At 43.7% G+C, this 41,159-nt stretch carries 37 protein-coding genes and 1 pseudogene (1 of these 38 only partly in view); 18 read left to right on the top strand and 20 right to left on the bottom strand.

The window, feature by feature from the left end; translation table 11 throughout:
- The first annotated feature begins 452 nt into the window (after positions 1-452).
- The 5 genes from F6K46_RS13895 (at position 453) to F6K46_RS13875 (ending at position 6,778) form a co-directional block, all read left to right on the top strand.
- On the top strand, positions 453-1,511 hold the full coding sequence (locus tag F6K46_RS13895; RefSeq protein WP_293068181.1) for a sirohydrochlorin chelatase: 1,059 nt from the start codon (positions 453-455) through the stop codon (positions 1,509-1,511).
- Positions 1,512-2,037: 526 nt separating this feature from the next.
- Positions 2,038-2,274: a regulatory protein SipA gene (gene sipA / locus F6K46_RS13890; RefSeq protein WP_070390761.1), complete on the top strand. Its 237-nt coding sequence runs from the start codon at positions 2,038-2,040 to the stop codon at positions 2,272-2,274.
- Between the two features lie 231 nt (positions 2,275-2,505).
- Positions 2,506-3,474: an MraY family glycosyltransferase gene (locus F6K46_RS13885; protein WP_229415149.1), complete on the top strand. Its 969-nt coding sequence runs from the start codon at positions 2,506-2,508 to the stop codon at positions 3,472-3,474.
- A gap of 540 nt (positions 3,475-4,014) precedes the next feature.
- Positions 4,015-4,896 carry a TetR family transcriptional regulator gene (locus F6K46_RS13880; protein ID WP_293117095.1) on the top strand — a complete coding sequence of 294 codons (882 nt, stop codon included), beginning with the start codon at positions 4,015-4,017 and terminating at the stop codon, positions 4,894-4,896.
- A 37-nt stretch (positions 4,897-4,933) separates the two neighbouring features.
- On the top strand, positions 4,934-6,778 hold the full coding sequence (locus F6K46_RS13875) for a pentapeptide repeat-containing protein (RefSeq protein WP_293063747.1): 1,845 nt from the start codon (positions 4,934-4,936) through the stop codon (positions 6,776-6,778).
- 71 nt (positions 6,779-6,849) lie between these two features.
- Here F6K46_RS13875 and F6K46_RS13870 read toward each other — a convergent pair whose 3' ends face one another.
- The 4 genes from F6K46_RS13870 to F6K46_RS13855 all read right to left on the bottom strand — a co-directional run bounded on the left by F6K46_RS13870 (position 6,850) and on the right by F6K46_RS13855 (position 9,416).
- Positions 6,850-7,563, bottom strand: coding sequence for a DUF2259 domain-containing protein (locus F6K46_RS13870; RefSeq protein ID WP_293063752.1), 714 nt, complete (start codon positions 7,561-7,563; stop codon positions 6,850-6,852).
- A 115-nt stretch (positions 7,564-7,678) separates the two neighbouring features.
- Positions 7,679-8,095, bottom strand: a complete 417-nt coding sequence (locus F6K46_RS13865) for a helix-turn-helix domain-containing protein (protein WP_075895848.1) — start codon at positions 8,093-8,095, stop codon at positions 7,679-7,681.
- A 404-nt stretch (positions 8,096-8,499) separates the two neighbouring features.
- Positions 8,500-8,730 (bottom strand): hypothetical protein, encoded by a 231-nt coding sequence (locus tag F6K46_RS13860; RefSeq protein ID WP_143727413.1) that lies wholly within the window; start codon positions 8,728-8,730, stop codon positions 8,500-8,502.
- A 266-nt stretch (positions 8,731-8,996) separates the two neighbouring features.
- Complete coding sequence (locus F6K46_RS13855; RefSeq protein WP_293063753.1) at positions 8,997-9,416, bottom strand: hypothetical protein; 420 nt, start codon at positions 9,414-9,416, stop codon at positions 8,997-8,999.
- 223 nt (positions 9,417-9,639) lie between these two features.
- Here F6K46_RS13855 and F6K46_RS13850 point away from each other — a divergent pair, with 223 nt between their 5' ends.
- Both F6K46_RS13850 and F6K46_RS13845 read left to right on the top strand, forming a co-directional pair.
- The gene (locus F6K46_RS13850; protein ID WP_293063754.1) at positions 9,640-10,878 is read left to right on the top strand and encodes a sensor histidine kinase; all 1,239 of its coding nucleotides are present in this window, start codon (positions 9,640-9,642) and stop codon (positions 10,876-10,878) included.
- Positions 10,879-11,166: 288 nt separating this feature from the next.
- Positions 11,167-11,814: a response regulator transcription factor gene (locus F6K46_RS13845; RefSeq protein WP_293063824.1), complete on the top strand. Its 648-nt coding sequence runs from the start codon at positions 11,167-11,169 to the stop codon at positions 11,812-11,814.
- Positions 11,815-12,016: 202 nt separating this feature from the next.
- Here the strand turns inward: F6K46_RS13845 and F6K46_RS13840 are convergent, their stop codons facing one another.
- A complete protein-coding gene (locus tag F6K46_RS13840) occupies positions 12,017-12,145 on the bottom strand; it encodes a hypothetical protein (protein WP_269086929.1) in 129 nt (42 codons plus the stop codon).
- Between the two features lie 20 nt (positions 12,146-12,165).
- Between F6K46_RS13840 and F6K46_RS13835 the strand changes: the two genes are divergently transcribed.
- The 3 genes from F6K46_RS13835 (at position 12,166) to F6K46_RS13825 (ending at position 16,168) form a co-directional block, all read left to right on the top strand.
- Positions 12,166-12,363: a hypothetical protein gene (locus F6K46_RS13835; RefSeq protein ID WP_070390768.1), complete on the top strand. Its 198-nt coding sequence runs from the start codon at positions 12,166-12,168 to the stop codon at positions 12,361-12,363.
- Between the two features lie 717 nt (positions 12,364-13,080).
- On the top strand, positions 13,081-13,962 hold the full coding sequence (locus F6K46_RS13830) for a hypothetical protein (protein WP_293063758.1): 882 nt from the start codon (positions 13,081-13,083) through the stop codon (positions 13,960-13,962).
- An 88-nt stretch (positions 13,963-14,050) separates the two neighbouring features.
- Complete coding sequence (locus F6K46_RS13825; RefSeq protein ID WP_293063759.1) at positions 14,051-16,168, top strand: AAA family ATPase; 2,118 nt, start codon at positions 14,051-14,053, stop codon at positions 16,166-16,168.
- A gap of 236 nt (positions 16,169-16,404) precedes the next feature.
- Here F6K46_RS13825 and F6K46_RS13820 read toward each other — a convergent pair whose 3' ends face one another.
- Positions 16,405-16,533: a hypothetical protein gene (locus F6K46_RS13820; RefSeq protein ID WP_293063761.1), complete on the bottom strand. Its 129-nt coding sequence runs from the start codon at positions 16,531-16,533 to the stop codon at positions 16,405-16,407.
- A gap of 37 nt (positions 16,534-16,570) precedes the next feature.
- Between F6K46_RS13820 and F6K46_RS13815 the strand changes: the two genes are divergently transcribed.
- Positions 16,571-19,546, top strand: a complete 2,976-nt coding sequence (locus tag F6K46_RS13815) for a DNA translocase FtsK (protein WP_293063763.1) — start codon at positions 16,571-16,573, stop codon at positions 19,544-19,546.
- A gap of 126 nt (positions 19,547-19,672) precedes the next feature.
- On the opposite strand, the gene F6K46_RS13810 is transcribed toward F6K46_RS13815, so the two are convergent.
- From F6K46_RS13810 to priA, 6 genes are all read right to left on the bottom strand, one after another.
- Positions 19,673-21,961: an SUMF1/EgtB/PvdO family nonheme iron enzyme gene (locus F6K46_RS13810; RefSeq protein WP_293063789.1), complete on the bottom strand. Its 2,289-nt coding sequence runs from the start codon at positions 21,959-21,961 to the stop codon at positions 19,673-19,675.
- Positions 21,962-22,094: 133 nt separating this feature from the next.
- Positions 22,095-22,478: a trypco2 family protein gene (locus tag F6K46_RS13805; protein ID WP_293063795.1), complete on the bottom strand. Its 384-nt coding sequence runs from the start codon at positions 22,476-22,478 to the stop codon at positions 22,095-22,097.
- A 42-nt stretch (positions 22,479-22,520) separates the two neighbouring features.
- Positions 22,521-22,964: a hypothetical protein gene (locus F6K46_RS13800; RefSeq protein WP_293117092.1), complete on the bottom strand. Its 444-nt coding sequence runs from the start codon at positions 22,962-22,964 to the stop codon at positions 22,521-22,523.
- Positions 22,965-23,106: 142 nt separating this feature from the next.
- A complete protein-coding gene (locus F6K46_RS13795; RefSeq protein ID WP_293117089.1) occupies positions 23,107-23,601 on the bottom strand; it encodes a hypothetical protein in 495 nt (164 codons plus the stop codon).
- A gap of 10 nt (positions 23,602-23,611) precedes the next feature.
- Positions 23,612-23,770, bottom strand: coding sequence for a hypothetical protein (locus F6K46_RS13790; protein WP_293063814.1), 159 nt, complete (start codon positions 23,768-23,770; stop codon positions 23,612-23,614).
- A gap of 301 nt (positions 23,771-24,071) precedes the next feature.
- The gene (gene priA / locus F6K46_RS13785) at positions 24,072-26,657 is read right to left on the bottom strand and encodes a primosomal protein N' (RefSeq protein WP_293063817.1); all 2,586 of its coding nucleotides are present in this window, start codon (positions 26,655-26,657) and stop codon (positions 24,072-24,074) included.
- A gap of 469 nt (positions 26,658-27,126) precedes the next feature.
- Between priA and F6K46_RS13780 the strand changes: the two genes are divergently transcribed.
- On the top strand, positions 27,127-28,248 hold the full coding sequence (locus F6K46_RS13780) for an RNA polymerase sigma factor, RpoD/SigA family (protein WP_075895871.1): 1,122 nt from the start codon (positions 27,127-27,129) through the stop codon (positions 28,246-28,248).
- A 77-nt stretch (positions 28,249-28,325) separates the two neighbouring features.
- Here F6K46_RS13780 and F6K46_RS13775 read toward each other — a convergent pair whose 3' ends face one another.
- On the bottom strand, positions 28,326-28,490 hold the full coding sequence (locus F6K46_RS13775) for a hypothetical protein (RefSeq protein ID WP_158069346.1): 165 nt from the start codon (positions 28,488-28,490) through the stop codon (positions 28,326-28,328).
- Between the two features lie 119 nt (positions 28,491-28,609).
- Between F6K46_RS13775 and F6K46_RS13770 the strand changes: the two genes are divergently transcribed.
- Positions 28,610-29,113: a GNAT family N-acetyltransferase gene (locus tag F6K46_RS13770; protein ID WP_293063821.1), complete on the top strand. Its 504-nt coding sequence runs from the start codon at positions 28,610-28,612 to the stop codon at positions 29,111-29,113.
- Between the two features lie 121 nt (positions 29,114-29,234).
- On the top strand, positions 29,235-29,441 hold the full coding sequence (locus tag F6K46_RS13765) for a glycogen debranching protein (protein ID WP_070390789.1): 207 nt from the start codon (positions 29,235-29,237) through the stop codon (positions 29,439-29,441).
- 221 nt (positions 29,442-29,662) lie between these two features.
- Here the strand turns inward: F6K46_RS13765 and F6K46_RS13760 are convergent, their stop codons facing one another.
- Both F6K46_RS13760 and ruvC read right to left on the bottom strand, forming a co-directional pair.
- Complete coding sequence (locus tag F6K46_RS13760; protein ID WP_070390790.1) at positions 29,663-30,727, bottom strand: TrkA family potassium uptake protein; 1,065 nt, start codon at positions 30,725-30,727, stop codon at positions 29,663-29,665.
- A 447-nt stretch (positions 30,728-31,174) separates the two neighbouring features.
- A complete protein-coding gene (gene ruvC / locus F6K46_RS13755; RefSeq protein WP_070390791.1) occupies positions 31,175-31,732 on the bottom strand; it encodes a crossover junction endodeoxyribonuclease RuvC in 558 nt (185 codons plus the stop codon).
- Positions 31,733-32,376: 644 nt separating this feature from the next.
- Between ruvC and F6K46_RS13750 the strand changes: the two genes are divergently transcribed.
- Together F6K46_RS13750 and tsaE are read left to right on the top strand one after the other, a co-directional pair.
- Complete coding sequence (locus tag F6K46_RS13750; RefSeq protein WP_293047745.1) at positions 32,377-33,744, top strand: gluconeogenesis factor YvcK family protein; 1,368 nt, start codon at positions 32,377-32,379, stop codon at positions 33,742-33,744.
- A gap of 96 nt (positions 33,745-33,840) precedes the next feature.
- Positions 33,841-34,335, top strand: coding sequence for a tRNA (adenosine(37)-N6)-threonylcarbamoyltransferase complex ATPase subunit type 1 TsaE (gene tsaE / locus F6K46_RS13745; protein ID WP_293045609.1), 495 nt, complete (start codon positions 33,841-33,843; stop codon positions 34,333-34,335).
- 83 nt (positions 34,336-34,418) lie between these two features.
- On the opposite strand, the gene F6K46_RS13740 is transcribed toward tsaE, so the two are convergent.
- Positions 34,419-35,774 (bottom strand): dihydroorotase, encoded by a 1,356-nt coding sequence (locus tag F6K46_RS13740; protein ID WP_293054165.1) that lies wholly within the window; start codon positions 35,772-35,774, stop codon positions 34,419-34,421.
- Positions 35,775-36,108: 334 nt separating this feature from the next.
- On the opposite strand from F6K46_RS13740, the gene lepB reads away from it, so the two are divergent.
- The gene (gene lepB / locus F6K46_RS13735; RefSeq protein WP_293045605.1) at positions 36,109-36,717 is read left to right on the top strand and encodes a signal peptidase I; all 609 of its coding nucleotides are present in this window, start codon (positions 36,109-36,111) and stop codon (positions 36,715-36,717) included.
- Positions 36,718-36,744: 27 nt separating this feature from the next.
- On the opposite strand, the gene F6K46_RS13730 is transcribed toward lepB, so the two are convergent.
- The 3 genes from F6K46_RS13730 to F6K46_RS13720 form a co-directional block, all read right to left on the bottom strand.
- Positions 36,745-38,040, bottom strand: a complete 1,296-nt coding sequence (locus tag F6K46_RS13730) for a dihydroorotase (protein ID WP_293054162.1) — start codon at positions 38,038-38,040, stop codon at positions 36,745-36,747.
- A gap of 321 nt (positions 38,041-38,361) precedes the next feature.
- Positions 38,362-38,808, bottom strand: a complete 447-nt coding sequence (locus F6K46_RS13725) for a hypothetical protein (protein ID WP_293054159.1) — start codon at positions 38,806-38,808, stop codon at positions 38,362-38,364.
- A 344-nt stretch (positions 38,809-39,152) separates the two neighbouring features.
- Positions 39,153-39,554, bottom strand: a complete 402-nt coding sequence (locus tag F6K46_RS13720; RefSeq protein ID WP_293054156.1) for an EamA family transporter — start codon at positions 39,552-39,554, stop codon at positions 39,153-39,155.
- A 107-nt stretch (positions 39,555-39,661) separates the two neighbouring features.
- Here F6K46_RS13720 and F6K46_RS13715 point away from each other — a divergent pair.
- A pseudogene (locus F6K46_RS13715) lies at positions 39,662-41,033 on the top strand (IS701 family transposase).
- Here F6K46_RS13715 and F6K46_RS13710 read toward each other — a convergent pair.
- Positions 40,926-41,159: the 3' portion of a DMT family transporter gene (locus tag F6K46_RS13710; RefSeq protein ID WP_293054153.1), read on the bottom strand. It continues 393 nt past the right edge of the window; 234 of the gene's 627 nt are visible here — the last part of the coding sequence; its start codon lies off the right edge, out of view; the stop codon is at positions 40,926-40,928. The pseudogene F6K46_RS13715 and the gene F6K46_RS13710 sit on opposite strands and share 108 nt — an antisense overlap.

Here is a 41,159-nt window from a genome sequence, read left to right as displayed (position 1 = left end):
TGGATCTTAGATCCGTTCGCGCAGCGGAGGCCGTAGGCCACGCGGGGCGCGTTCGGGTCTCCCAAAACGCTTATGGAGAATCGGCCTCTACTCTTCCTGATTCCGGTCTGGTTGAGCAAGTCGGCTCATTGAAGTAAGAATCCCCGTTCTTCTAGGACGGGGAGTGTCAAAGCACAGAAAACCAATTACCAAAGAATGCAGAAGACTCTGCCCAACCCAACCATATCTCCTTCCCTTCTGGGGAAAGGGTCGGTAATCAAGAGATTAAGCCATTACAGAAATGAGGTATTAATAATAGAAGTATTCAGGAGCAAGATCGATGCTACCCCTGAGTTATTGTCCTTACCTTCCCTACCAGTAAAATGCCCTTGAGGAAATTAAGTATTTAATAAGTTAGTTAACTATGTAAGTATGACGTAGAAGTATGACCTATGAATGATCAAGGATGAAGTATGAAGATCGATGTCACCGCTGAGTCATTGTCCCTATCTCCCCTACCGCTAAAACGCCCTTTATTAATGGTTGGTCACGGCACTAGAGACCCCGATGGGCGTCAGACTTTCCTTGATTTTGCCCAGACCTATCAAACCTTGAACCATTCTCGACCAGTAGTGCCTTGTTTTTTAGAACTAACAGGTCCAACTATTCAAGAGGGAGTAGAGAGTTGTGTCCAGCAGGGTTATACAGAACTGACTGTATTACCGATTTTACTGTTTGCAGCTCGTCACAATAAATTTGATGTTACTAACGAGTTAGACCGGGCAAGGGCAAAATATCCCCAAGTCAAGTTTCACTACGGGCGTCATTTTGGAATTACCACTGGAATTCTGGATTTATGGCGGCAACGGCTTGCCAAACTTGACCAACCCCAACCAGAGTTAGCCGTTAGCCAGTTGAAGGGTGAAGCTTCTAATCTAGAACCTTCCACAAAACAACCTTTACCCTTAAGAAAAGACACAGTACTTCTATTTGTTGGTCGTGGGTCTAGTGACCCTGATGCTAATGGTGATGTTTACAAAATGGCTCGCATGCTCTGGGAAGGCAGTGGCTATAAAACTGTGGAAACCTGCTTTATTGGCATTACCCATCCTCGCTTAGAAGAAGGCTTCCGTCGCGCCCGACTATACCAACCTAAGCATATTATAGTACTTCCTTACTTCCTATTTACCGGGGCTTTAGTAAAAAAGATTGTTGATATCACAGCTCAGCAGCAGAAACGTTATCCAGAGATTCCCTTGACCTGTTTACCAGAAATGGGAATTCAGCCTCAGCTGCTATCTGTGCTCAGGGACCGAGAAATCGAGGCTCAGTTGGGGCAAGTGCAGATGAATTGTGAGATGTGTAAGTTCCGGTTAGCAGCGATTGATAATGGTGCTGACAACGGACACTCCCACCACCATCACCACGGGCATGACCATCACCACCACCACTCTCACCAGCATAATCACAATACTCCAGACCCCTATCAAGATTTGGAAAAATACCACCAGCGTATTTGGCAAGCACCCTAGGCTTAACAGGTTGAAGGTTGGTAGGTTGAAAGTTGGTAGGTTGAAGGTTGGTAGGTTGAAGGTTGAAGGTTGAAGGTTGAAGGTTGAAGGTTGAAGGTTGTTCGCGTAGCGTGGCCGAAAGGCCAAGGTTAATCCAGACAACTTCCAACCTATACTACAAGGGACCCCTGGGCAAGAACAACATTCAACCCAAGAACCTACCCTACACCGAACGCCAAAGGCGAACAACCCCATAACCTTCAACCTTCAACCCCATAACCTTCAACCTCCAAGCCCATAACCTTCAACCTCCAAGCCCATAACCTTCAACCTTCAACCCCATAACCTTCAACCTTCAACCCCATAACCTTCAACCTTCAACCCCATAACCTTCAACCTCCAACCCCATAACCTTCAACCTTCAACCCCATAACCTTCAACCTTCAACCCCATAACCTTGGCCAAAGGCCACGCTACGCGAACAACCTGTTAACCTTCAACCTTCAACCAAACAACCTTCAACCCCATAACCTTTTTTGACTGACCAATGTCTCAAGACTTTAACGTTGGCGATCGCGTAAGAGTAATTACATTACCACGCTACGTCAAAACTGCTGAACCAATGCCCATGTTACGACCTCCTGATGTGATTAAAGTTGGGGAAGAGGGAGTAATCCTCGACCGACGTCCAGGAGGATACTGGGGTGTTCGCTTTTCTAGAGGAGCATTTCTGATCGATAGTCAGTACATTGAGTTAGTTCAGGGGGAAAATCCAAACCCCTAATCCCTAAGTGGTAATCGCTTTTTCCTGCTGATGTGCTTCTACCCATGTACCTTATTTACAAGATGAGCTTAATATTATCCATAGCGATTACAATTTTGCAGTCTGGACGTGACTTGGGAGATAGATGTGTACGGCTTCCTACAGTCCCTCGGAATTGCCAACCCTAGGGGAAGTGGCTGGCTGGCAGTCATATTAACTTTCGGATTGGCATGGGCAGTGACTAGATGCTTGATGCCAACTTTACGCTCGTTTGCTCTAGAGGTTGGTTGGGCTGACCAACCCAATGCCCGGCGGCTTAACCAAGAACCCTTACCCAATGCAGGAGGCTTAGCTATCTATACCGGAGTGGTAGCTGCCCTGGTACTAGCTACCCTCCTTAGACCGATTGTCATCGAAGGGGTGTTAGCTCAAGTGCTGACTATTCTCCTAGGGGGCTCGGTTCTGGTACTGGTAGGCTTTATTGATGATCAATTTGGTTTGCCTGCCTATGTACGCTTGTCGGTTCAAATTATTGCTGCCCTGCTGTTAGTGGCTAGTGGTGCCGGGATTAAAGCTACCTTCGGTACTCCGATTGATGTCCAACTCTCCATGTTACTTACGGTTCTATGGGTTGTGGGTATTACTAATGCCATTAACCTTATGGATGGGATGGATGGTTTAGCGGCAGGGGTCAGCTTTATTACTGCTATGAGCCTGTTAGCGGTTTCAGCTCAGTTTCCCAGTCGTGCCGCAGCAACGTTGCTTCTGGCAGCCCTAGGGGGGTCAGCTCTGGGATTTTTGCGCCATAACTTCCATCCTTCCCACATTATTATGGGAGATGCAGGTGCGTACTTTTTCGGCTATGTACTAGCTGCCAGCAGCATTTTAGGGTCTTTGAAAGTGACTACGGTATTTGCCCTAGTCCCCCCAGTAGTATTTTTGCTATTGCCAGTCCTAGATACTACTCAGGTATTTGTGCGACGGTTGATCAATGGTAAAAACCCTCTAACTACCCCAGGTAAAGACCACTTACATCACCGCTTGCTAGCCTTTGGTTTCTCTCAGCGCTATGTTGCCCTTATCCTTTGGGGCATTACCTTAGTGTCTAACTGGCTAGCAATGAAACTGCAAGGTATGACTCCTAGGGTGATTTATGCCACGACAGGGGGTATCATTTTGCTGTTAGGCATTACTGTTTTGCAAAGAATTAGAGCAAAATAAAGCGTTCCCCGATTGTGGAATGATTAAAGGTAATCGGTAATTGGTAATGGGTCATGGGTAATTTGTAACTGACCCAACTCTACTTGGTATCCCAAACGATAGTTAGCAATGTCCTGGTCAGTGCTGGCAAGGGCAGCATGTGCGTAGGGAGTAAGCTGACGACTCTTGCTCTGGAAGATATATTAAGAAATATTAAATTGTCAATTTAATTGACAATTTATACGAGACCGCTGCTAAAATTAATGGTGGGTCTGACCCCACATAATTTAATTGGTATTAAATGATATAATATACGATTTATTATTATATCCTGATTAAATCACCTGCTTTGAGGCGATTTGCTAGCAACAAAGCCGCCCTCTTCAGTAAGCAGCAAGACTACCGGAATTTAACCGATCGCCATCGTAAAGCTTGAGTCAAGCTCCATTTGTTGGAGATTCAAGCTTCATCTCTTGATGCAGTTGCTCATGGGGGTTTACCCCAATAGCTATACTGCATCGCTTTACCCAATTTCTTGCTTGCAGCGGTTGAAGATGACCGATGACCAATTACCCCTTAATTAATATCTTACTACCAGCTGTAGTTATCTCCAGCACTATATTTTCCAGTTTGACCTTACCGTTTGTTTTCAACAAATCAAAACCAATCGTTGTTGAAGTTAAACCGTTTTTAAACGTCGAACTTAAACCCATCTTCCATGAAGACCATAAGGATTTAGCAATTCCTTATCTTGGCGTTGCCATCCTAGGGAGTGTGTTAGCTGGTCTTGGCACTGTTGAAGTGGGAAGGAAATGGCAAAAATACCAAGCATCAGTCAGAGAAAAAAACAGACAACGCCTCCAGGATATCGAATCCCTGAACCAAGGCGAATCGGAACCAGAATACCAACCGGATGTTTCAACAATAGCTCTTACCCAGAGGGATGATTTGCTTCGGTATCGAGGACTAACTCCTCCTAACACTCAATCGTTTGCTGTTCAACAACCCCATGGTGTTGTTGATAGCAATAATGTTATTGAGTTTAAACGCAATAGAGTAGCTCAAACTAAAGGGATGGCTATAAATGCCAACCAACTTAAGTTTTACCCTGAATCCCAAAACAATAATTCAGTTCAACTGAGGTCTTCCCCTGTTCCTGCTCTTGCTCTCCTTCAGGATTTGGAATTATCCTCCAGTCATATTATTAAATCCCGTCAGGATTACCAAATCTGCTGGATTAAGGTACCTCATTTAAGCAGACGCTTATTAGCCATTAACGTTGATGGTCAATACTACAGTTTTTTACGATTAGAAAAAACTCAAGAACAACTTATCGCTATTTTGTCTAAGGTAGCTGATCAGCTCGATAAAATAGTAATTACTCATATCGATAAAGGGTATGTAATTTGGACTTGGGAACCGGAGGTTTTATCTAATAAATAATTTTGATTATTTTTAAATTAAAACTATCGTACAAAATATGAATACTGATGAAATTCAGTCACAATATTCCCTTGGGGAAAGAGATTTTAGTGGAGCTGACTTAAGTCAAGTCAACCTCAGCCAGGTAAATCTGGAACGGGTAGTTTTATGGCGAGCCGACCTCAGTCAAGCAATTCTTACTGGCACTAACCTCAGTAGTGCTGATCTCTGGGGAGCTAATTTGAGGGAAGCTAACTTAACTCAAGCTGTTCTATGTGGTGCTAATCTGGGTCAGGCAGACTTGAGCGAAGCTATTCTAGACTTAACTAACCTCCATACTACACTATACAATTTTTCCACTCAGTTTCCCCCAAATTTCGACCCTACCAAGGCAGGAGCTTATTTAATTGCCCCCGAGGCTTTACTAACGGAAGCTAAATTGAGTGGGGTAGATCTCAGTGATACCAATTTAAGGGGTGCGAATTTGACCAGAGCTGACCTCTGGAAAACTAACCTCAAAGGTGCTGATCTCAAAGAAGCTAATCTAACCCGTGCTTGCTTAATTGGGGCTGAGTTGCAGGATGTTGACCTAACAGGAGCTAATTTAAGCCGCTCCAATCTGATGGGGGCAAACCTCAAGGGTGCTAAGCTTCTAAATGCAACCCTGAGCGGTATACTCTACGACGAAACCACTCAGTTTCCTGACGATTTTGACCCAGTGAAGGCAGGAGGACATTTAATTGCTCCTGGTGTATCTCTACCAATGGCTAACCTGAGTCAGTCAAATCTCAGTGGTGTGGACTTAAGTGAAGCAGACTTATCCCAAGTTGACCTGAGTCAGGGTCACTTTTTTGGTATATCTTTGCTTAGAGCTAATTTAAGGAAAGCCAATTTAAGAGGAGTTCAATTCTGGGAAGCGGATCTACGAGAAGCCGATCTACAGGAAGCGGATTTGCGGGGAGCGGACTTATGGTTGAGCTTAGTTAGTGGCGCGGATTTCAGAGGAGCAGATTTAAGGAGCATTCACTTGTTTGGAGTAGATCTGTCCGCTACTAATCTTGAAGGGGTTAACCTCAAAGGAGCAATTTATAACGAAAAGACTCAATTTCCTGAAGATTTTGACCCCACAGCCTATGGGGCATATCTCATTGCTGCGGATGTGTCTCTGTGTGGGCTAAATCTTCAGGGGGCTGACCTCAGAGGAGCTGACTTGAGTAGGGCAGATTTGGGGAAAGTTAGCCTTTTTGGGGCAGATCTTTACTCGGTTAACCTGGAGGGAGTCAATTTGCTCGGAGCGCTCTACGACCAAGCTACTCGATTTCCAGAAGGGTTTGACCCCAGCCAACACGGAGCTTACTTAATTGCCCCCGGTGCATCATTTTCAGATCAAGAGTTAAATGGCACTGATCTGGGGGGAGCTAACTTTAGTAAGGTAAATTTGCTTGGTGCAGATCTGCGCTGTGCTAATCTCGAAGATGCTAAATTTGAGATATCGCTCTATAACCAAACTACTCAATTTCCGGAAGGGTTTGACCCTAGTAAGTTGGGAGCATATTGCATTGTGCCTGTTGCTTCCCTATCAGGGAAAGATTTGAGTGGAGCCAACTTAGGAGGAGTTGACCTTAGTCAAGCTGACCTCAGTGGGGCTAATCTCAGTCAAGCTGACCTTTGGGGGGCAAACCTGAGTCAGGCAAACTTGGCAGGGGCTAATTTGACAGGTGCTGACTTGTTAGGGGCAAATTTAACTGGTGCTGACTTAACCAAGGCCACCCTAAGTGGTGCTAATCTCCATGGGGCACAACTTAAGGATGCTAAACTGGCTGGCGTAGACCTGAGTGATGTTGACTTGAGGAATACGTTGATCAGTGGGGCAATTATGCCTGATGGTACGCTTCATCACTGAGCTGTTAGAAGGCAAAAGGCAAAAGGCAAAAGGCAGAAGGCAAAAGGCAAAAGGCAAAAGGCAAAAGTAGTTTAGATCGGAAAACTCTGAACGAAGGTTGTCTGAAAGTCAGCGTTATAGGTGGCTTGGTGGAGATTGATCAGTACAACTATGTTCTGTCTATTGGGGGATAAGCGAACTTCTCTGATGGAATATTTCCTGATAGCTTCACGGTAATTGTTCAGTTTACCTAGGGTCAGTTGGCGATAATTGTAATTAATGACTAGCTGCATTGAAGCCCGGTCTATATTAGACATTCCTCCAGATAAAACTGAGGGAATATAAATTTGTTCTAAACGAATCTCTAGTGGGTCTTTTTCTTTATCCACCAAGACCTTAACCGTTTCTGTGCCATTGGGTTGAATGGAACGCTCAATAATTGGCAGTTTGAGTCCTACTTTTAATTGATTGAGTCTTAAGCTCTGTCTTATTCTTTGGGTTTTCCTGAGTAAACTCTCTTCAGCCTCTTTAGGAGTGAGATTGGAATCCGAGTAGTTATAGTTAGTTTCTAGACAACCTTTCTTGACACAAGCGTTAGTGGCTACATCGATAATTTGGATTTTGGCAGTAGGAACCTTTGTGACATGGTTTCTAGCACTTTCCAGATAAATATAGTTACGGCTATCTACAGAAAAACCTGACAATCGACGATTGGTTTTGACAATAAGTGCTAATCCCTCCTCTCCAAGCAATAGTAGAAAGAAGCTAGCAATCAACAAACTTGAATATAAATAAAAGCGTTTCATCCGACTTCCCTGATCCTTTAATTGGTCTTTTCCATACCAGTGATGATGTTTCTCTGGAGTATAGCGTTTCCTAGTCTAATCAGGTAGATGTCTAGTCAGGTAAGCTGTTACTAAATTAAATTACTTTAAAATCAGAAATAGTCTCAATCCACACCCTTGCTCCACATTTGAGGGGATCATCGGGGCGATACATGACTCTACACGGCCCATTGACTTCCACCGTATGACCATAAGTGTTTTGAGAGCCTCGTTTTACGGTAATGACAGGGTTACGCTCCCCTGTCTTGAGATTGTTGCGAATTACCCTCTGGTTAACATGAATCACAGCCTTAGTGTACTCTCTGCGCTTTGACCAGTTCCGCTTTGGACCGCGAGTGCCGGGAGTGACTACTGGCATGCCATCAAACAGAGGAATCACCCAAGTTCTACCCACTTTATAGGCTCCTTTAACTCTGCCTTTGCTGAGAAGGTAACGGACGCGAGTGGCGGAAACACCTAGTAAATCAGCGGCTTGTGCGGTGGAAATCATCATGGGGAGTTAACCATTGCGTTAACGATACTATTAATGTAACAGAATTTTGGATAAGATGCAAGGGATAAGATTTTAGGTATTAATTACTAGGTGTAGTAATGCGTTCGCGTAGCGGCTCCAAAGGAGCATCGCGTAGCGGCGACCCAGGAGCATCCCGTAGCGTGACCTATGGATCCCATTCCAGCCATTACTCTAGTTCCAAGTTTCCAAAAAAACTATTGCATTAGCGCATCAATAAGTCGAGTGAGTGGCGATATCAAAGTTAATTACTAGGTACAGTAAATGTGTTCGCGTAGCGTGACCTATGGTCAATCCCATGATCAGCCAAAGCGCCTCAGTTCCAGGTTTCCAAAAAAACTATTGCATTCACGCAGCAACAAGTCCAGTGGGTGGCCACATTTTTGTTAATGACTAGGTACAGTAAATGCGTTCGCGTAGCGGCTCCAAAGGAGCATCGCATAGCGGCTGCACAGGAGCATCCCGTAGCGTGACCTATGGTCAATCCCATGATCAGGCAAAGCACCTCGGTTCCAGGCGTTGCTTAATAATAGAATGATTGTAATAGTTTTGTAGAGTGGACATCTTGGTGGAATGGGCATCTTGCGTGGAACTGGCATCTTGTGTAGAACTGGCATCTTGCCAGTTTCCTCCTTATTTTCGGGCGGGCAGGATGCCCACTCTACTCCTATTCATTCAAAGACTGACGCAACACCGATTTTAAAGGTATTGGAAAGGATAGTGTTTATGGTGGTAATAAAAAAAACTTGTTAAGTGTTAATGGTTTGTCAATTAACACTTAACAATTAGGTGCGACCCGTGGCGAATTTAATTATTAATGAGTTAAGCGCACCTTTAACAAGTTATATCAAGAGAGTTAGTACTTTGTATTCCAAGAGATAATCTAGTTCTGGAAAAATCTCCGTCTCAATGGGCCTTTACCTCGAAATGCTCCTATTTCTTGACGAATTTGTTGGCGCTGTTCCTCGGTGAGAATACCCCTCATCTCATATCGTGCTGACCTGTTAATGTCTTGCATTTGCTTTAACTGCTCTTCAGAGAGATTCAGACCCTCCCTTGCGTCTCGCAGTTGACGGCGGAGCACTTTTATAGTTTCAAAGCGCCGTTGTTGATCAGGAGTGAGAATATCCTCAATTTTGGAGTCAGTATTGTTAATGATGTCCTCAAACTGCTCTTTTTGCTGGTCAGTGATGTTCAGATTAGATAAAAATGGAGGAAGTTCTTGGGCATTAACTGCCATGGGAAAACTAGTGAGGGTAATTGCTGCGATACCTGCCAGTAGAGAAAAGCGTTTGATGTTCATGATGTTCACTCTTTAGCTGTTTCTAAGTGTTTTGACGTGAGCTGATTTCTGTTTGATGTCTCTATCCTAAAAACGGGGAGGGTGAAACCACATGAGGCAAAAGACCCCAATTCCTCTAGGACTAAAGTCCTGGGCTAGACATGACCAATGGGTCTTGCATTACCTTTGACACATGGATTAAGGTTATTGGTTGTTTGTTATTGGTTGTTTACAACAATCGTGAATGCGGCATCCTATTCACATTACTAACCACCCCATTCGATTTTTGCTCTACCTGGAGTGGATACTGCTTATCATCACCGCTTTGGTGGAATTACTAAAACTTCCTTTTCCCATGCTACCTAGGTCGCCACTACTGAATCTAGTTTGCCTGGCAGTATTTGGGTTAATGGGATTGAGATTACCAACAAATAAGCCTATTTATAAGGTACTTTACACTGCCGCCGAAATTGGGGTAATTGTTTTAGCATCCATAGTGGGACACATTCGGTTATTGCAACTGATGTTAATTATATTAGTTGTTCGCAACTGTTTTATATTCGAGTTCCAAGGTCGCTTAATGATGACTGGATTTGCGGTTATATTATTTCTAATGAAGCAAATGGTTCGATTTCAGCATCATGGTCTGAGGCATCGTCCTCCCTTTAGACCACCTCCTGTGTTCAGAGCACCACCAACAGGGTTGATTCCGGAGCGATTACTATTTATCTTATTGACTTCTGTCTTTATATTTGTATTGGTCTTAATCGTTTTGCAGCTATTAGTGGATGCTGTACTATCAGAACGAAAAAGTCGGGAAGAGCTGGCTAAGGCTAATGCTCAACTGCGTCAATATGCCCTCCGGATTGAAGATATTGCTACGCTGCAAGAACGAAACCGTATTGCTCGGGAAATTCATGACTCCTTAGGACATTCTTTAACGGTATTTAATTTACACCTGGAAGCGGCTTTAAGACTATTACAATCTGACCCGGCTGAAGCCCAAGAATTTATCTTAGAAGCGAAACAACTTGGGAAAACTGCTCTGAAGGATGTACGTCAATCCGTTGCTTCCTTGCGTTTAAATCCGTTACAAGAGCAATCTCTAGAAAATGCGATCGCATCCCTAATCGAGGACTTCCAAAAGTCCACAGCTATCTCACCTTCATGCCATCTTAACTTAAAGCGTTCAATCCCTGCTGACATCAAAATCGCAGTTTACCGTATTGTCCAAGAAGGATTGACAAATATCTTTAAATATGCTAAACCTACTGAAGTATACATCCAAATTAAGACAGCAACAGATTTACAATTAATTATTAAAGACAATGGTATTGGATTTTCCCTAAACCAGAACACAACCGGTTTTGGTTTACAAGGAATGCGAGAACGCACCCAAGCCTTAGGAGGAACCTTTAAAATTGAAACAGCACCAGGAGCTGGCTGCAAAATTATCGCTCATTTTCCTTTACCAAAGGTTTAAGCTAAGCGCGTTTGTATCATCGGTTGTGAACACAGGTATGGCAGGAAAAGGCAAGAGGCAAGAGGCAAGAGGCAAGAGGTAAAATATATCAGGAGTTTTATTGTCAAAAAAAAAATATCATACAGGTTTAGAGCTCAAATACCAACGCGCTTATCTAGAAATTAGAGACGCATTGTGATTAGTTTTGTTCCCGACTCCCGACTCCCGACTCCCGACTCCCGACTCCCGACTCCCTACTCCCTAAAAATAAGACCGAATTGACAACTATTATATAATTCATCCTTGATGATGATTCGTATTTTACTCGTAGATGACCAAAGTTTAATTCGGCGTGGATTAAAAGCCTTGCTGAAGTTAGAAGAAGACTTACAGGTAGTCGGTGAAGCCGAGAATGGACAAACGGCAATTAGTCTGGTAAAAACGTTACAGCCAGATGTTATACTCATGGATATTCGGATGCCTGTCATGGATGGCGTCGCTGCAACTCGGGAGATTTGTCAGCAATTCCCGGATACAAAGGTATTAGTACTAACTACCTTTGATGATGACCAGTACGTTACCCAAGCCATACAGTGCGGAGCAGCCGGATATTTGCTGAAGGATACCCCTCCCGAAGAATTAGCTCAGTCAATTCGAGCGGTGCAAAAAGGGTATACTCAGTTAGGCCCTGGTATAGGCAAAAAAGTCGCTACTCAAATGCGAGACCCAACTCCGAGTCCACCTCCGGGTTGGGAGGAACTAACTCCTAGAGAGCAGGAGATTTTACGGCTAATTGCTACCGGTGCTAGCAACCGAGAGATTGCTCAGAGGTTGTATATTTCTGAGAAGACCGTCAAAAACCACGTTACTCATATATTGAGTCGGTTGAATGTACGCGATCGCACTCAAGCAGCTATTTTAGCCAACTCTATGTTTAGCAATTTTAACGACCGTTGATTATTGATCTAGCCAGTCTAATTGCCATGAGTAAAAATCTGATACTTTTAAGGCAAAAGGCAAAAGGCAAAAGGCAAAAGGCAAGACTAATGAAGATTTTAAGGGAATCATCTTCAAAGAAGAGTGTACCTCATAACTGCGACAAACGCCCTTAGCATTTATAAATGAATTGGAAAAAGCGATGCAGTCGGCCAAAATCATTCTATACTTGATTGACTCTTGCCTTTTGCCTCTGCCTCTTGCCTTTCCTTAGGGGTCGCACCTGAGGTACACAGTTTTTTTTAACTCTTGCCTCTTGCCTCTTGCCTCTTGCCTTTCGTGATCTGTTCACAACTAAACTAAAAATACTATATGAGTTCCCCTTCTCAATCTGAAACTTTAATAATTGCCTACTTTTTTGGGGCTCTTCTCGCTATCACCGTTATGGTTTACTTGCTCAGAGGTTTTGGTATTCTTACCTTTCTTCCTGGTGGTATCCTGTGGCTATTGATCTTGTTATCGATTGGTACAGGACTAGTTTACGGAGTTCAGAAAACTCGACGTTATTAGGGGAATAGGGAATAGGGAATAGGGAGTAGCGATGCAGCGCGGTCTTGGGGAGGCAGTGCGGTCTTGGGGGTTCCCCCCATGAGCAACTGCCGTGCTTTCCCCCACTCGCTATTGCATCAAGACGGGAGTAGGGGTAAGAAAATTGACTGTAGCTTAGCATTCAGCTTATGTGCTACGCACACGCTACTTGAGGTGCTATCAGTCTTGGCCTTTGGACCACGCTACTTGAGATGCTTTGTGGCACAGGCTTAATGCCTGTGACGTAATGCTGAGGGCTGATAGCTGAATGGTTTCGCTTCGGTCGTCAGCTATCAGCATTTCGGGTATCAGCGTTTTGAGGGTTTTCCCTGAATACCCATCTAGTCGCGACCTTCAGCTAATATTATCTTACGATAATTACCCTTAAGAAAAATTTCCCTATCTCCCCATCTCCCTATCTCCCCAGACCTCTAGCGCCTCCCTACCATCCCCGCGCACCCTTAATTATGGGTATTCAACCAGACTTGAGATAAGTCTAATATCGGTAAGGATTGAGCCTAGTAAGGCACCACGGAAATAAAGATACTATTGAAAAGTACCGAAAGGCTTATATAATAAGAATTCTGCTCAGAGCTAATAGTTGAGGGCTCAGCGCCCGTCCGCTGAGGGCTGACAGTAGAATCTATTGCGAAAATCTTTAACTACTACGTGGTTATAGGGAATAGAGATAGGTTAATCTTGAACAAACGTGAGGTAACAACAATCAACATGGAAGCTATTGAACTGGAAGTCAGCCAACTAAAATTTTTACTGAAGCTACTGAGCAAACCGGATTATCGGGCATTGATTACAGAAGCGAAACCCAATTCTAAAACCTCAGCGGGTGAACGAGATCGAATTTGTCAGGCATTATGCGATCGCAAGTTGATTGAGTCTAATCAAGAAATCACCAAAATTCAGATCACTGATGCAGGCAAGGAACTTCTAAACCAAGATCAGGCTGAAGTACCAATGAGCACGAAAGAACGCAAAATTCTAAAAGCCTGTGAAACAGAACCGACTACTCCCGCCAAGACAAACGTCAAGCCTGCTAAGACCCGCAAGGAAATCATGGACAGTTTGATAGAACGGGGTTATATCACAGTCGCAGAAACTAAATTCAAAGATGTTTGGATTACTGAAACAGGTATTGAGTACCTCTTAAATAATTATAAACCCGTTGGTCGTGGCAATATCAATCTTTCTAAAACCATGCTAGCGGATTACATCGATTTCCTGCGCAAACAGCTGCCAAACTCAACCAGTACAATCTCAGAATCAGATGGAAATTCGACTCCCGCTCTAGTCAATCCCCATAATAATGAAGAAATATTACAAATCATCAAGGATTTAGACCAGGAATTGGGTACAGAAAACTATTTGCCACTGTTTCATTTGCGCCAAAAGTTACAACCGCCTTTGTCTAGGGAAGAATTGGATAAAGCACTGTATAGCTTGCAAGCAGAAGATAAAATTGATCTGAGTGCTTTGCAAGAAGCAAACATGTATACAGAGGAACAAATTGAAGCTGGTATTCCTCAAAATACCGGGGGGAGGCTATTTTTCATTATGGTGCAGTAAAGTATGATACAAAGTATGATACTATGAGCCCAGGCTTCCCAATTGTTAATCCTCTATCCTTGTCCACTCTATAGATGGAATTAAAGAGATGGCAACGATCAAGGAAAAAATTAAACAAGCCCTAAATCCCTTTGACCCCGTGACCTTTGCTACGGGGAATTTTTGGGAAGATCCAGACAATGGTGCTGTTAATGTCAACTCGATTCATCAAGATGAAATCAATCAGATAACCACCACCCTCAGTGCGGTGACTCAAGACCATCGACCCCGCACTATCTTACTGGCTGGTGATCCTGGCTCGGGGAAAAGTTATCTATTAAAACGCCTCAAACAGCAGTTCAATCAAGACGCCTTTTTTGCTTATATCGGTCCTTGGGCAAATAGCGATCGCATCTGGCGCTATATTCTTAGGGAAACCGTTGACAGTATGCTAAAAGTCCCAGAAGGGGAACTAGAGTCTCAGTTGCTGCTGTGGCTAAAGAGTCTCCCAGCCTTTAAAAAAAACGGTTGGCTGCTGAATGAGCGACAACAGTTTATTAGTGACCTCAGAGCTAGCTATCCAGGGGGAATTCATCGCAGTAAAGAGTTTTTTGGAGTCCTCTATGACCTCACTAATCCAGAAAGATATCACCTGGCTTATCAATGGTTAAGGGGAGAAGATTTAGATGAAGAAGACCTGAAAACCCTTGGGGTCAGAGGCTCTATAGATAACGAAGACGATGCTCAGAATATCTTAATCAACTTCGGGAGAATTTCTTCATCCACCAAGCCGATTGTGCTGTGTTTTGACCAATTGGATAATATTCCTCGTTTGCCCGATGGTTCTCTGGATCTACAAGCGCTGTTTAATGTCAACTCTACCCTTAATACTCGCTTTCCCAATAACTTGTTGATTATTATTAGCATAGTCACTAATACCTGGAGAAGGAATTTAAAAAAACTTCAAGGGGCTGATCTCGCTAGACTTAGTCCTAAAATTCTGCTCAAAAACATTACCCTAGAGCAAGCGGAATCCCTCTGGGCAAGCATACTCTATCCGTTACATCAGCAAGCTGAACCAAAATCCACCTCACCGATTTACCCTTTAACTCGGCAAGACTTAGAACAAGAATTTCCTGGTGGCAAAACCACTCCCCGCCAGACCTTAAGCCTGGGAAATAAGCTAATTCAAAGGTATAAAACTCAGGTAGTTAACTCAGAGTTATCAAGGATTGACTTAATTAGTGAGGATACCGAGGGAGTTAAGATTTCCGAGCCATCAACGATTGACTTAACTAGTGAGGATATCGAGGGAGTTAAGATTTCCGAGCCATCAACCACTGACTCAACTACTGAGAAGGATACTAGCAGCAATTCAATACCAATAGAAGAAAAAATCCTAGCCTCATTGAAATTGAAATGGCAGAAGGAATTTCAAAAGACTGAGCAGAAAATTACCCGCATCCAAGATATTGATGAACCTAAATTGATTGGGATGTTACGAGAGGCGTTAGAAGCTCTAGAGGTTAGGGGTATTAAACCAAAATTTTTGTCCAGTAGCAAAACCTTTGCCAGTTATTCCCTAAGTTACCAGCTGCCATCACCTCAAGGACGGATCGCAGTAGTATGGGGAGAAACTACTAATGGTAGCAGGTTCTATCATCTGATCAATGCCTGTGATAAAGCTATTCAAGGCAATCACTGCCAAACCTTATACCTAATTCGCCATACAAAAATTAACATAAAACGTGATAGTACAGGCTACAAACTCTACACCAAACTATTCAATGGTTCTGACCATCATCACCTCAAATTAGAGGATATCTCCTCTATCCATTACTTATATACTTATCATAACTTAGTTAATGGCGCTTGTTCCCAAGAGTTAGTGCTTGCTGATACAATACCAACACTGGCAGAGTTACAAGATCTAATCCGAAAATCAGGAATTTTGCAGGATTGTCCTTTACTAAAGGATTTGAATATTTTTTCGATACAAGAGAATAAAGTACCCCTCAATCCGGTTAAAGAATTTGTGTTAAATGTGCTCAAACAAGACCAAGTTATTGGTCTTAAGGTTTTAATTGAAACTACTCACCGTCAATTTAATCGGCTCAAAGAAATAGAAATTCAACAACGAATTAAGGAACTGTATCAGGAAAATCAAATTAAAGTTGTCCCTGTGGATGGTTCCCCAGAAACACAATCAGTATATTTGGTCCCGTAAGCAATCAGCAATCAGCTATCAGCTATCAGCTATAGCAATTATATTTCCCATGAGCTACAAAGGGATCCCCCTAAATCCCCCTTAAAAAGGGGGACTTTGAGGTTTAAAAGTGTAGCTCATAAATGCAATAACCGCTATATCAGCTATCAGCTCTCAGCTCTCAGACCAATTCAAGTAGGGTGGGCAAAGTAATATAATCCAGAATTATCAAAAGAAGCAAACTGTTTTTGCCCACCCTACAAGCTCTGTTCCCTGTTCCCTGTTCCCTGTTCCCTGTTCCCTAAAAACCAGGCTAGAAGCCTGTGCCACCCTACTTGAGGTGCCAAAGGCTGACGGCTGACGGCTGACGGCTGACAGCTAACCATTATTTTACCATAACAAAAATTCGGATAACAAGCACCAATGTACCTGACTCAACTAGCCCAAATCCGAGAGTTAATCCTTAATTTATCAGCATCAAAAGTTCTCTGGTTAGATACGGAAGTAGCTGACTGGAATACCCCTAATCCTAGATTATCTCTGATTCAGGTATTGGCTGATCCGACGGATATAAATGGTGACAAAGCTTACATCTTAGATGTATTAGACAAACCGGAAGTAGTGCAATACTTTGTTAACCATATTATGGTTAATCCTAACATTGAAAAAGTCTTTCACAACGCTAGCTTTGATTTACGGTATCTAGGGGGTAAAGAGCAAGCTAAGAATGTCACCTGTACCTATCAAATAGCTAGAAAGCTGACGAACAAGAAACTGTCTAATCCATTACAGGTATCGAATAATAAATTAAAAACACTAGCGCGAGAGCTGTGCCATTTCCCTAATGTCGATACAGAAGAGCAAAGCAGTGATTGGGGAAAACGTCCGCTAAGCGAAAAACAGCTAAAGTATGCAAAACTGGATACAGTGTATCTAGCCCATGTCCATCGCCGCTTACTAGAAATTAGTGATAAAAATAGCTGGAGTCCAGAGCAGATGGTCACAAGACGATTGCGGACGCAACAATCAGAATCCCCTGGCTTCAGTGTTACCCAAGTTAGGGTAGCCATTGAATGTCCTCGCTTATTTTATTTGAGTCAGCGCTTTGGTGGAAAAACCCTATTTATACCACCATCCGACTCACCAGGTATTGGGACAGTATTCCATCAGCTATGTCAACAGTGTACTGACACACTAAAGCAAGATTCCCGATTTCAAGCCTTATTTTCTGCCACAGCAAGTCAGCTAGACCAAAGCCAGATTAGCTCTAAGATCCAAGCGCTACTGTATGAGCTAGTGGTTTTCCCCAAAATCAATACCAATCCAGATATAGCCTCGATCTTACTTCAACTGTGGCAAGGATTAAAATCACTAATTCCCCATTGGACTCAACTGCTAGTTACTAATCGACCCTATTGTCAGCCAGAGGAAGTAATTAGTAAAACCTTCGTTGCTCAAGAAATAAAGCTCAGTTATAACTTCACTCTTCCTGATGGTACCCAGCAACGAGTTAATGGAAAATTCGATAGCTTAATCTTCGACTGTGAGCGCGATCGCTATTGTGTCGTAGACTATAAAACCTATCAACCGGTAGATCCATCCGCTAACCTAGCTCAAGTAGCCCTCTATAGTTACATGCTCCACCAAAAAAAAGGAGTAGCAATCGATGCAGCGGTTTATTGTGTTTTACCGGAATTCCAAAAACAGTACTATTCCCGGGAAGAGCTAGAGGATACAGTGCATCAGCTCATTCCCCATAAATTACAACAGATGCGCCAATGGCTGACTTGGAAACCTGCCCAGGTCGAAGAGAGTGGAGATGGGGGCGTTGCTGATTCTGGGTATGATTTTGCCCCCCTAGCCCCCCAATTTTGGGGGGAACAAAACTCTCAAAGTCCCCCAAAGTTGGGGGATTTAGGGGGCTTGACCAAAACTAATGAGCAACGCCGAAAAAACCATTGCACTCCAGCAATCGGTAAGGGCAAACTGGAGCCACCACCACCGACACGACAGCTTCACCTATGCAACATTTGTCCCCAACAGCAGACCTGTCAAACTTTTTTTGAGGAGGTGAAAACTGGGCAAAAGCCAGTGAAGGCACCATCCCGCAAAATTCCTGATACTAAGCAAAAGCCGGTCAAGGCACCATCCCGCAAAATTCCTGATACTAAGCAAAAGCCGGTCAAGGCACCATCCCGGAAAACTCTTGATGCTGATCAGACCGGGGAAAAATTGGTGAGTACTTTAGAAGACTTTAAAATTAGTGTCGATTATGTCAACGCAACAGTTGCTCCAGCATTTGTCCGGATCAAGGTAAAACCCAATCGTGGGGTAAAAGTCATATCGATACAGAATCGCTCCAAGGATTTACAAGTACACTTAGGTCTGGAGAATCCTCCCTTGATTACTCCTGAAGCTGGGTATGTCAGTGTGGATTTACCACGGAAGGATGAGGATAGAGAAGTAGCTAGATTTGATGACTATATCCAGCGTCCGGCAAATTCCGCCCCCCTAACCCCCCAATCTTGGGGGGAAATTGAGTTAAAGTCTCCCGCCCCCCTAACCCCCCAATCTTGGGGGGAAATTGAGTTAAAGTCTCCCGCCCCCCTAACCCCCCAATCTTGGGGGGAAATTGAGTTAAAGTCTCCCAGGATTGGGATTGGAGTAAATTTAGATGGGAAATTGGTAGAAGCGGATTTATCGGATCCCAATACGTGTCACTTTTTAGTAGGGGGCACAACCGGAAGTGGCAAGAGTGAATTTTTGCGATCGCTTCTGCTATCCCTACTCTATCACCACTCTCCTGAACAGCTCAAAATTGCTCTAGTTGATCCCAAGCGCGTCACTTTCCCAGAATTTGAGGACATGCCATGGTTGCTGTCACCAATCGTAAAAGATAGCGATCGCGCTATCGAACTGATGGCAGAATTAGTTGACGAAATGGAGCAGCGTTACCGGAAATTTGAACAAGCCAAGTGTCCTCACCTGGATGCTTATAATCAGCAATTGACTCAGAAACAAACTAATAAACCAAACCTAGCGTTACCTCGGATAGTCTGTATTTTTGATGAATATGCTGACTTCATGGCCGAAAAAGAAATCCGCAAAGACTTAGAATTAAGTATTAAGCGTTTAGGAGCCAAAGCTAGAGCAGCTGGGATTCATTTGATTGTTGCTACTCAACGGCCAGACGCCAACGTTGTTACTCCGATTATTCGCTCTAATTTACCAGGGCGAATTGCTTTACGCACAGCGTCTGAAGCCGACTCAAGGATTATTTTTGGTGGTAGCAACAGTGAAGCAGCTTATTTGTTGGGTAAGGGGGATTTATTATATCAAAAAGGTGGTAAGTTAGAGCGATTGCAGAGTTTGTTTGCTGAGAGGATTATATGGCCTTGATCAAAGTTTATTCAAATCAAGTTGGTATTGCTGAATTAGCTACATCCCTTATTAAAAAAAATCGATCCCCCTGACGGCAGCAACAAAGAGAGAAAAAGGAATAAAAAGGTCAAAAAGGTAAAAGGGCTAAGTCCTCCCAACACCCCTCGCCACACGAAAACCGATATCGTTGTGGAAGTTATCGCGCGCGAAAAAGCTGACGCGGGAGGCAGAACGGCAATTCCTAGGATTGTCGTACCATGAGCCGCCCCGCAGCCACTGAGAATCATCCTTATTATCATTTACACTCCAGATACTCCCATCTGTAGGGGCTCCTTTGTAATTACGATGGTAAGGATCCCCACACCACTCCCAAACATTGCCGTGCATATCGTATAAGCCAAAGCCGTTGGGGGGAAAACCTCCTACTGGGGTGGTTTCTCGTCGATATTCCCCTTCTGCTTCCTCTGCATAAGTATTGGAAGCGTCATAATTAGCTAATTTACTGGTTATGGTCTCTCCATAATGGAATGGTGTGGTAGTTCCGGCTCTACAGGCGTATTCCCATTCCGCTTCACTCGGTAATCTGTATTTAGTTCCTGTATATTCAGAAAGGCGATCGCAAAATTCCACCGCATCGTACCAGCTTACTTGCTCTACTGGTCGCTTCTCTCCTTTAAATCTCGAAGGGTCTGGCTTTAACTCCCGGTTAACTTTTGGGAGTTTGGCCACAGCTCCCCATTGCGCCTGGGTTACCTGATATTTCCCCAGGAAGAAGGGTTTAATGCTTACTTGGTGTTGAGGTCTTTGTCTGTCATCACTCCCCTTCTCAGTTTCCGGGGAACCCATTGAGAAGCTTCCTGCTGGGATATACACCATCTCTATGTCTACTGCATTTCCCAGATGTTCAGTGAAATAACTTTCTTGTTTATTTTCTCGCTTGATTATTGCTCCTCTCCGGTTAACTGTTACTACTTCAAAGGAAAACTGCTTTAAACCTTCTTCCTCATCTTGTCCCTTTGTTTGTGGTATTTCTGTGGTATCTCTTGGGTTTTTTATCGGCGTTTTCGGTGAGGTTTTAGGTCTAACCGGATCAGGTTGCTTATTTTCATCCGAATCAGGTTGCCCATTACCAAACAACTGCCCCCCCTCTTGATCAGACCAACGTAGGTAAAGCACTGGGCGATACCATTGGTTTCCCTCTCTACCCATGGCATCCTGTCCCATACTCACGGAAGTAGTTAGGACTTTTTTGTTACCTAATGCTCGATAAAACCGCTCTGCAAAAGCAGTTGCCCCTTTTACGGTAACATTGTATTGCATAGCTACCACTGCTGGAATCTGTTGCTCTATCAATTTTTGAGCCACACCGTTGAACACAGAATCGCTTCCCAGTGCCATCGCTGTTTTACAAGCACTTATAACCACCAAACGAACGCCTTGGTCTGGTTTTTGTCCTAAATCAAGATTACTTTTTTGAATCAGCTCACTAATTTCTGTAGCACTGATATAATCGGCTTCTTTGGTACTATCTTTTTGGTTAGGTTTAAACAGTAAGTAGCCTTGGGGAGATGGGTCTAAAGGAGAGCCACATTTTAGGCAATAATTTGCTCTGAGTTGGTGATGGATAGCACGGCATTGCTGATGATTGCAACGTTTACCGAAAAAGCCATGACCATCGAAGTGAATGATATGAGGCGTTTTTTCTTCAGAAATTTGGGTCAGATAATCTCCAAATTCTTTGAAAGTCGCTGGTTCGAGCTGTTCTACCTCAATTGTGCCTTTTGCTTCAGCTTGCTGGAGTGCTCTGAGTATAGCTCTTCGCTCGTGAGAGTTTAGGCAAGGTAAATCCATTGCTGTATCCCCAAAAGGGGATGAGACGAGCAAAACCTTGATTTTCTCTACTGGCGGAAGCTTAGGTATATTTTCGACAAAGGCAATCAACCGTGAAAAAGTCACTTGTCGTCCAGCGAGAAATCCGCGATCGTCACAAGCTAATTCCCAAGGATAATCCGGTAAACGTCCTCTATCGTCAATTTTGTCGCTAAATTGGATTTGAATATGTAGTTGTTCCCTTGGCTCAAGGCTGCCTAACATTCTCTGTAAGAAATTACTTCCTTTTCCTGGGGGAAAAAGAGTGTTATAGATATCTTGTCCAATCTTCTTTAAGAGTTGGGGATGGAAATGATTACCCTCTGGGGGAAGCCACCCTTGCGCTACCATCCAGTTCACTTCTTCAGACTTAGGAAACGTATCTGATTGAAACTCTACAGCACCAAGGGCTTTAATCATAGTAGTTCGCCATCGGGTTCCATCTTCAAAAAAAGGTAAACGCGAATGATAAACCGTCTGACCGGCTTTTCCTTGGGCATAAATTTCTATTTCTCCTGGCTCTGCCCTGTGGGGTACAGTTAACAATAATTTCAGTATTTTCATTGTCTAAGCTATTGTGCCTTTAAACTGGATATGAAAGAAATCAACTAAAAAAGATAGATATCAATCAAATTATTAGTTTTACCTTTTTCCTTGCTAAAACTAATAATTTGAAATGCGTTTTAGCTTAACTTTTCTACATAACTCCTTCATCCCCAGAGTCATTCCCTTTCATTATTCCGTTTATAGTATTGTTGATTGAAGGTAGAACAGTTTCTGGATGTAACGCTTTACAGTATCTCTTCATTTCCTCTTTACTATACAACGGCGATAGCTTGACCTTCACTTTTTGAATATTATCCTGACCAACTCCACCACCAGCTTCCGCACCACCAACTGATATAACATTCACTTTGATGCCAGCTTTTCCTTCTTTTTTGAGGGTTACTTGAAGCTCTAGTTCAACTGATTCCACAAACAGAAAAGGAGCCGTTTTATCTTTTGGAGGTGTTAGTAATTCCCCTTTAACTTGCTCAATCAATTCGGCAAGTCCAATGGAACCAGTTTCGTTATCAGTCATGACTCTGTTGAACACTATTGTAGTTTTGTCTTTAAGGTTAACCTAAATTGCTCTAGATTGAGGAGACTTTGGGGGGTGTATCTCATTTTTACTGTTTAACTCAGTAGGTGGAACAGGCATCTTGCCTGTAGGTAGAACAGGCATCTTGCCTGTAGGTAGAACAGGCATCTTGCCTGTAGGTAGAACAGGCATCTTGCCTGTAGGTAGAACAGGCATCTTGCCTGTAGGTAGAACAGGCATCTTGCCTGTGATAGGCATCTTGCCTGTAGGTAGAACAGGCATCTTGCCTGTAGGTAGAACAGGCATCTTGCCTGTAGGTAGAACAGGCATCTTGCCTGTAGGTAGAACAGGCATCTTGCCTGTGACAGGCATCTTGCCTGTAGGTAGAACAGGCATCTTGCCTGTAGGTAGAACAGGCATCTTGCCTGTAGGTAGAACAGGCATCTTGCCTGTGATAGGTATCTTGCCTGTAGGTAGAACAGGCATCTTGCCTGTGACAGAAAATGAGGGCTCGTCCTTGGGTGGTGCGTTACGGGGCGGACTATACCAATGCTGGCTAGGAGGCGAAAAATCATCGCAAGTCCGCCCCTAACGCACCCTACGCAACTGATAGCTGATAGCTTAACTATTAACCCCAAACTAACACAGCATAAACTCCATAACCAAAATAAACAGTAATTACCATAGCAATAATAATCCGAGCGGTCATCGAAGTGTGCCTTCTCCATAAAATTAAGCATCCCACTATAACAGCCAACACTTCTATAGGAGCAAAAATATGACCATAATGACGATAATCCCAATAAGACACAGGGCTTTCAAAGCGCCAGTTTGACAATGGAAAAAAGTGACGGTGGGCATCGTCAGCATGAACAGGAAAATCTCCAATCCCATGAAGAGCCATGCTAGCAAACATAGCAATCAGAAACGTTTCACCAAAATAGTAGGCTAACAATCCACCTAATAGTATCAGTGGAAAAGAATTGAAAATATCGAAAAATATTTGCCAGCTTGGGTTATAATAGGATTCAGACCAGATTACGTTTTCAGGAATTCCTCTGATTAATTTTTCATATATGTAAAAAATTACCATTGGTAAATCCGGTAAGATGGCACCGAACACAATTGGTAAATTATTTTCCGGCTTTCTTTTTTTTCCTAAAATTAGGAGATTGACGATGGCGTGAGCGGGAGTATTCACAAATTTTAAAGGGAACAGGGAACAGGGAACAGGGAACAGGGAATCGGGAATCGGGAATCGGGAATCGGGAATCGAGAATAGAAATTATCACAATTTATTTAGGTTCCCTATAACTTTCAACGTTCAACTTTCAATTTTCAACTTTAAACTCCTAACTTTAAACTTTAAACTTTAAACCTTCAACCTTAAACTTTTTACATTGTAACTTATAGCGTTTATCGCAGTTATGAGGTACAGTATTATCTGACCTTGAGTTCCTGTCTTGATAGAGTGCATGGGTATTCCCGATTCCCGATTCCCTCTTCTCTCTTCCCTGTTCCCTGTTCCCTGTTCCCTGTTCCCTAAAATCCATAAATTTTATACCTCATAGCTATAAAAATTGCTATATACTTTCAACTTATATTCAACGGATTAACATCAATAGTCAAGCTAATATCTGGAGGACACATATCCTGCAATTCCCGCCAATTCAGTAACCTGGCGGGCACAGTAGGAGAAAACTTAAGCAAAATCTGCCATCGATAGCGACGAGCAACCCGAATCACACTGGCTGGTGCTGGTCCTAGGATATCGTATTCGGCTTCAGGAGTATCTAACCTGTCCGCTAAATCCTCTGCTACCTTCTCCACCGCCACAGGATCCAATCCACTTATGCGCAACAGAATCAAATCACCATAAGGGGGATAGTTCAGTGCTGCCCGTTGTTCCAATTCGTCCGAGATAAACGACTGATAATTATGAGTTTTGACAGCCTGAATCACAGGATGGTCTGGGGAATAGGTTTGAATAATCACCTGACCAGGGTCATCCCCACGACCGGCACGACCGGCTACCTGAGTTAAGGTTTGGAATGCCCGCTCGGATGCTCTATAGTCTGACAAATACAGTAGTCCATCTGCTGCTACTACTCCCACCAGTGTCACCTGAGCCAGATCTAATCCTTTGGTGAGCATTTGGGTCCCCACCAACAAGTCAGCTTCCCGATTAGCGAATTGAGTTAACAAAGTGCGATGAGAATTCTTGGTACGAGTGGTATCACTATCAAAGCGGATAATTCGCAACTCTGGAAACAGCTTGGCCAAATCTTGAACAACCCGCTGAGTACCACTGCCGAAAAATTTCAGGTAGGGAGAACTACATTCTGGACAATTACGGGGATGGAGTTGTCCGAAATTGCAATAGTGGCACCGCAATACTTGAGTAGCCCCTTCATGAGTATAGTGATAGGACAAGGAAACATCACAATTAGGGCACTCCACCACATGACCACAACTACGACAAGAGACAAAGGTACTGTGTCCCCTGCGGGGGATAAATAAAATCCCCTGTTTCTCTTGTTCCTTTAGTCGTCTCAAGCTGTCTTGGAGAGAACGGCTAAAAATCGACCGATTCCCAGCTTGTAACTCCTGCCTCATATCCACTATTTCCACCGGTGGCAGGGGTCTGGATTGAATCCGTTCCGGCAGGGATAAGTAATGCGTGCTAAGTTCTGGATGCTGAGGAGGTGAACAGGTAAAAGGCTGAACCTCAGGAGCTGAAGAAATAAGCGGATTAATTTTACTATCAATCTGACTATCTCTCGCTCCCCCCATCACCTTAATACTGACCCAGCTTTCTACCGAAGGAGTAGCTGAACCTAAAATCAGGGGACAATTTTCTAATTCTGCTCGCCATTGGGCAACGGTGCGAGCGTGGTAGGTAGGAATAGGTTGGTCTTGCTTGAAGCTGGAATCGTGTTCTTCATCTAAAACAATTAATCCCAACTGGGGCAAAGGGGCAAAAACAGCAGAACGAGTGCCAATCACCACTTGTGGCTCACCTGGGATCATCTGTCGCCAGGTATCATAGCGCTCCCCTTTATTCAAAGCACTGTGGTAAACCCGAACTTTATCACCAAAGCGAGCCCGGAAACGGTCAGTTATTTGAGGAGTTAAGCCAATTTCCGGCACCAACACCAAAGCGGATTTCCCTTGCGCTAGGATTGGTGCGATCGCTTGTAGATAGACCTCGGTTTTTCCAGACCCAGTCACCCCATGCAACAGCACTTGGGCAAAGCCATCAATATTATTAATCAGGTCTAATGCATGGGATTGGGCATTTGTCAAGTTTTTTGGGGCATCTGTAGCCATGGTTGGTGAAGTCGCACTGCGCAATACTTCCCTAGGCTCAATCACCACATATCCCTTATCTTCCCATGAATTTATAGTTGAAGAACTAACATTACAAATTTGTGATAGTTCACTCAACCACAAATCCCCCCCACGACGGCGTAGCACCTCCAATACTTCCCGTTGCCGTCGAGTCAGATCAGACCGATTGATATCAGCCACCAGAGTCACAGCTTTCTTGAGCTTAGGACGAGTTGGCTTAGGAGCTTCCAGATAACTTTCCACCCAACCTCGCTTGAGCAGGTGACGTAACCCTGCTTTAGCCCCCTTTACCTGACGTTGGAGGTATTGCCAGCTGTAATCCCCATTGGGTTTAGCCTGGAGAATCTCCAAAATCTGACTTGCGGCTGAATTATTGACAAAGACATGAGCCTCTTTAGGCAAGACCGAGGAATTGAGGCGAATTCGACGCTGGGATCGCCCTAACAGTCCTGGAGGTAAGGCAGACCGAATCACTTGGATTAGAGGGGTGCAGTAGTACTGAGCAACCCGCTCTAACAGTTGGCAGTAGGAACTGGGAAAGAAACCGGGACTGATCACCTCCTCTACGTCCTTAATTTTTTCTCGTGGTAAGTTTGGGGGTGGAGAGTCTACAATCCGAATAGCGATCGCTCCTAGCTGTTGAGTCCCGAATGACACACTCAAAACATCTCCAGGATTGATTGATGCATCCAATGAATTACGATAAGTATATATACCTTGAACTCCTGGACAATCTACTAGGACTTCAACCCACTTTTCTTGGCCACCACCAGAAAAGTAAAGTGCTCTAGGCTCAGCTAACAGTAGACCTAAAGGAGGATTAGACATAGGGCAGCTTTAGTTTGGGAAGGCTCCTATTCTATCACTATTGATAGATAGGAAAATTCTAAAATATGTGAGATCCTGTTTCCAGAGTCAAAATAAATAATAAAAGCAATGGTAAGAGAATTATCTCTCCTGCTTTCACCCTAGACTGTCACTAAAATCTATGTAATTAAACATTTCGTAATTACAGATACAACTAGCCAAACTGCTTCTGGTAAGCTTAAAATCATTAATTTATAATCACGTCAATCACACATAAACTACTTGAAGCAGGTTGGGTCACTGATATTTGAGGGTTTGGAGCGTGTTTTAGCTGCTCTGTCTAGAGTATTAAGTTCTTTGTGAAACCAACAACACCCATTTTTGATAACAGATTTCTCTTTAAAGGCCAATTTTCAGCAACAGACAGCCTCAACCCCTCACGGCAACGGTTTTAACAAACTTAAAATACACTTGCAACTCACACATCCCTATGAATATTACAGAATTAAACCAGACTCATACAATGCCTTCTACGGAAGAGAAAGATTTTTTTGTTAGTGATCACATTGAGCCAGAGGAAACTGATTTACAGCGTGTAGCCGTCGAATTCACCGAAGACGATGAACTAGTGGTCTCTACTTCCCATAATTTCCGGAAAAGCGGCTCTGATGACACGGTGGGTGCATTCTTCAAGGAAATGGCTCGTTACCCATTGCTCAAGCCAGACGAAGAAGTAGATTTAGCCCGTCGGGTTAAGTTCCTAGTAGAAATCGACCAACTCCGGAACAGCTTACAGGAAAAATTAGACCGTAAACCGACCAAGGCTGAGGTAGCTGCAGCGGTCGAGATGACAGAACGTCAGTTGGAGGGGAATTTATATCGCGGTCGTGTGGCAAAACGCAAGATGATTCGCTCGAACTTGCGCTTAGTGGTTTCAATTGCTAAACGATATATTAATCGGGGTGTACCATTTCTAGATTTGATTCAAGAAGGTGCGTTGGGCTTAAACCGAGCAGCAGAAAAGTTTGACCCAGATAAGGGTTACAAGTTTTCTACCTATGCTTATTGGTGGATTCGTCAGGCCATTACTCGTACTATTGCCAATGATGCCCGAACTATCCGTCTACCAATCCACATTGTAGAAAAGCTCAATAAACTTAAAAAAGCTCAGCGGGAACTGAAACAACAACTGCAGCGCAATCCTAATGAAATAGAACTTGCTCAAGCGCTAGAAATTTCCCCCTCCCATTTGCGTCAGTTACTAGAATTGCGTAGGCGCTCCCTTTCTTTGAATCACAGAGTTGGTAAAGGGGAAGACACAGAACTGATGGATTTGCTCGAAGACAATGATCTACGATTGCCCGAAGATAAGATGAATGAATCCATGATGCGCCAGGAGATTTGGGAAGTTCTCAGTGATGTCCTGACTGAGCGGGAAAAAGATGTGATTTCTCTACGCTATGGTTTAGCCAGCAGTGAACCCTACACCCTAGAAGAAGTAGGAGGCATGTTCAATCTTTCCCGGGAACGGGTGCGTCAGATTCAAAGCAAAGCCATGCGTAAGCTACGCCGTCCCCAAGTGGCTCGACGGCTTAGAGACTGGTTGAACTAGTGCAACAGATCTTAGGTCAGCTCGTGACTCCTGGATAAAGGGTAAGCTATCAGCTATCAGCTATCAGCTATCAGCTATCAGCTATCAGCTATCAGCGCTGTAGCCACGCTACCGGAACAGTTTATGCCCATAACCAAAGCTACACCGAACAGCTTTTGAATAAAATAAACTGACGGCTGATGAATAAAATAAGCTGACGGCTGACGGCTGACGGCTGTTGGCGTAGCCTGCGCGTAGCGCATATGCTTACGATAAAGGTTATGTCGAAATCAGGTAATTCCAGTTAATTAGTTACCCATTACCCAAGAAGGTATATGATAATTAATCAAATTGTCTTTTTGATTGTCCCTTTGCCAGCACTATGGGTAACTTTACCTTAAGACCAGCTACAGAAGCTGATGTAGCGATTCTGTTTAATTTGATTAAGGCTCTAGCAGAGTATGAAAAACTCTCCGACGCTGTCACTGGCAATGCTGATCACCTGAAAGAACACCTGTTTGGCGCTAAACCCTATGTAGAGGCGATTATCGTTGAACAGGGTGGTCAAGGGGTGGGATTTGCACTGTTTTTTAACAACTATTCCACATTTCTAACTAAGCCGGGAATTTATCTAGAAGATTTATTTGTATTACCGGAATTTCGCCGCCAAGGTATCGGTAAAGCCATACTCAGTTACCTGGCTCAGCTAGCAGTGGAGCGTGGCTATGGGCGTTTAGAATGGAGTGTACTGGATTGGAATGAACCTGCCATCGCATTTTATGAACGTATGGGAGCAGCAGTATTGCCAGACTGGAGAATTTGTCGAGTGACTGGAACGGCTCTCAATCAGCTAGCTGAGTATACTGATCCGGCTTCGACTGACTAATGTTGCTCACATGCTATACTACGAGGTATATACAGCTGCGACCCTAAACATCTAGTTGCAGGTGAACGGCAAAAATGACATAGGGTAATTTACATATCGGTTTATATTAATAAAATCACTAATGACTATTTGGGTAAACGAGCAGATTGATCCATCGGGTCTTCTATACTCTTGTATTGCCACTTGCAACGAAGAGCAGGCGAGGGATTGCCACGAGTCGTTTCAGAATAACTTGACTGATCAGCAAAAAGCAGCGGGTTGGGTTGCCCGATTACGCACAGTTAAGTCTTGGGATGAAGTGCCCGTTAATACCTTGAAACTTAATTAGATCAAATGAGAATTAAGAATTAAGAATTAAGAATTAAGAATTAAGAATTAAGAATTAAGAATTAAGAATTAAGAATTAAGAATTAAGAATTAAGAATTAAGAATTAAGAATTGAGAATTGAGAATTAAGAATTGAGAATTGAGAATTATACATTCATTCTACATTCTGCATTCTAAATTCTACATTCTACATTCTGCATACTGACTTTCTAAGCCCAAGATCTATTTGGGCTTGGGCAGTCGTAGCAAGTTCGAACGGATTGGACCGAGAATCTGGTTTAGCTCACGCAATTGATCAGCTGTGCCCATACAAATCAGTAGGTCTCGTGACATGAGTTTAGTGTCACCGTCTGGTCCAGCAATCAGACGACCGGAATCCCGGCGAATTGCTAGGACCATAGCACCAGTTTGCGATCGCAGTCGGGCTTCCCTGAGGGTTTTGCCCACGCAAGGACAGGTTTCCGGATCTAGCAGAAACTCTTCCATATAAAAAGAGCTATCAGTTCCGGTTAGAATCCCATCCACAAAATCCATGACTTGGGGTCTAAGGGCTGCAGCTGCCAAGCGTCTACCACCAGTGATGTAGGGAGAAACTACAGCATCTGCACCAGCTCGCTGCAATTTTTGAACAGCTTCTTCAGAGCTAGCACGAGCGATGGCTCGAATTCGGGGATTGAGGGTTTTGGCAGACAAGATAATATAGAGATTTTCGGCATCTGAGGGCAGGGCAGCCACCAGACAAATTGCCCGTTCAATCCCCACATTTAGCAGAGTTTCATCCAAGGTGGCATCTCCGTGTACAGAAATACAACCCATATCCTGGACAGCTTGAACCTGTTCCAATCGGGAGTCAATTGTCACAAATGGGATTCCCTCAGCCTTAAATTCTACAGCAATCTGACGCCCAGTCCGTCCAAACCCACACAAAATGTAGTGTTTCGTCAAACTATCTAGCAAGCGCTTCTGTTGCCTCATGCGAATTCCATCTTGAAAGTAGCCTTGAATTAGGGCTTCTGTAAACCGGTTAACAATGTAACCGATACTAATAATGCCCATAAAAATCAGAGAAATGCTGAATAGTCTTGCCCGATCTCCCATCGGCCGTACTTCTTGATAGCCCACTGTCGAAAGCGTGATTACCGTCATGTAGGCTGAATCCAACCAGCCCCAGCCTTCAACCACCCGATACCACAGAGTTCCAATCAGAAATACACCCCCGAGAGTGATCGCACCGGCAATCAGCTCTTGGCGAAGACGTCGATATTTTTGCTCAAGGGTTGAATACACCGTTGCTTGTCATGGGTTAATTTAACTTATTACCTAGAGAAAATTCAGGTCAAACTGGCAACACCGAAAGCTGACACTGGTTTTTAATATTACATATATAAATATGATTAAGTTTATTGCTTTGCTATCGGTATAGTTCACAGATATAGCAGTTCTAAATGATTTCAAAAATATAGTGCCCTTATCGAACGCGATCGCGTCGGCTGTGGCCGTAGGCCACGCTGCGCGATCGCTTAATCGCTATAACCCTTGCCCAGCAAGGATTCAATAGTTTGCAAATTTTAAAACTGATTTAGTATTGCTATATAATTTACAGATATAATTTACAGATATAATTTACAGATATAATTTACAGATATAATTTACAGATAGAGTTCACAAATAGAGTTCACAAATAGAGTTCACAAATAGAGTTCACAAATAGAGTTCACAGATATAGTAAAGTGTTCAAGACATATGAAACCAGGCGGTCAATGCGACTGCCAAGGCATCTGCTAAATCATCTGGTTTGGGGATGGTGTCTAAATTTAACTCCCGCATAACAGCCTGCTGAACGTCATATTTATCGGCATTACCATATCCGGTCATTGCCTGCTTAATCTGACCCGGTGTAAACTCTACCATTGGAACTCCATGTTGTGCTGTTACTAATACCACAACACCCCGTGCCTGAGCTACGGAGATCGTAGTACTCATACGGTAGAAAAAAAGTTTTTCAATCGCTACCAGATCCGGTTGGCAGTGTTCAAGCAGGGTGTGTAAATCCTCGTAAATCGTACACAGTCGTGAGCCGTAATCAGTCTTGGCAGGGGTTTGGATGATACCAAAATCTATCAACTGCAATGGTTCAGGGGTTGCCTGTATTGGTGACTGGCTAGAACGCTTTGGCACTCCTAAGGAGCCTTCTGTTTTTCCTAACTTACTAATTTGGGTTGTTTGGCAACTAATTGCGCCAAAACCTAAAGTAGCTAGTCCTGGGTCAATTCCCAAAATTCGCTTTTCCATCTGGCTCACTACAGTTAATCCCTTTCCAGTCTAATCACTAGATTAGGTTAATGGTGTTAGTGCTATCAGCCCTAGTACCTAGGCTAGCGCACAGCATTAAGTCAAGAGCTCTGACCAGCTACACCTTAACGAAAATCAGAGAAGTTTGGCATAGCTGACTACTTGGGATTATTCTGTTTCACCCCTTATTTTTTTGGGTTAAGCGACTACTCTCATACCCTAAATGGCAACTCAACCGATCTCACCACTTTCAGCATATCCACGGGTAAATTCTGATCATAACGTCTAGGTACCGGATATTGTATTAATCACACCTTAGCCTAATTATCTGAAACTGTCGTGATCAGTACCAGCTTCATAGTGAATTCACCATTGAGGTGCGACCCAAGGGCGATTTATTCGCCCTAGGAGGCGCGCACCTTGATCAGTAATATCAATGGAAACCGCTATACCTGAAGGGTGAGCGGCTATGTGAATCACGCGCTTTGTACACGAAGGTTTGATTAGGCAAAGAAAGTACCAATCTGACAGGCACTTCCGGAGCCTTAGCCGTTCCTCACTACATGCATCGCCTCCTTGTTAAGTGCTGGAGTTCGACCAGCAATGTCTATCCAGCTTTTGTACTTACCATACTCAGTGTAGTTATGTCCTCAATCAGTCTTTTCAAAAGAGCTCTACGTACCCTACAAAATGAATCGAGAGGTCGAATTCCTCAGCGGGTCAACCGTTGGTTTAAGTGGTTAGCCCCTGGATTACTAGTGAAGCGTTGGATACTTTTAAGTGCTGGTGGTGTAGTGCTAACAAGTTTGGGATTAGCGATTTGGGTAAAGCTGACTCCAGTTTTTTACATCATTAAATTCACAGCCCAAGTTTTAGAGAAAATTACCACCATTATTCCTAACCATGTGTCTGGTCCAATTGCGCTGATCTTGGGTCTACTTTTCATCTTCTGGGGGCAAACCCGGACGGTAGGTTCAATTACGGAAGTTTTAAAACCCGACCACGATCGAAAACTGATTGATGTGCTGATGGATCATCGTCGGTTAAACCGGGGACCGAAAATTGTAGTCGTTGGCGGTGGCACTGGTCTTTCTAGCTTACTTAGAGGACTAAAGGTTTATAGTGCTAATATCACTGCTATTGTTACGGTAGCTGATGATGGCGGTTCCAGCGGACGGCTGCGACGGGAAATTGGAGTGCTACCACCGGGGGATATTCGTCACTGTTTAACGGCACTGGCAGACCAAGAAAAGTTGTTAACCGAACTGTTTGAATACCGTTTTCGAGCTGGTAGTGGTTTAGTCGGTCACAGTTTTGGAAACCTCTTCCTGACCGCCATGAGTGATATTACTGGCGATCTAGAACAAGCTGTTGCTGCTAGTTCTCAGGTATTAGCAGTGAGAGGAAGAGTGTTGCCAGCTACCCTAACTGATGTCAGCCTTTGGGCTGAATTAGCTGATGGACGTCGCATCGAAGGAGAGTCTAATATTACTGATGCTCGGGGAGTGATCAAAAAAATTGGTTGTACTCCCGAACATCCACCTGCTTTACCAGCAGCACTCAAGGCAATTCAGGAAGCAGATTATATTATAATAGGACCCGGTAGCCTATATACCAGCATTATTCCCAATCTTTTGGTGCCAGAAATTACCGATGCGATCGCAGCTCGCTTGATACCCCGCATCTACGTTTGTAATATCATGACCCAGCCAGGGGAAACCGATGGATATAGTGTCTCTGACCATATAAAAGCCATTGATCAAGCCTGTGGTAAAAGGCTATTTAACGCGGTACTTGTGAATCGAAAATACCCCTCAGCTGGGTCACTGATTAAGTATGCTCAAGTTAAGTCTCATCCAGTATTTCTAGATCGAGAAGAAACTTCTAAATTAGGGCGTCGGATTGTAGTGACCAATGTAATGTATGAAGATGAGGAAACTCATTTAGTACGGCACAATTCTGAAAGGCTGGCACGGGTTTTATTACGGTGGTATAGTCGAGCACATGCTTAGATAAGGTGAGTTCGAGGAAAATTTTTAAGGGAAAATAAAAGCTGAGATGTTAACTCAGAATAACCATAATTCGAGGTACTCTATTGCTAATAACTAATGACCAAAATTTTTATAGCTGATGTAATAGCAACGCGATCGCTAGGTGTGGAATTGGGTAAATCTCTGCCAGCTAGTAGCATCATTTTGCTGGAGGGAGACTTAGGGGCTGGCAAAACAACCCTAGTTCAGGGTATTGGTGAGGGACTAGGCATTACTGATGCCATTGTTAGTCCCACCTTTACTCTGATCAATGAGTACACAGAGGGACGTATCCCCCTGTATCACCTCGATTTGTACCGCTTATCCACCTCAGAAGTAGAGTCATTAAACCCAGAACACTACTGGGAGGGAATTGAGGTTGCTCCGGGAATTGTGGCCATCGAGTGGGCTGAACGTCTACAGTATTTGCCACCCAGTTATCTACATCTGACACTAACCTATTGCCAGGACGGTGGACGTCAGGCTCAATTAACCTGTAACGGTAAGTTTGATTTAACTTGGCTGTTGGATAGGTTATCTGCGTGTTCGCCCTTGGCTTCCAGTGTAGAGTAGGGTGAAAGTTAGTGGGATTGAGGTTGACCCAAATTTTTGGTCAACTTTAATTTTTTCCCACTTCCGATTAAATCCGATAGTGTTTAACTGGTAAAGGTTAAAGCTTCACCTCGTACGTCTGTGTTCAATTTTCCTCTGTCGTAGACTACTTGACCACCAACAATAGTCATCACTGGCCATCCGGTTAAGTTCCAACCTTCAAAGGGACTCCAGCCGCATTTGGTTAAAAGTTCTTCCCGTAACACTGGGTGGTAATTTTCCAAATCTACCAGTACCAAATCCGCATCATAACCAGGAGCGATCGCACCTTTGTTGGGAATTCCATAAGCCTTAGCAACTGCTGTAGACATCCAGTGAGATACTTGAGCCACACTACACCGTCCCTCTATGGCTTGAGTCAGCATCAGTGGCAGAGATGTTTCTACTCCAGGCATTCCCGAAGGAGTGTGGGGGTACCCTTTCGCTTTTTCCTCCAAGGTGTGAGGAGCATGGTCTGTGGCGATAAAATCAATGACCCCATCGAGTAGAGCTTGCCAAAGAACTTCGTTGTCGTGGCAGGAGCGCAAAGGCGGATTCATCTGTGCCAGGGTACCAATCTCTGCATAAGCATCGGTATTTAGTAAGAGGTGCTGGGGAGTCACTTCCGCCGTCACCCAGCTAGGTTTGTCTTCCCTAAGCAATTCAGCTTCTTCTGCTGTGGATAGGTGCAAGATATGCAAGCGCCGCTGATATTTTTTAGACAACTTCAGAGCTAACTTGGTGGCATTAAGGGCAGCTTGATTGTCCTGAATCTTAGAGTGAACAGCAGGGTCAGTAATTCCAGCAAATTCCTTACGCCGCTGATTAATTCTAGCTTGGTCTTCAGCGTGTACTGCAATTAAGCGATTGTACTTCCGAGAACCTTCGCTAAAACCTTCAGCAAAAATTGGTTCTATCACTGCTTCATGATCTACCAATAGTGCACCATGAGCTGAACCCATGAATATCTTAATCCCACAAGTCGGCTGGGCATTGTGCAAATCTGGCTGATTTGCTGGTGTTGCGCCGATAAAAAAGCCATAATTAACTAAGCACTTATCTGCCGCTCGCTTGAGCTTGTCATCCAGTGGGGCTTGGGTCGTCGTCGGAGGACGAGTATTCGGCATCTCTAAAAAGGACGTCACTCCACCCTTGGCACAGGCACAACTGGCAGTAAATAAGTCTTCTTTATGTTCTAGACCTGGTTCCCGAAAATGGACTTGGGGATCAATTACCCCTGGCAACAAAGTTAAGCCAGTAGCGTCTATTTCTTTATATGCCGTAACGTCCGTTGGCACTGGGATGTCTGGGGCAACCTGAACAATCCTTCGACCGCAGGTGTGGATATCCCCCAGTAAAAATTCACCAGAGGGCAATAGAATACGAGCATGGCGGATAAACAAGCAAAAGTCAGACAACATAGGAGGATGTTATAATTTGACAGTTTCCCTGCTCGGTGTCTAGGTAGATACAGTAGATACAAACCTGATATATAGCTAAATACAGACAACCGCAGCTAACCTACCACCATGGCACAAACAAACAGGGTTGTCCTGCCAAATTGACTTTATTCACAAAACTTTACATAATCTTGATTTAGGCTCCCCTACTAACTTTAAATTTTTAAGATCTAGCTAGAAAACCCCAGAGGTTTAAATTTGCTGTTAAATTTGCTGTTAAATTTGCTGATAATTTCCCAATCAGCTATTTGTTGAAATTTCCTCAAACTTGTCTATCGGTAGTAGTTGAATGGATATGAGTCGTGTACCAGATAAAAGACCAGAAAAAAAACCTACACAGCCTTCTAAAGAAAATGCTTGGGTAGAAGGAATAAGAACAATTAGCTTGAGTGCTGTTCTTGCCTTTGGGATTCGCACGTTTGTGGCTGAAGCGCGATACATCCCATCGGGCTCGATGCTACCGACATTACAGGTTTACGACCGCCTGATTATTGATAAGATAAGTTATCGCTTTTTCCAAGATCCAGAACGAGGAGAAATTGTGGTATTTGCTCCCACTGACAAATTGAAAGAGCAAAATTTCAAAGAGGCTTTTATCAAGCGCATAATTGGGTTACCCGGTGACAAGGTTGAGGTGAAAAATGGGCGAGTTTATATCAATGATCAAGAAATAGAGGAAAAGTATATCGTAGAAGCACCACAGTACGATTTTGGACCAGAAACAGTACCACCAGACGAATACCTAGTGCTGGGAGATAACCGTAACAATAGTTACGACTCTCACCACTGGGGCTTTGTCCCTCGTGACAAAATTATCGGTCGTGCGGTAGTGCGGTTTTGGCCGTTAAATCGAATGGGGAAATTGAAACCAAATCCGAGTTATCCTGAACGGTTGAATCAGTAAACTGAATTATAAAGTATCAGTACTTCACTATTGATATTTTCGACTTGCTGGACACCAAGTTTGCACGACACGACCAATTAATTCTTTCCCTAGCCAGGGGGTATTACTAGAAAGGGATTTGAGGTTTTTTTGGTGAACAGTCCAAGGGGATTGAGGATTGAATAACACTAATTCAGCGGATTGACCAGGAGCAGTGCTAGGGGGGTCTTGCTGTAGACAAATAGCAGGATTTGTGCTAAGACTTTTCCAAAGTTCTAAGGCTGACCAATCCCCTGTCTCGACTAGAGTATGCCAGAGTAGGGGTAGGGCTAGCTCTAAACCAATCACTCCTGGTGGTGCTTCAGCAAAGGCAACAGTTTTTTCTTCATAAGTGTAGGGAGCGTGGTCAATTGCGATCGCATCAATAATCGCCTCCCGAACACCTCGGATCAGTGCGGCTTGGTCAACTGGGTTTCCCAACGGGGGTTCCAAGCGCAAATTGGAGTTGTAACTGCATAAGTCTTCAGTATTGAGCAATAGATGCATCCAAGTGGTACTGGCTGTTACTGGCAACCCCGCTGCTTTGGCTGATTCAATCAATTGGACAGCGCGACTGGTGGAGATACGCATGAGATGGACTGGCGTGCCAGTGGTTGCTACAACTTCTAATAAGGCAGCGATAGCGGATGATTCTGCGATCGCAGGATTCCCTGGCAAACCCAAACCAATTGATTGGATACCTTCTCGCATCACTCCCCCATTTGCCAACTTAGGGTCACAAGCCCAAAGTGCCACTGGTTTACCCAAGGGTTGTAGGTATTCCAACAACCGTCGAACTAGCCCTAAATTACATAAAGGACGTTCATCGGTAAAGCCCACTACTCCCCCTAGAGCTAGTTCCGCTAATTCAGTCATTTGCTGTCCTTCTAACCCGATGGTAAAGGCACCCCAGTAATAGAGTTGAGGTGAAGAAGGTGGGAGGGTCAGATGGGGAGAGTTTTGGAGTTCTTGCCGTTGTGCCAAAACAGCAGCATTGTCTAGGCGGGGGTTAGTGTCAGGCAAAATGGCTAAGCGAGTAAAGCCTCCATTTGCCGCTGCTGCCAGTAGTGAAGACCAGGTTTCCCGTTGCTCATGTCCTGGTGCACCAGAATGGCTGTAGAGGTCTACTAGTCCTGGTCCTAAAATGTGTCCCTGACAATCTTGCACCACTGTATCCCCAGAGATTTCTTTGATTTGAGTTTCCACTGCCGTGATTACACCATCAGTAATCAGCACATCAGCGAGTTGGTCAATTCCAGAAACTGGGTCTAAAACGCGGACTTGTTGAAGTAGTTTACTATTCATTGGGGAAAGGGAAAAGGAACAATAATTGGCTTTTAACTCAATCCCCCTTTCTAGGTACTCATATCTAAATTACTTGTTATGACGACTTATTTTTTACCTTACTACGTACAATTTTAAAATACCACTTTGTCAGATTATGTCAGACCTCTGAAGAGGTGACGAAATAGCCGGAAACCCTTTACGTTTAGAGCTTACTGAGTCATTGCAGACTTTCTAGGAGCATCCCTATTTGGAATAAACATACCACATTAAGCTGTATGAACGCTATGTTAATGCCCATCTAAAAAGATATATTCTACCAAATGGGTGCTCCCGAATTTCTTAATTTTTATTGGCAGCAAATACGTTAATCAATTTTACCACTTGTGCGGGTCTATGATAAAATGTCCAATGCTGCGGAGACTCTGTTATAGCATCAGTGTTGGATATTTTCAGCCTTTTTGTTATGTCTTCACTATTCGAAAAAGTGGCTAAGTAAGTGGTTTTTTCGCTAGCGCTGTAAGTAACCGAATCATCATCATTTTCTATTTGGCCGTTTCTATTTCCTGGAGCATCATTTTTCAAAATAAGAAATGAGATGTGGTTAGAGGGAGCAATAAGTTCCACATATTGCGTCGGTAACAGATTACGGTCACAAAATGAGTGTAGAGTTAAGTCACATATTTCCATCTCAGTTTCACTACTCGCCAGGGCATTCATGGTATTGATCGTTAGCAGTAGCATACAGGTTACTAACGTTACACAACAAGTTTTGATCATTTTTTTCATTTATTTTTTGCTTATCCTACTTCTGGCAGACTGTAGTAAATTAAATAATTTTTTAGCACTACCAGGTTGTCTACCTGAAAGTTAAGCTAAAAAACCTCTTTATTGGAGGCTAAACTCTATCACTATTAGACTTTTATAAGTATAAACGACTTGTGCGATTTTAAAACCACTCGCTGCAAATAAATCCTTATATTCTTGTTCCGTGCGCCAGTAACCCCTTAGTAGCTCAGAATACCTATTCCTTTTAATTCTGGTTAGTCTCTTACAGACCTGGCGGGAGTGACATGCAAGCTGCAATCCTTCAACTAACCTTGGCCAAAAGGCCACGCTACGCGAACAACCAACTAACCTTCAACCTCTTTTCTCAAATTAGATCCAAAAACCGCTACTGCCACCCCAACTAACAACACCACGGCACCTACCAGCACCAATACTCCTGGCACTTCCTGAAAAATCAGATAGCCCAAAAAGCAAGCACCAACGGGTTCAAACAAAATAGCCAGGGTCACCAGGGTAGGATTAATCCAGCGTACCAACCAGTTAAAACTGGTATGTCCCACCATTTGGGGAAAAAGTGCCAATAACAAGATGTAGAGGTAAACTCCTACCGGATAATTGAGATAACTGACACCCCAGAGTAAGGATAACAGTAACAACACCAACGCCCCCATACTGTAGGCGAAAGCACTATAGCTACCAAGACTCAAACCCCGCTGCTGTGCTTCACGTCCGAACAATATATACAAACTTGCTATCACCGCTCCCATCAATGCTAGTGGGACTTAAACAATAAAAAGAGTAAAATAAGGCTATAATACTTATCAGACAGTAAGTTGACGTCGAAATAACCGACCTGAGAGAAACCACTCCCTCCGCCATGCCCCCGTGCTTTGAGAAATGGTGTAAACGTTTCGACGATTGCTTCATGCGCCAAAGCCCAAAAAACCGGATTTAGACATTATTTAGGGGGATTATTAGGGGAAAGCGAGAGGAAAAACCTGACACAGATGGCAAATAATGCGTATGGTGTAGTTTACAGCCGATTACACCATTGTCTTGATGCAGTCGCTCATGGGGGAAACCCCCAAGACCGCGCTGCATCGCTTCTTGACTGATGCCCCTTGGGATGCCGTTAAGATCAATGAACGCCGTTTACAAGTGATGAACAAATGTTCAAGGGACCCGAATCAAGGGAGGGTTTGCCTTGATTTTGGATGACTCTGGACATAGAAAAAGTGGTAACTTGACGCTTCGGAGTGGGAAGGCAGTATCTAGGAGAAATCGGTAAGATAGACAATGGAATAGTCATCTCCCACAACCCATATTTATGATGGCCAAAAAAGCTTACCATTAGACCTAGAATTATATCAGCACGCCACTTCACTAGCTTTGGGAAAGAAAGATGAGGAATTTCAGAAGAAGCCCGACTTGGGAATAGAGTTAATTGACCGGAGTTTAGCTCGGGGGTATCGTCCAGGAATCGTCTTAATTGATGCCGGTTATGGCAACAATACAACCTTTCTCAAAAACTTGGAAGAAAGGGAGCTAAAGTATTTAGGAGGGGTGGCTAAAAATGCGCCAAAGGCGCACGCTACGCGAACGGAAAGTTATTAGTAAAACTGAATCAGACATTGAAGTATAAATTCGCTTAGATGAATTAGCGAAAAGCCTCTCCTCAGATGAGTTTGAGGAAGTTCATCTAAACGAACGAGCAACCGAAAAGTGTTTGGGTGGCAACATTAAATGCCAAGCTGTCTCGTCTAGAAGGAGAAAGAACATTTGCTATCGTAGGAGATGCAAGTTCAATTGAAGAGGCGACAGACATTGATTATTTGATCACTAATGTTGATTCATGTAAAGTAACAGCACAGTGGGTTATAACGACTTACTCTCAAAGAAATTGGGTAGAAGTATTCTATCGAGAAGCTAAGGGATGGCTCGGCTTGAGAGAATACCAAGTCAGAGATAAAAGAAGTCTGATTCGCCATTTTATCCTAGTCTTCTGTGCCTACACTTTTCTTCTTTGGCACAAGTTAACTGGAGGACTACAAAGACGCGCTTGCTAATCAACCTTGGCCAAAGGCCACGCTACGCGAATGAATACTTTTCCTGAGGCTCTAGAAGCAAATCGTACTGCCATGTCTTTCCGTTTCTTTAATTGGTTGACCCAAAACCGAGACGTATTTGCCTTTTATAAAGCGAGTAAGGGCTTTATTTGGGGTTGATTTTTGTTTAAGTCCCACTAGAGAATTCCCCAACAGAGGATTACTGCCACCACTGAGAGAACCCCCATCCCCCAAAGTAATCAAGACAGCACCTACAAAGGCCACACCAATTCCCAAAACCGTCAG

Source organism: Moorena sp. SIO3E8 (genome assembly GCF_010692445.1).
Lineage (GTDB): Bacteria > Cyanobacteriota > Cyanobacteriia > Cyanobacteriales > Coleofasciculaceae > Moorena > Moorena bouillonii.
Note: the sequence above shows the minus strand (reverse complement) of the source record. Positions and strands in the feature narration are given on the sequence as shown.

Excerpts from the sequence above, each read along its gene's own strand:
- F6K46_RS13895 (WP_293068181.1), top strand. The coding sequence starts at position 453 with ATGAAGATCGATGTCACCGCTGAGTCATTGTCCCTATCTCCCCTACCG.
- sipA (WP_070390761.1), top strand. The coding sequence starts at position 2,038 with ATGTCTCAAGACTTTAACGTTGGCGATCGCGTAAGAGTAATTACATTA.
- F6K46_RS13885 (WP_229415149.1), top strand. The coding sequence starts at position 2,506 with ATGCCAACTTTACGCTCGTTTGCTCTAGAGGTTGGTTGGGCTGACCAA.
- F6K46_RS13880 (WP_293117095.1), top strand. The coding sequence starts at position 4,015 with ATGACCAATTACCCCTTAATTAATATCTTACTACCAGCTGTAGTTATC.
- F6K46_RS13875 (WP_293063747.1), top strand. The coding sequence starts at position 4,934 with ATGAATACTGATGAAATTCAGTCACAATATTCCCTTGGGGAAAGAGAT.
- F6K46_RS13870 (WP_293063752.1), bottom strand. The coding sequence starts at position 7,563 with ATGAAACGCTTTTATTTATATTCAAGTTTGTTGATTGCTAGCTTCTTT.
- F6K46_RS13865 (WP_075895848.1), bottom strand. The coding sequence starts at position 8,095 with ATGATGATTTCCACCGCACAAGCCGCTGATTTACTAGGTGTTTCCGCC.
- F6K46_RS13860 (WP_143727413.1), bottom strand. The coding sequence starts at position 8,730 with ATGCCAGTTCTACACAAGATGCCAGTTCCACGCAAGATGCCCATTCCA.
- F6K46_RS13855 (WP_293063753.1), bottom strand. The coding sequence starts at position 9,416 with ATGAACATCAAACGCTTTTCTCTACTGGCAGGTATCGCAGCAATTACC.
- F6K46_RS13850 (WP_293063754.1), top strand. The coding sequence starts at position 9,640 with ATGCGGCATCCTATTCACATTACTAACCACCCCATTCGATTTTTGCTC.
- F6K46_RS13845 (WP_293063824.1), top strand. The coding sequence starts at position 11,167 with ATGATTCGTATTTTACTCGTAGATGACCAAAGTTTAATTCGGCGTGGA.
- F6K46_RS13835 (WP_070390768.1), top strand. The coding sequence starts at position 12,166 with ATGAGTTCCCCTTCTCAATCTGAAACTTTAATAATTGCCTACTTTTTT.
- F6K46_RS13825 (WP_293063759.1), top strand. The coding sequence starts at position 14,051 with ATGGCAACGATCAAGGAAAAAATTAAACAAGCCCTAAATCCCTTTGAC.
- F6K46_RS13820 (WP_293063761.1), bottom strand. The coding sequence starts at position 16,533 with ATGGTTAGCTGTCAGCCGTCAGCCGTCAGCCGTCAGCCTTTGGCACCT.
- F6K46_RS13815 (WP_293063763.1), top strand. The coding sequence starts at position 16,571 with ATGTACCTGACTCAACTAGCCCAAATCCGAGAGTTAATCCTTAATTTA.
- F6K46_RS13810 (WP_293063789.1), bottom strand. The coding sequence starts at position 21,961 with ATGAAAATACTGAAATTATTGTTAACTGTACCCCACAGGGCAGAGCCA.
- F6K46_RS13805 (WP_293063795.1), bottom strand. The coding sequence starts at position 22,478 with ATGACTGATAACGAAACTGGTTCCATTGGACTTGCCGAATTGATTGAG.
- F6K46_RS13800 (WP_293117092.1), bottom strand. The coding sequence starts at position 22,964 with ATGCCTGTTCTACCTACAGGCAAGATACCTATCACAGGCAAGATGCCT.
- priA (WP_293063817.1), bottom strand. The coding sequence starts at position 26,657 with ATGTCTAATCCTCCTTTAGGTCTACTGTTAGCTGAGCCTAGAGCACTT.
- F6K46_RS13780 (WP_075895871.1), top strand. The coding sequence starts at position 27,127 with ATGAATATTACAGAATTAAACCAGACTCATACAATGCCTTCTACGGAA.
- F6K46_RS13775 (WP_158069346.1), bottom strand. The coding sequence starts at position 28,490 with ATGCGCTACGCGCAGGCTACGCCAACAGCCGTCAGCCGTCAGCCGTCA.
- F6K46_RS13770 (WP_293063821.1), top strand. The coding sequence starts at position 28,610 with ATGGGTAACTTTACCTTAAGACCAGCTACAGAAGCTGATGTAGCGATT.
- F6K46_RS13765 (WP_070390789.1), top strand. The coding sequence starts at position 29,235 with ATGACTATTTGGGTAAACGAGCAGATTGATCCATCGGGTCTTCTATAC.
- ruvC (WP_070390791.1), bottom strand. The coding sequence starts at position 31,732 with ATGGAAAAGCGAATTTTGGGAATTGACCCAGGACTAGCTACTTTAGGT.
- F6K46_RS13750 (WP_293047745.1), top strand. The coding sequence starts at position 32,377 with ATGTCCTCAATCAGTCTTTTCAAAAGAGCTCTACGTACCCTACAAAAT.
- tsaE (WP_293045609.1), top strand. The coding sequence starts at position 33,841 with ATGACCAAAATTTTTATAGCTGATGTAATAGCAACGCGATCGCTAGGT.
- F6K46_RS13740 (WP_293054165.1), bottom strand. The coding sequence starts at position 35,774 with ATGTTGTCTGACTTTTGCTTGTTTATCCGCCATGCTCGTATTCTATTG.
- lepB (WP_293045605.1), top strand. The coding sequence starts at position 36,109 with ATGAGTCGTGTACCAGATAAAAGACCAGAAAAAAAACCTACACAGCCT.
- F6K46_RS13730 (WP_293054162.1), bottom strand. The coding sequence starts at position 38,040 with ATGAATAGTAAACTACTTCAACAAGTCCGCGTTTTAGACCCAGTTTCT.
- F6K46_RS13725 (WP_293054159.1), bottom strand. The coding sequence starts at position 38,808 with ATGAAAAAAATGATCAAAACTTGTTGTGTAACGTTAGTAACCTGTATG.